Origin of the sequence: Amycolatopsis sp. NPDC051045, from assembly GCF_040682955.1 — a bacterium.
Taxonomy (GTDB): Bacteria; Actinomycetota; Actinomycetes; order Mycobacteriales; family Pseudonocardiaceae; genus Amycolatopsis.
The window spans coordinates 1-57671 of sequence record NZ_JBFBCC010000029.1 but is presented as its reverse complement, the minus strand read 5'-3'; the positions used below and the strand labels follow the sequence as shown (position 1 = coordinate 57671).

The following is a 57671-nucleotide window of genomic DNA, read 5'->3' as shown; positions in this document are numbered from 1 at the left end:
CGGGGTGGCGGGGGCCTATGCGGGCTTCGCCGAGACCAAACCCGCGCTCTACGACGCGATGTTCACGCTCGCCTCGGAGTTGCCGTTCGCCCAGGACGACACCCCGGAGGTGATGAAGGCGTGCTTCGCGGAGCTCTTCGCGGTCATCGAGCCGGTGGCGGGGAAGCAGGACGCGGGCGCGCTGACCGAGGTGTTCTGGAGCACGCTGCACGGTCTGGTGACCCTGGACCGCGGCCGCCGCCTGTCACCGGCGCACCGTGACGAGCGCCTCGCGCTGGTGGTCGCCCGCTTCGGCGCCCGGGCCGACTGATCTCCTCCGCGGCCCGACCGGCAGAATGGGGTCCGGCCAGAACGGGACGAGAACGCGAGGAGAACGCCGGTGACGGGAGCCCTACGAGGTGTGGTCGCGCTGGACGGCCCGTCGGGGACCGGGAAGACCACCGTCGCCCGCAAGCTCGCCCAGCGGCTCGGGGCCGGCTACCTCGACACCGGCGCCATGTACCGGATGGTCACTCTCGCCGTGTTGCGCGCCGGCGTCGACCCGGCCGACGCGACCGCTGTCGCCACCGTCGCCGACGGGGCCGAATTCGGCATCGGCACCAGCCCCGACCGGCCGGAGATCAGGCTCGCCGGGGCCGACGTCGCCGCCGACATCCGGGGACCCGAGGTCACCAAGGCCGTCTCGCCCGTCTCGGCCGTGCCGCACGTGCGTGAGCTGCTGGTCGCGCGGCAGCGGCAGATCATCGACGACGTCGTGGCGCACCGCGGCGGGATCGTCGTCGAGGGCCGGGACATCGGCACCGTCGTCGTGCCGGACTCGCCGCTCAAGGTCTTCCTGACCGCGTCCGCCGACGTCCGCGCGTCACGGCGCAGCACCCAGGACACCGCGGCCGGGCGGCAGTCGTCGGTCGCCGATGCTTTGGCGAGCGTCGAGCGCCGCGACCACCTCGACTCGACCCGCGCCGCCTCGCCCCTGCGCGCCGCCGACGACGCCGTCCACGTGGACACGTCGGAACTGTCCATCGACCAGGTGATCGTCGCGCTCAGCGAGCTCGCCAGCCACCGCGGCTTGCTGGCGGGGTGCAACGCCGAGGTAGCTCGATGAAAGCTGGGTCCCCTGGGCCCGACCCCCAGACCCCAGCCGGAGGGCAAGCCCCCCTGGACCCCCCGAAAGCGGCCAGTGGGCTGCCGGAAGGCTCCGTCGGCGCACTCCACGACGCCGGGCGGGTCTTCGCCCGGTACCATCTGCGTTCGGCCTTCCGCATCCGTGTGCACGGCCGCGAGCGCATGCCCGCCACCGGGCCGGTGCTGGTGATCGCCAACCACAGCTCCATGATCGAACCGCAACTGATCTTCGGAATGCTTCCGCGGCGTTCGGCGTTCCTGGTCAAGGCCGAGATGTTCACCGGGATCGTCGGGAAGTTCCTGGTGGCGATCGGGCAGATCCCGCTCAAGCGCGGCGAGATCGACCGCCGACCGCTGATGACCGCGGCCGGTGTCCTGAAGGACGGCGGTGTCGTCGGGATCTTTCCCGAGGGCACCCGCGGTGCCGGGGACGTCGGCGCGGCCGAACGCGGCGCGGCCTGGCTGGTCCGGGCCTCCGGCGCGACCGTGCTCCCGGTCGCGACGCGGGGCACGCGCAAACCCGCCGACGGCAAGCGGCGCTGGCGCCCGCGCGTGGACATCCTCGTGGGGGAGCCGTTCTCGCCGAAGGTCGGCCCCGGGAAGACCGGGCTCGACCAGGGCACCGAAGAGCTGCGCGGTGAGCTCGCGGCGCTCGTGAAGACTTTGGACGATTGGCGTTCCGAAAACGGTTTCGGCTCGCCATAAGGGAAATTGGGTAGTGATGGCTGAGTTTGATTCCACTTCCGCGGGAACGAGTACGTCGGCGGAGCTGGACAGCGCCGGCGAAGTCGACGGCACCTGGTCCGACGAGACCGAGTTCGCCGCGTTCGACGCGCAGATCGAGGCGGCGGAAGCGGCCGAGGAGGCTGCGCTCGCGCAGCCGGTGCTCGCCGTCGTCGGCCGGCCCAACGTGGGCAAGTCGACGCTGGTCAACCGCATCCTCGGCCGCCGCGAAGCCGTCGTGCAGGACGTGCCGGGCGTGACCCGCGACCGCGTCGCCTACGACGCCTACTGGGGCGGGCGCAAGTTCACCCTGGTCGACACGGGCGGCTGGGAGCCGGACGCGACCGGGCTGCAGGCCTCCGTCGCCGCCCAGGCCGAGCTGGCCATGCAGACCGCGGACGCGGTGCTGCTGGTGATCGACGCCTCGGTCGGCGCGACGGCGACCGACGAGGCCGTTTCGAAGGTGCTGCGCCGGTCGAAGAAACCGGTGCTGCTGGCCGCGAACAAGGTCGACGACGACCGGCTGCTCGCGGACACCGCGTCGCTGTGGTCGCTCGGCCTCGGTGAGCCGCACCCGGTCAGCGCGCTGCACGGCCGCAGCTCCGGCGACCTGCTCGACGCGATCCTCAAGGCCCTGCCCGAGTCGCCGCGCGAAGGCGGCGCCGTGACGTCGGGCCCGCGGCGCGTCGCGCTGGTCGGCAAGCCGAACGTCGGCAAGTCGAGCCTGCTCAACAAGCTGTCCGGCGAGGAGCGCTCGGTCGTCGACTCGGTGGCCGGCACCACGGTCGACCCGGTCGACTCGCTGGTCGAGCTGGACGGCGAGACCTGGCGGTTCGTCGACACGGCGGGCCTGCGCAAGCGCGTCAACTTCGCCGCCGGCGCCGAGTACTACGCCTCGCTGCGCACCAAGACCGCGATCGACGCGGCCGAGGTCGCGATCGTGCTGCTGGACGCGGGCGAGCCGATCTCGGAGCAGGACCTGCGGGTGCTGACCATGGTCGTCGAGGCCGGCCGCGCCTGCGTGCTGGCGTTCAACAAGTGGGACCTGGTCGACGAGGACCGCCGGCACGCGATGGTCCGCGAGCTGGAGCGCGGCCTGGTCCGCGTGCCGTGGGCGGAGAAGGTCAACGTCTCCGCGCTGACCGGGCGTTCGGTGCGCAAGATCGCCCCGGCGCTGCGGACGGCGCTGGCCTCGTGGGACAAGCGGGTGCCGACCGGCCAGCTCAACGCGTGGCTGTCCGACCTGATCGCCGCCACCCCGCCGCCGGTCCGCTCCGGCAAGCAGCCGAAGGTGCTGTTCGCGACGCAGGCCGGCATCCGCCCGCCGACGCTGGTGCTGTTCACCACCGGCTTCCTCGAGGCGGGCTACCGCCGGTTCATCGAGCGCAAGTTCCGTGAGCAGTTCGGCTTCACCGGCAGCCCCGTCCGGGTGAATGTCCGGGTCCGCGAAAAGAAGGCGAAGCCGAAGGTCGGCGGAAAAGCGGCCCGGCCCGCCAAATCCCGGTGACCCCTTTGCCGTAACTCGCGTGATCGGGGCCGTAACTCGTGTGATTGAAGCCGGAACTCGCGAGTTACGGCTTCAATCACACGAGATGCGACCTGGATCACGCTGGTCACGGCGATCTTCGTGAGGTCCGACACTCCCTCGTGACCCTGGAGATATCTTTCCTTCACCTGCAGGTATGGTGAAAGGTCGTTGCGGGCGCCTCAATCGGAGAGCAAGCCCGGTGGAGGCTCCCGAAAGGTGAGTGGTGGGCTTGCGCGCCCGTGGTTCGTCCCTGCACGTCCGCGTCACGGCCGAGGTGAGTGGCCGATGACCGTGACCGCAGAGCCTGCTGTACCCGCCGCGGCCGATGTCACCCTCGCCCCGGTCGCCGACCGGGCGCTGTTCTGGTCCGGTCTCGCCGCCGGCGAGCGCACCCTCCTCGACGTCCTGGCCGCCACCGCCGAGCGGCACCCGAACGCCGCCGCGATCGACGACGGCACCACCACCCTGACCTACCGCCGGCTCCTCGAGGAGATCGACGCCTACGGGCGCCGCCTCAAGAGCTACGGCGTCGGCCTCGGCGACCGCGTCGGCATCCGGATCTCCTCCGGCACCGCCGAGCTGTACATCGCGATCCTGGCCACCCTCTCCGTCGGCGCCGCGTACGTGCCGGTCGACGCCGACGACCCGGACGAGCGCGCCGAGCTGGTCTTCGAAGAAGCGCAGGTGGCGGCCGTGGCCACCGACGGTGCCATCAACGTCCACAGCACGCCCGGCGGCCGCGAGGGCGTGCCCGGCCCGGCCGACGACGCGTGGATCATCTTCACCTCCGGCTCCACCGGCAAACCCAAGGGCGTCGCGGTCACCCACGCGAGTGCCGCCGCGTTCGTCGACGCCGAGGCCGACCTCTTCCTCACCGACGAGCCGATCGGCCCCGGCGACCGCGTCCTGGCCGGGCTGAGCGTCGCCTTCGACGCCTCCTGCGAAGAGATGTGGCTGGCCTGGCGGCACGGCGCCTGCCTGGTCCCGGCGCCCCGCGCCCTGGTCCGCACCGGCGTCGACCTCGGTCCGTGGCTGGTCGCGCAGCGCATCACGGTGGTCTCGACCGTGCCGACGCTGGCCGCGCTGTGGCCCGCGGACGCGCTCGAAGACGTCCGCCTGCTCATCTTCGGCGGTGAGGCCTGCCCGCCGGAGCTGGCCGAGCGCGTCGCCGTCGAAGGCCGCGAAGTCTGGAACACCTACGGCCCGACCGAGGCCACCGTCGTCGCGTGCGCCGCGCAGCTCACCGGCGACGGCCCGGTGCGCATCGGCCTGCCCCTGGTCGGCTGGCAGCTCGCCGTGGTCAACGACGCGGGCGAGCCGGTCGCCATGGGGCAGACCGGCGAACTCGTCATCGGCGGGGTCGGCCTGGCCCGCTACCTCGACGCGGCGAAGGACGCCGAGAAGTTCGCGCCGCTGCCCTCGCTGGGCTGGCAGCGTGCCTACCGGTCGGGCGACATGGTCCGCGCCGAAGAAGCGGGCCTGCTGTTCCTCGGCCGCCTCGACGAGCAGGTCAAGCTCGGCGGCCGCCGCATCGAGCTGGGCGAGGTCGACGCCGCCCTGCAGGCCCTGCCGGGCGTGCAGGGCGCGGCCGCCGCGATCCGCCGCACCAAGGCCGGCAACCAGGTCCTCGTCGGGTACGTCGTACCCGCACCCGGGGAGCGCTTCGACCAGGACCGGGCCGCGGCTCGTCTGCGCGAGCACCTGCCCGCCGCGCTGGTGCCGCTGCTCGCCGTCGTCGACGACCTGCCGACGCGCACCTCCGGCAAGGTCGACCGCAACGCGCTCCCGTGGCCGCTGTCCACGGTGAAGGCGGCGGGGCTGTCCCCGACCGAGGCGTGGCTCGCCGAAGGCTGGGCCGAGATCCTCGGCGTGTCGGTCGACGCCCCGAAGGCCGACTTCTTCACCCACGGCGGCGGCAGCCTGACCGCGGCGCAGGTGGTGGCCCGCATCCGCACCAGGTACCCGCAGGTGTCGGTCGCCGACATCTACGCCTACCCCAGGCTGGGCGCGCTGGCCGCGATGCTGGACGCGCTGAGCGGGCAGGCCACCGAGCGCCGCGAGGTCGCGCCGACGCCGCGCCGGGCCGGGGTGATCCAGACCCTGCTGACGGTCCCGCTGATGGGGCTCGCCGGCCTGCGCTGGGCGACGCTCGCCGCGGCGCTGTCGAACATCCTGTCCCTGCTCGGGTTCGCCTGGGCGCCGACGCTGAGCTGGGCCTGGATCGGCCTGGCCTGGGTGGTGCTGTTCAGCCCGGCGGGCCGGATCGCCATCGCCGCGGGCGGCGCGCGGATGCTGCTCTCTGGCGTGCGCCCCGGGACCTACCCGCGCGGCGGGAGTGTCCACTTGCGACTCTGGACGGCCGAGAAGCTCGCTGAGTTCAGCGGGGCGGACAGCGTCGCCGGGGCATCCTGGATGACCACCTACGCCAAGGCCCTCGGCGCGCGGATCGGCAAGGACGTCGACCTGCACTCGCCGCCGCCGGTCACCGGCTTCCTCAAGCTGGGCCGCGGCGCCGCGATCGAGCCCGAGGTCGACCTGACCGGCCACTGGGTCGACGGCGACGTCGTGCACATCGGCAAGGTCCGCGTCGGCGCCGAGGCCCGCGTCGGCGCGCGCAGCACGCTCTTCCCGGGCGTCCGCGTCGGCAAGGGCGCGGAGATCGCGGCCGGATCGACCGTCCGCGGCGCCGTCCCGGCCGGGCAGCGCTGGGCCGGTTCGCCGGCCGCCCGCGTGGCCAAGGACGAGCGCGACGCGCTGAAGTGGCCGTCGAGCCGGCCGCCGCGGTCGCACTTCTGGGCGACCGTTTACGGCCTGACGTCGATCATCCTCGGCTTCCTCCCGGGCCTGGCGGCGCTCCCGGGCGTGGCGGTGCTGGGTTACGCGATCGCCGGCGCGCCGACGCTGCCGGTGGCGTTCACCCAGGCGCTGATCTTCGTCCCGGTCGCCACCATCGCCTACTTCGGCACGTACCTGCTGCTCGTGCTGATCGGCGTCCGGTCGCTGAGCATCGGCATGGTCGAGGGCTACCACCCGGTGCACGGTCGCGTCGCGTGGCAGGTCTGGGCGACCGAGCGCCTGATGAGCATGGCCCGCGAAGGCTTGTTCCCGTTGTACGCCAGCCTCTTCACGCCGGTGTGGCTCCGGCTGCTCGGCGCGAAGGTGGGCCGCAACGTCGAGGTGTCGACCGTGCTCGCGCTGCCGAAGATGACCAAGGTCGACAGCGGCGCGTTCCTGGCCGACGACACCATGGTCGCCACCTACGAGCTCGGGCACGGCTGGCTGCACGTCGCCCCGGCCCGGATCGGCAAGCAGGCGTTCCTCGGCAACTCGGGGATGACCGCGCCGGGCCGTTCGGTGCCGAAGCGCGGCCTCGTCGGCGTCCTGTCCTCGACGCCGTTGAAGGCCAAGAAGGGCTCGTCGTACCTCGGGATGCCGCCGCTGCCGGTCCGCCGCGCCGTCGGCGACGCCGACACGAGCCGCACCTACACCCCGGCGCTGCACCTCAAGGCGGCGCGGGCGCTGGTCGAGCTGTGCCGGATCATCCCGGTGATGTGCGGCGTCGCGCTGACCGTCGTGGTCGCGTTCGGGCTGCTGTGGACGGCGTCGGCGTTCGGCTTCGGTGCCGCCGCACTGCTCGCGGGGCCCGCGCTGCTGGCCGCCGGGATCGTCGCGGCGCTGACGGCGACGGTGCTGAAATGGCTGCTGGTCGGGAAGTTCCGCGAAGTCGACCACCCGCTGTGGAGCTCCTTCGTCTGGCGCAACGAGCTGGCCGACACCTTCGTCGAGACCCTGGCGGTCCCGTGGCTGATCGGCTCGATCGGCGGCACCCCGCTGCTGTCCGCCTGGTTGCGCACGATGGGCGTCAAGATCGGCCGCGGGGTCTGGCTGGAGACGTACTGGCTGCCCGAGGCCGACCTCGTCCGGCTCGGCGACGGCGCGACGATCAACCGCGGCTGCGTCGTGCAGACGCACCTGTTCCACGACCGGATCATGAGCATGTCGCGGGTGACCCTCGGCGAGGGCGCGACGCTCGGCCCGCACGGCATCGTGCTGCCCGGCGCCGGCATCGGCGCGCGCACCACGGTCGGCCCGGGGTCGCTGGTGACCCGCGGCGACGAGGTGCCGGCCGACACCCGCTGGCTGGGCAACCCGATCTCCGCGTGGCCGGGTAAGTAACGAAAGCAGGACCAGGCGCGCCGGACTCACCTGTGCGTGCGAGCCTGGTTCCAGCACGCACGACGAAAGGTTCGCACGGGTGATTTCGAAGGCTCCCGCTCCCGGCGCGGACACCTCCGGCGACCCCTACCTGCCCGCGCACGGCAACGGCGGGTACCGGACCCGGCATTACGACCTGAACCTCGACTACAAGGTCGCGCCCAACCGGCTCTCGGCGTCGGCGGTGATCACCGCGGAGGCGACGCAGGCCCTTTCCCGCGTCAGCCTCGACTTCGCCGAGTTCCGGATCAACCGCGTGCTGGTCGACGGGAAGCCCGCGAAGTACCTGAAGCGCGGCGCCAAACTGCACGTCAAGCCGGCGAAGCCGATCCCGGCGGGTGCCGAGTTCACCGTCGAGGTCCACTACGTCGGCAACCCGCGCCCGGTGGGGAGCCGCTGGGGTGACGTCGGCTGGGACGAGCTGACCGACGGCGCGCTGGTGGCGAGCCAGCCGGTCGGCGCGCCGTCGTGGTTCCCGTGCAACGACCACCCGTCGGACAAGGCCACCTACCGGGTGAGCGTGACGACGGCGTCGCCGTACCTGGTCGCGGTGACCGGCAACCTGGTCGACCGGTCCACTTTGGCCAGCACGACGAGGTGGGTCCACGAGCGGCCCGAGCCGACGGCGACGTACCTGATGAGCGTGCAGATCGGCCGCTACGACGAGGTCGAGCTGACCGGCCGCGGCTGGTTCCCGCACACGGGGATCGGGCTGCGCCGGCTGAGCCTCGGGATCGGGCGCGCGAGCGGGCAGGTGGAGTCGGTCTTCGAAACGGTGCCGCAGCGGGCCGTCGTGCCGCCGCGGCTGCGCCGGATGTTCGACCGCGACTTCGGGCGGCAGGGCCGGATGATGGAGTTCCTGCAGCGGCTGTTCGGCGCCTACCCGTTCGGGGAGTACGTCATCGTCGTCACCGACGACGACCTCGACGACCCGATCGAGGCGCAGGGCATGGCGATCTTCGGCGCCAACCACGTCGACGGCCGCCGCACCCACGAGCGGCTCGTGCTGCACGAGCTGGCCCACCAGTGGTTCGGCAACAGCCTGACGGTGGCCGACTGGCGGCACATCTGGATGAACGAGGGCTTCGCGACGTACGCCGAGTGGCTGTGGTCGGAGGAATCGGGCGGCCCGTCCGCCGCGGCGCTGGCCCGGAGCTGGTACACGCGCATCAAGGCCAAGCCGGCGGACGTCCGGATCGCCGACCCCGGGGTGGCGCGGATGTTCGACGAGCGGGTCTACAAGCGCGGCGGGCTGACGCTGCACGCCTTGCGGGTGGAGATCGGCGATCCGGCGTTCTTCGCGTTGCTGAAGTCGTGGGCCGAGGAGCACCGGCACGGACTGGTCACGACGGATCTGTTCGTGGCCGCGGCGGAGGCGCACGCGGGGCGGTCGCTCGCGCCGTTCTTCAGCCGGTGGCTGTACACGCCGGCGCTGCCGCCGTTGCCGGGCGCTTAGCACCCCGCCTCCGACCGTCCGGGGCGGACGGCGGCGACCACCCAGACCGAGCCGGAAATGCGGACGCCTTCGGGGGTCTCGAACGCTTCGAGGTCCGCCCGCAGCTGTTCCCTCGTCCGTTCGACGACGCTCGGGTCCAGCCCGGCCAGGTTGCTGCGAGCGGGTCCCTGGCCGAGGATGAAGTCGGCCGCGTCGGCGGCGTCACGCCCGTAGTCCATGGGGGCGGTGACCGGCTCGAGGGTGATGCCGGTGAACCCGGCCGCTTCGAGCACCGCACGGATCCGGGCCGGGTCGACCAGTGACCCCATCCCCCGCGACGCGGGCGACGGCTCGCGCATCAGGGGCCGCAGCGCCGTGGTGGCGCGGGCGTAGGCGCTGTCCGGAGTACCGCCCTGCGGGCCCATGAACACCAGCCGTCCGCCCGGGCGCAGTCCTCGCCGGACATTGGCGAAGGCGGCCACGGCGTCCTCGAAGAACATCACCCCGCCACGGCTGATCGCGAGGTCGAAGCCGGCGGCGGGAAAGGGATGGACCTGCGCGTCGCCCTGGTCGAACCGGACGTTGGCCAGGCACTGGGCCGCCGCGTCGGCGCGGGCGACGGCCAGCATCGGGGCCGACAGGTCGATCCCGACGACATGACCCTCCGCCGCCCGCCGTGCCGCCAGCAGCGTGACCTGACCCGTGCCGCAGCCGATGTCGAGGACGTGGTGGTCCGGGGCGATCGCGGCGCTTCGGAAGAGGTCGTCGGTGAAGGCGGTGACGGTGGCGTTGTAGCGGGCGCTGTTCTGCGCCCAGTGGACACCCTCCCAGCCGTTCCAGGCGTCGGCCTGCCGGGTGTTGGCGATGGTCTGCATGAAATCCTCCGGGTCGGGGTTAACTAGAGTGAAGCTCTAGAAGTACACTCTAGTCATGGAGCAGCGCAAGGCCGGGCAAAAGAAGGTCAGGGATGCCGCGCAGACGCGCAGGCGCATGCTGGAAGCGGCGCGCGAGCTGTTCGTGCGCAACGGATACGGCGCGACGACCCTCAAGGAGATCGCCGACCGGGCCGGTGTCGCGGTGCAGACGATCTACTTCACCTTCGGCAACAAGCGGGTACTGCTCAAGGAACTGGCCGACGTGTCGATCGCGGGCGACCTCGAGCCGGTCGCGACGATGGACCGGCCGTGGTTCCGCGAGGCCCTCGCGGCCACGACCGCCGACGCCCACCTGCGGCTGCACGTCCGCGGGACGCGCGAGATCCTCGAGCGCGTCGCGCCGATCGTCGAGATGCTGCGCGCCGCCGCCGCGGCCGATCCGGCGATCGCCGAGCAGTGGGACGACGACGCCGATCCGAGGTTCGCCGTCCACTTGGCCGCCGCCCGGTCCTTGGTGGCCAAGCCGGGGGCGCGCGCGGGGGTGACCGCCGAGGAGGCAGGCGACCTGCTGTTCGGGTTGCTCAGCCCGGAGCTCTACCAGTTGTTCGTCCGCGACCGTGGCTGGTCGCTCGACCGGTGGGAGCGGTGGGCGCGGGAAACCCTGATCGCCCAGCTGTGCCTCGAACGAGCCGGCTGAGCGGCCACGCCGCCTTGATTCATCGGATGTATCTTCCGCTTTCCGAGTGAACCTCTCTGGTCTTTTGGACCTGTCTCTGCAAGTATGGCCGGACGCCGCCTGATGCTCTCACCGAAACGTAGTATGAATTCGGAGGATGCTTCATGGACGCAGTGTCCCGGCGGACGGTGCTCCGCTCGGCCTCGGTCGTGGCCGGAGCCGCCGCCTTCGGTGGTCTGTGGGCCCGTGCGGCGCCGCCCGCGGTGGCCGCGGCGCGCCCGGCGAACCCGCACTCCGATGTCGCCGCCGACGCCCGGATGGTCTGGCGGCGGCTGCCGAAGAACTGGCAGGAAGGCCCGTTCCTGGCCAACGGTTACCTCGGCGCCCAGGTCTACGCCGGGCCGACGCCGCAGGTGCTCAAGGTGATGCTGAGCCACACCCAGGTCCAGGACCAGCGGATCCAGTGGGAAGCCGGCATCGGGCTGTCCCGCCTGCCGATCGGCTTCCTCACGCTGATCCTGGCCGGCGCGATCACCGGCGTCGACTGGACGCTCGACCTCTACAACGCCGAGCTCGGCGGCACCATCACCACGACGCGGGGCTCGGTCGCCTTCTCCGCCGTCGTGCACAACGACCTCGGCGTGCTGCTCGTTTCGCTGACGCCGAGCGCGGGCGAGGCCGGGGCCGCCTGGGCGTTCCAGCCACTGGAGTCGGCGACCACCCGGACCGTCCGCAAGCCGCCCGAGTACGTCGCCAACCCGGCGCCCGAAACCGCGGCCGGGTACTGCGCGCAGCCGATGCTCGCCGGCGGCGGGTACACCACGGCGTGGCAGGAGCGCGCGATCGGCACGCGCCGGCTGCTCGCCGCCGCCGTCGCGTACAGCTTCCCGGGCACGACGCACACCGCCGAGGCCCTCACCGCCGTCCGGAATGCGCTTGCCACCCGCCCCGACGCCCTGCTCGCCCGCCACCGCCGCTGGTGGAACGACTACCACCGGCGCAGCTTCGTTTCGGTGCCCGACAAGCAGGTGCAGCGGTTCTACTGGATCCAGCTGTACAAGATCGCGGCCGCCACCCGCGCGGGCGGACCGGTCGTGTCCGAATGGGGCCCGTGGTTCCCCGAGGTCGGCAACAGCTGGACCGCGGTCTGGTGGAACCTCAACGTCCAGGTCACCTACCCGATCGTCAACAGCACCAACCACCCCGAACTCGACGCCGTCACCGAAACCTTCCGGCGCGACCACGCGAACCTCGAGGTGTCCGTCCCGCCCGCGTACCGCGACGGTGACACCTACGCCCTCTCGCACCCCGGTGACTGGCGGCTGCGCCCCGGCGGCACGCGCTCGGTCGGCGTCCCCGGAACGACGTCCAAGACCGACCAGACCGGGAACCTGCTGTGGGGCCTGCACAACGTGTGGCTGGCCTACCGGCACCACCTGGACGAACGCGTCCTGCGCGACGTCCTGTACCCGACGCTCGCGAAAGCGCTGAACTTCTACCGCCACTTCCTGTTCACCGGCCCGGACGGGTCCCTGCACCTGCCGCTGACCCGGTCGCCGGAGTACGCCGACGCGCCGGACTGCACCTACGACCTGTCGCTGATCCGGTGGGCGGCCCGCACGCTCGTCGACGCCGCCCGGATCCTCTGCCTCGACGAGCCGCGCGTGCCGGTCTGGCGGGAAATCAGCGCGAAGCTCGTGCCGTACCACGAAGATCCCGCCGACGGCGTGCTGATCGGCGACGGCGTTCCGCTGGCCGCCTCGCACCGGCACTTCTCGCACCTGCTGTGGCTGTATCCGCTGCGCGAGAAGGTCTGGGACGCCCCGGGCGACCGGGACCTCATGACACGCACCTTCAAGCACTGGGTCGCCGACCAGTCGGCGTGGCACGGCTACAGCTACGCGGCCGCGTCGTCGATGAGCTCGGTGATGGACGCGCCCGAGGAAGCGTTGCGGTACTTGAAGTTCTTCCTCGACCGGAACGTCGTGGCCGACACCGAGCTGACCGCGAACACGATGTACCGCGAGGGCTCCAACTTCGCGATCGAAAGCCCGATCACCGCCGCGCAGTCCGTGGTGGACATGCTGATGCAGGGGTCCGGGGACGTGCTCAAGATCTTCCCGTCGGTGTCGGCGACCTGGCGGGACGCCTCGATCGCCGGGCTGCGCGCGGAAGGCGCGTTCCTCGTGGACGCCTCCCGCTGCGACGGCAGGACGGAATTCGTCCGCGTGCACAGCGAAGCCGGCGAGCCGCTGGTCCTCCAGCACGGCGTCGCCGGGGACGTCGACGTCCGTGACGAGCACGGCCGCCGCCTGCCGTGGCGCGCGGCCGGGCCCGGGCGGATCGCGATCGGACTGCGTCGCGGCGGCACCGCCGTCGTCACCCCGCGGGGTGGGCGACCGGACTTCGCGCCCCGGGACGTTCCCGCCCTCGGCCCGGCACCGGCGTGGGGCCTGCCGAGCTGACATCGCTTTCGACGAGGAGGTCGGATGGACATCACCCGCAGAACCGTGCTCGGCGGAGCGCTCGCCGGGATCGGCGCCGGTGCGGCGGGCATCACGCCCGCTTTCGCCGACGCGCCCGGCAGTGACGACTTCGGCTGGGCCGGGTTCCTGGGCACCGCGGACCTGTATTGGCGGCGGCTGCCCAAAACCTGGTACGAGGGCCCGTTCCTGGGCAACGGGTTCCTCGGCTCCGGCATCTACGCCGAGCCGGGGCAGAACGCGATCCGGTTCAACGTCCAGCACAGCCAGGTCCAGGACCACCGCCCGGAGTTCGGCTCGCTGTTCGGCCTGGCCCGGCTCCCGATCGGGTACTTCACGCTCGAACCCGTCGGCGCGATCACCGCGATCGACTGGCGGATGGACCTGTGGAACGCCGAGCTCACCGGCACGATCACGACCGCGGCGGGCAGCCTGAGCCTGCGTGCCGCCGTCCACACGGGACAGTCGCTGCTCGCCGTCGAAATCCGTCCGTCGGAAGGCGAACGCGCGTTCAACTGGGTGTTCCACCCGGCGGTGGCGGTCAGCCCGCGTGCCGATCCGGTGTGGAACAAGCCACCGCCGGCGGGGTACACCGCGAACCCGCCGGTCACGCTGACGAGCAGCGGGGACGCCCAGCTCGCCGTCCAGCCGCTGCTGGCCGGCGGCGAGCACGTGACGGCCTGGCGTGAAGTCGTGCGCGGCGGTGCGCGGACGTTGTACACGTCGGTGGCGTTGTCGCACCCCGAGAAGACGTCGGTGGCGCGGGCGCTGGGCACGGTCCGCCGGGCGCTGCCGTTCGCCGCGCTCACCCAGGACCACCGGCGCTGGTGGCACGACTACTACCGGCGGAGTTTCCTGTCCATTCCGGACACCCGGCTGCAGAGCTTCTACTGGATCCAGCTGTACAAGGTCGCCTCGGCGGCGCGGCGCGAGGCGCCGGTGATGGCGACCTCCGGGCCGTGGCTGGAGAACACGCCGTGGCCGGCGACGTGGTGGAACCTCAACGTCCAGCTCGAGTACTGGCTGATCCACGGCTCCAACCACCTGGAGCTGGACGCCGTCAGCTATGCACTCGACAAGTACCGGGCCCATCTCGTCAGCCAGGTCGCTTCGCCGTACCAAGCCGACTCCGCGGGCATCCCGCGGACGACCGACATGACGCTGCTCAACGGCGTCCCGAACCCCACCAGCGGGTACCCCGTCGGGATCCCGGGCCAGGACACGCCGACCCCGGAGGTCGGCAACCTGACCTGGGCGCTGCACAACGTGTGGCTGTCCTACCGGCACACGATGGACCGGAAGGTGCTGCACGGCACGCTGTTCCCGTTGCTGCGCAGGGCGATCGGCTACTACCTGCACTTCCTCGCGCCGGGACCGGACGGGAAGCTGCACCTGCCGCCGACGTTCTCGCCCGAATACGGCCTCAACGCCCCCGACTGCAACTACGACCTGTCGCTGATCCGCTGGGGCTGCAAGACACTGCTGCAGACCGCACCCGGCGATCCGCTCGCGCCGCGCTGGCGGGACGTCCTGGCGAACCTCGTCGGCTACCCGGCCGACGGCAACGGTTACATGATCGGTGCCGGGGTGCCGTTCGCGAAGTCGCACCGGCACTACTCGCACCTGCTGCAGATCTACCCCCTCTACGACGTCACCTGGGAGCAGCCGGAGCACCGGCAGATCATCGAGACGTCGCTGAACCACTGGGTCGGCTTCGAAGGCGCGCTGCAGGGCTACACGTTCACCGGGGCGGCGTCGATCTCGGCGCAGATGCTGCGCGGTGAGCAGGCGGCGTTCTACCTCGGCGAGCTGCAGCGGCGGTACATCCAGCCGAACACGATGTACAAGGAGTCCGGGCCGGTCATCGAGACGCCGTTGTCGGCGGCGAAGTCCCTGCAGGACATGCTGGTGCAGAGCTGGGGCGGCGTGCTGCGGCTGTTCCCGGCGGTGCCCGCGGCCTGGGGCGACGTCGCGCTGCGGGACTTCCGCACCGAAGGCGCGTTCCTGCTCAGCGCGTCCCGCGCCGGCGGGAAGACGCAGTGGCTGAAGGTGCACAGCGAGGCCGGGGCGCCGTGCGTGCTGCGGCCGGGCATCGACGGCGAACTCACGGTGACCGACGCGCGGGGACGGGCCCGGCGCTGGCGGCGGCTGGCCAACGGGGACGTCCAAGTCGAACTCGGGTGTGGCGAGGACGCGTTCGTCCACCGGAAGGGGGATCGGCCGGACTTCGGCGTCCGGCCGGTCGCGCCGGGCGGGCCGAGCGCGCCCTGGGGCCTGCCCTGATCCGGGCCGGCTTCCCGAGTTCGCGCCCGGGAAGCCGGCCCGCACGGCAGAATGGTGCTCTCCGACGACGGGAGCGTGGATGAGCGAGCCGGACGGCAGACCCGGGCAGCCGCCTTACCAGTACCCGCAGTACTCGCAGTGGCCGCCGCCCGTGCCGCCGAAGCGGTCGTCGACGACGGCGATCGTGCTGGTCATCGGGTCGGTCGTGGTCGTCGTCGTGATGGCGCTGGCGTTCCTGGCCTGGGGCTACCCCGGGTTCCTGCGCAAGCCGGACGCCCAAGCCGGCGGCGCGTTCTGGACCACGACGCCGTCTTCGGCCACCTCCGCTCCGGCGACCGCGCCGGGGACCCCGGCCTCGATCCCCGGCGGGCGGGCGTCGATGCCGAAGCGGCCGAAGCCGCTGGCCGATCCGGTGACGTGCGCGTTCACCCCCGACACCGGCTCACCGGCCCCGAAGAAGGTCGCACTGCCGCCCGACGGCCCGGCGCCGTCGACCGGGACGGCCGGGGTGCGGCTGGCGACGAGCGCGGGCGACATCGGGCTCACCCTGGACCGCGCGCTGGCGCCGTGCACCGTGGTGAACTTCCTGAGCCTGGCGGAGCAGGGCTTCTACGACGGCACGTCGTGCCACCGGCTGTCGGTGACGGCCGGGCTGCAGATGCTCCAGTGCGGCGACCCCGTCGGCGACGGCACCGGCGGCCCGGGCTACACGATCCGGGACGAGGTGTTCCCCGAGCTGACGTACGGCCGCGGCGTCCTCGCCATGGCGAAGACGCAGGCCCCGGATTCCGGCGGCTCGCAGTTCTTCCTGGTCTTCGGCGACACGGACATCCCGCCCGAGTACACGGTGTTCGGCAGCATCGACGGCCCCGGCCTCGACGTCCTGGACACCGTCGCCCGCGGCGGCATCGACCCGTCCCGCCCGGGCCCCGGCGACGGCACCGGCCCCCCGAAGATCCCGGTCACCCTCACCCACGTCACCACTTCTTGACCGTGCGGTAAAAGGCATCACGCGTGATGCCCGTTCAATCACGGTCGAGGAGGTGGCGGAGGGCGGTGAGGAGGGTGGTTGCCGCGGTGGGGGACGACGTGCGGTGGCGGAAGGCGACGTAGCCGTCGGGGCGGACCAGGAGGCAGCCGTCCTCGTCGATGCCGCTCAGGCAGGACCAGTCGCCGTAGGCGTCGCGGGCGCCGGGGTCGCCGACGCGGACCGCTCGCAGGTCGAGGCCCAGCTCGGCGCCGGCCTTGGCCGCGGCGTCGCGCCACGCGGTGCCGGTCAGCCCGGTCAGGACCGTCCAGCGGCCGCCGCCCACGAGGTCCAAAGTGGACACGCGACGGCCGTGCGGGCCGACCAGCCACGCGTGCGGCACCTTCGCCCCCGGTTCGGTGCTCGGCCGGTGGAACAGCTCGGGGTCACGGTCGGGAACGAGCGGGACGCCGTCGGGCGGCACCGCGCCGGAGACGTACCGCTGGTCCATCTCGACGCCGTGCGCGTTGAACTCGTAGTGCTTCAGCTCGATCGCCTGCTCCAGCTCACGCCGTTTCCGCGCGCCCTCGGCCGTGGGCGCGAGGCAGGTCTCGAGCCCGGCCGTGACGCCGTCGGCGTCGGTGTCGCCGGAGATGCCCAGCGCGGCGAAGATCGGCCCGAACTGGTCGCGGCTGAGGTTCGCCCGGTCGACGATCTGCCGGCCCACCGGCGCCCGTTCGGCGGTGTAGCTGTCCAGCAGTCCCTCGCCGGCCTCGCCGCGCAGCACCATCGCGAGCTTCCACGCCAGGTTGTAGGCGTCCTGGATGGAGGTGTTGGAGCCCAGCCCGTTGGACGGCGGGTGCCGGTGCACGGCGTCCCCGGCGCAGAACACCCGGCCGCTGCGGTACTCGGTCGCGTAGTTGTGGTTGACCGTCCACAGTGACGTCGACGTGATTTCGACGTCCAGCGAAGGGTCGCCGACGAGGTCGCGCACCAGCCGGGTCGCTTCCGCGGCGTCGACTTCGGGGGGTGCCTGCGAGATGTCGTAGCCCCAGGTCAGCAGCCACTCGTTCCACGGCCGCACCATCCGGACCAGGCCCATCCCGATCCCGCCGAGGTGCGCGCCCGGCCGCATCACCCAGTACAGGACGCTCGGCCGGTGCGCCACGTACCGCGCGAGGTCGGCGGTGAAGGTGATGTTCATGCTGCCCGCCTTGCCGGTCTGCCCGGCGATGGGCAGCCCGGCCTGCTCGGCGACGCGGCTGCGCGCGCCGTCCGCGCCGACGAGGTACCGGGCGCGCAGCGTGAACTCGTCGCCGCGCACCCGGTCGCGGAAGCGGGCGGTGACGCCGGTGGCGTCCTGGGTGAAGTCGAGGAACTCGGTGTCCAGCCGCAGTTTCGCGCCGCGCGCGGCGGCTTCGCTCACCAGGATCGGCTCCAGGTAGGTCTGCGGCAGGTCGATCAGGTGGCACGGGCTCGCCGCGGCGTATTCGGACGCCGAGCGGTCGCCGGTGCCCCAGCTGGCGATCCGGCCGATCTCCGGCCCGGTCAAGGACGTGCAGAGCACGGTGTCACCCATCAGCTCCGGCGGCGTCCCGACGGCCAGGGCCTTGTCCTCGACGCCGAGGTCGCGCAGCACCTCCATGGTCCGCTGGTTGGTGATGTGCGCGCGGGGCGTGTTGGCCGTCCAGCCGTACTTGGTGGCCAGCACCGTCGGCACGCCGTAGGTGGCGAGCAGCAGGGCCGCGGAGCCGCCGGCCGGGCCGCTGCCGACCACGATGACGTCGGTGTCGTAGCTCATGCGCTGCTCCCTGAGATGCGGAAGGTGAACTCGAGCCGGCGTCCGGTTCCGCCGGGCTCTTCGGTGAAGTCGACGATCAGGCCGTCCTTGACGCCGAACACGGTGTCGGAGTCGAGGTACTCGCCGCCGGCGACGAACAACTGGGTGATCAGCGTGCGGTAGCCGGGTTTGGCGATCATGAAGTGCACGTGCGGCGCCCGGTAGGGGTGCCTGCCGACGGCGTCGAGCAGCTGCCCCACCGGGCCGTCGGCGGGGATCGGGTACGCGCTCGGCACGATCGTCCGGAAGCGCAGCCGCCCCTCGGCGTCGGTGCGGAAGCGGGCGCGCAGCACCGGGCCGTCGACGTCGGGCAGCTGGACGTCGTAAAAACCGTCCTCATTGGACTGCCAGACGTCGACGACCGCGTCCGCGACGGGCACGTCCGACGTGTCGGTGATCCGGATGTCCGCCGACAGGGGAGTGCCGGGCAGTCCTACCGCGAGGTCGGCGCCCTGCGGGGTCTCCGGTGGCCCGTCGACGTAGAACGGGCCGAGGACGGCCGACGGCGTCGTGTCCGGCGTCCGCGAGTTGGTCAGGACGTCGACGACGCTCGACACGCCGAGGGTGTCCGACAGCAGGATGAACTCCTGACGCGTGTCGGTGGTGAGGTGCCCGGCGCGGGTCAGGAAGCCGATCGCGTACTCCCACTCGTCCTGGGTGAGGTCGGTGCGGATCGCGTAGCCGTGCAGCGTCTCGACCAGGTCGGTCAGCAGCAAACGGACGCGGTCGGGCGCCCTGGCGAAGCTGTCAACCACCTGCTTCGTGAGCGCTTTGAGGCTGGGCGGTACGGCGGGGCGGGTGCCGTGCAGAGCTTGGCGGAGCAGGGCCTCTTCGGGTTCGCCGTCGATGTCGGCTTCGGTGAGCCCGAGCTCGGCCAGCGAGTGCGGGATCGGGAGCGACGCGGCCAGCTCGAAGACGTCGCTCGCGTCCTCGAGACCCTGGTGCGCCATGACGTAGGGCAGGAGGACAGCGTGGGTCTCGGCGTGCGGCAGCCCGAACTTGCCGCCGAGGTGGTGGCAGAGCCGGTGGTGCAGGCCCATCTCGACGGCGTCGAGGCAGGTACCCGCCAGCCACGCGCCGCGCAGGCCGTCGGTGCGGGCGTCCACATCGGACGGATCGGCCACGATGCGCGGCAGGGCGCTCGTGAGCAGCCTCGTCGCCTCGGCGGCGAGCAGGTCGGTCATCGGGTTGGCGTCCGGGGCGTAGCGCGCTTCCACCGCGTGGGCCAGCGCGTTGAGCCCACTCGCCGCGGACACCGGCACGGGCAGCGAGAGCGTGAGGTCGACGTCGTAGAGGACGGTCTCGGGCCGGACTTCGGGCGTCCGTTGGGTGGTCTTGCGGCCGTCGGCCGTCTCGCCGAGGACCGACGTCAGCTCGGAACCCGCGTACGTCGTCGGGACGATCAGCTGCGGCAGACCGGTCCGCAGGGCGATCGCCTTGGCCAGCCCGGTCGCCGAGCCGCCGCCGATCGCGACGACGCCGTCGACGTCGTGCTCCGCGACGACCTTGAGCGCACGTTCGGTGACGTCGACCGGGGTGTGCATCGTGGTGTCTTCGAAGCGCGCGGCCAGCCGGGGGCCGAGCGCCCGCGCGGCCCGGTCGCCGTGGCGCGGGCGGCCGGCCAGCAGGACGCGGCGGAGCCCGAGGCGGTCGGCTTCCGCACCGAGGGTGGCGAGCGAGCCGAAGACCACCCGGACGGGGTTCGCGGCGTAGCTGAACGAGGTCATGCGAGGCAGTATCCGGTCGCGGCGCGGGCCGGTCCTGCACGTTCGTGCTGCGCGACGGCACGAAACGCGCGTCGTGACATTCGGGGCTCCGCCACCGGACCCCCGCAAGAGGTGTGTCAGCCCGAGCGGCGCAGCGCCGCCGGTGTGGTGCCGAGCTGGGCGCGCAGCACGCGGGTGAGGTGCTCCTGGTGGGAGAAGCCGCAGCGGACGGCGATCTCGGCGATCGGGTCGGTGCCGGTCCGCAGCAGCAGCCCGGCCTGCTCGACGCGCAGCCGCAGCAGGTACCGGTGCGGCGGCAGGCCGGTGCGGGCCTTGAACCGGCGGGAGAACTGGCTGACGCTGAGCCCGGCGAGCGCGGCCAGGTCGGCCAGCGGCACCGGCTCGGCCAGCCGTTCGGCCATCAGGTCGCGGACCTGCGCGAACTGGCGGTCGGAGAGACCGCGGGCCGGCTCGGGCCCGGTGGCCCGGCCGGCGCGGTGGTGGCGGACCAGCTGGGCGGCGACGAGCGCGCCGAGCTGGTCGGCGTAGGTGCGGGCGCCCGGCTCCCAGTCGCGGACGACGCCGTCGAGGCCGAGCACGAGCTGTTCGAGCAGGGGATCGCGGCTGCCGAGCTCCTCGGCGAGCCGCACGGGCGCGTGCTCCCCGGCGGCGTCCTGCACGGCGTCGTCGGCGAGGTAGACGTGCACGGTGTCGAGTTCCCCGCCCAGCTCGACGGACAGCTCGGCGTGCGACGGCTGCAGGAAGAGCCCGCCGACGGGCATCCGGCGGCTGTGTTCGGCCGGGGTCCCGACCCCGCGCCGGACGGTCACCGGGCCGTCCAGGTGCAGGATCAGCTGGTGGCTGCGGGCGGCCCCGAACTCGGCGCGGTAAGGACGTTCCCGCTGGCGGGAGACGTAGACCCGGTCCCAGCCGAGGCCGGCGCTGGTCCGGTCCGGGCGGACCCAGGGCAGCGCGAGGATGCCGTTGGTGTCGGTCAGCCCGAGTTCGCCCACGCTGCCTCCTCGACGTCGAGGCTGCTCGCGATGGTACCCGCCCTAAGCTGGGCGGCCGGACAGTCAGCCACCTGGGGGAGCCCGTTGCCGTTCACCTTCGCGCACCCGGTCGCCGTGGTGCCGCTGGCCCGGTGGCTGTGGCTGCCTGGCCTGGTCGCGGGTTCGCTCGCGCCCGACGTCGCCTACTACGTGCCCATCCCGGGCGGCGCCCTGACCCACGAGCCTGTCGGCCTGGTGAGCGTGGACCTGCTGCTCGGGCTGGCGCTGGTGGCGGTCGGGTACGCGGTCCTCGCGCCGGTCCTGGCGTTCGGGCCGGCCGGCTGGCGGGAGCGGGTGCCTCGCCCGGCCGGCCGCGTCCCGTGGCTCGGCTCGGTGGTCTCGGTCGTGGTGGGGGCGGTGACCCACCTGCTCTGGGACGCCTTCACCCACACCGACGGCTTCGCCGTGCGGCACTGGGCGTGGCTGCGGGTCTCCGTCGTCGGCCCGCACCGGCTGTACAACGTCATCGGATACGTGTCGTCGGCCGGTGGCCTGTTCCTGCTGGCGGTGCTGGTCGTGCGCTGGTACCGCCGGGCACCGCGGGCCACGGGGGCGTGGCCGGCGCTGCCCCGCACCGGCCGGACGGTGGTGGCGGCCGGGCTCGGCGCGGGGCTGGTGGTGGGAGCGCTGCTCGGGCTGACGGACCCGGTGAGCCGGATCAGTGAGTACGACTGGGTCCGGTGCTTGCTGATCGGAGCGGTCCGCGGCGGCTTCGTCGCGGCGGCCGGTTACGTCGCCGCGTGGCCGCTGATCAGCCCGCGGATCCGATCAGAGGTCCAGCACGAGCCGCGGTGACAACGCGCGCGAAACGCACGGGTACATGCGGCCCTCGGCCGCGCCGATGTCGTCCCGGTGCTCGGGCTCACCCTCGGCCACGCCGATCTCGCAACTGCCGCACACGCCTTCCCGGCACGCGGACGGCACCGGCCGCCCGGCGTGGTTCAGCGCGTCCAGCAGCGATTCGTCGGCCGGGACCCGGATGGTCTGCCCGGAGCGGGCGCACACCACCTCGAACGGCGTGTCGGGCCCGAACGTCCGACGTACGGGCTGGAAGCGTTCGGTGTGCACCCGCGGGAACACCGCCTCGGCCGCGGCGAGCATCGGCTCCGGCCCGCAGCAGTAGACCTCCGCCGCCGGGAACTCCGCCGCCAGTGCCGCGAGATCCGGTCGCCCGTGGTCGAACAGCCGCACGCGTTCTCCGTACGTGGCCGCCAGTTCCGCGGTGAACGGCATGGCCGCCGGAGCACGGCCGGCGTACACCAGCGTCGCCGCGGCGCCGGAAGCGACGGCCGCCCGCAACATCGGCACGAGCGGCGTGATGCCGATCCCGCCCGCCAGGAACAGGTACTCCGGTGCGGGCCGCAGCGGGAAGTGGTTGCGGGGCAACGAGACCGAGAGCGTCCGGCCCGGCCGCAGGACCAGGTGGACGTACTCGGAGCCACCCCGGCTCAGCGGGTCGTGGCGGACCGCGATCCGGTAGGCCGAGAGGTCGCCGGGATCGCCGCACAGCGAGTACTGCCGCGTCAGCCAGTTCGGCAGCTCCAGGTCGATGTGGGCGCCCGGATCCCACGGCGCCAGCGGGCCTTCGTCGCCGCGCAGGACCAGGGACACGACGTCGCCGGTGAGGCGCTCGACGCGGTCGAGGATCGTTTTCTGCATGTCAGTACAGCTTCCGGTAGCCGGCTTCGAGGAGCTGCTCGAACAGCACCGGGTCGGCGTTCATCTGCTCGGCGGCGATCTCGCCGACCGACGGCAGTTCCGCCGCCAGCGCCCGGCTCGCCGGGTCCCACAGGCGCGACCGGATCAGCGCGCGGCCGCAGTGGAAGTACACCTCGGCGACGTCGACGATGATCGCCAGCATCGGCGCCTTCGCCTCGGTGCGCATCCGGGCGAGCACGTCCGGGTCGTCGGTGATGTACGCGCTTCCGTTGACGCGCAACGTTTCCCGCGTCCCGGGGACGAAGAACAGCAGGCCGACGCCGTCGTTCTCGGCGATGTTGCGGAAGGAGTCGGCGATCTTGTTGCCGGGCCGGTCGGGCAGCGCGACCGTGCGCTCGTCGAGCACCTTGACGAAGCCGGGATAGTCGCCGCGGGGCGAGCAGTCGGCGCGGCCCGCCGCGTCCGCGGTGGCCAACGTCAAGAACGGCGAGTGGGCGATGAAGCGGCGGGCGTGCCGGTCGATGCGGTGGCCGATCTTGGCCTCGATCATCGCCTCCGGCTCGCCCAGCCGGGCCCGCACCTCGGCCATGGCCACGCGGCGCAGCGTATTTGTGCTGGTCATGGCACAATTATGAGCAAATATTCAGATCTTGACTACTCGCTTTCCCGGGGAGTGCCGTGACGCCGGACCAGCGCCGCATCCAGCCACGTAAACAGCCGCGGCAGGTCCGCGCCGAGCTGACCCGGCAGCGGATCCTGACCGCGGCTGCTCACGTTTTCGCCGACCACGGCTACGCCGCCGGCACCACCAACCGCATCGCCGAGCGGGCCGGGATCTCCATCGGCTCGCTCTACCAGTACTTCCCGAACAAGGACGCCGTTCTCGCCGAGCTGCTGACCCGGCACCTCGACGACGGCTCGGCGGCCGCGGCCGAGCTCCTGACCGGCCCGCTGCCCGGTCCGATCGAGGAGGTCTTCCGCGTCTTCGTCCGCCTCACGGTCGAAGCCCACCGCGACGACCCCCACCTGCTGCGCATGCTGATCGAGCAGGCCCCGCGGTCGAACGAGCTGCTCGAGCGGGTCGGCCGGCTGAAGCGGACCATGGTCGGCTACACCCGCGACCTCCTGGACGGCCACCCCGAGGTGCGCCTCTCCGACACCGCCACGGCGGCCCGCTTGGTCATCGCGACGATCGAGCTGGCCGTCCACGACCTGCTGGCCGAGCCCGACCCGATCGACGCCCGGCGGCTCGAGGACGAGATGGTCGCGATGCTGACCCGGTACGTCAGGGGGTGAACTGGTAGGCGCCGGCGTCGATCCGGGGGCCGACCGGATTGCCGTCGACGTCGACGTCCGCGTACTTCGCCGTGCCGAGGCCGATCGCCGGGCTGCCGGCGGTGAGGACCAGGTTCGTCGCCGAGGTGAACTTCGGATCGGCGGCCTTGTCCGTGGCGCCCGGGGTGAACTGGCGCTGGCCGCCGTAGAAGACGTTGTGGTCGGTCGCGGTCCAGCCGGTGTCGGCGTACCCGACCTTCATCGCGGACTGGATGACGTTCTGCGTGAGTTTCAGCGTCTGGTCGGTGCAACCGCCGTAGCAGACGAACCCTTCGGATTCGGCGTGGCTCAGCCGGAGGGAGTTGTTGCGGAAGACCGTGCCGGTCACCGGTCCGTTGCCGTCCTGCGCGCCGCGCGTCACGATGCCGCCGCGCGTCTTGGCGCCGAAGACCGCGTTGTACTCGTAGACGTTGTTGCGGGACACGCCGTCCGGGTCCTTCGCGTCGGTGCCGAGTTCGGTGAAGGACTCGTTGTCCTCGGAGATGTTGTGGTGGATGACGTTGTCCGAACCGTAGAAGATTTCGACGGCGGCGCCGTCGAGGCCGCCGAAGTCCTCGCTCACCGCGATCGACCCGCTGATCCGGTTCCAGCCGATGTCGGAGCCGTTGCCCTGCACCAGGATGGCGAACGCACCGGAGTCGTCGTTGCCGCCCGGCGTCACGACGGTCATGTGGTTGTTGTCGACGAGGTCGTTCTGGGTGACCTCGGTGCCGTCGGCGGACGGCGCGATGTAGACGCCCGCGCCGGCGCCGGTGATCAGGTTCGACAGCACCTTGTCGTGGTCGCCGCCGACCTCGACACCCGCCCAGGAGCAACGCCCGGCGTCGGCCGCGACGCCGACCTGCAGGTCCTGCACCCAGAGGTAGTTGCCGGGCAGGTTCACGCAGGCTTCGCCGTTGCCCTGCACGACCGGGCGGGCACCGTCGCCGTAGGCTCCGATCTTGACCGGGGCCGACGCCGACCCCGAGCCGCGGACGGTCAGCCCGCCGCTCCAGGTCCGCCCGCGGCGCAGCAGCACGGTGTCACCGGGGACCAGGGTCGTCGCGGCGACCTTGGCGAGGGACTTCCACGGTGCGGTCTGCGAAGTCCCGGCCGCGCTGTCGCTGCCGAGGGTCTGGTCGACGTAGTAGGTCTTCGGGGCCGCGTCGGCGTCGGTGGCGGTGACCGTGGTGGCCGCGAGGGCGGCGAACAGGCCTAGCGAGAGCAGTTTCCACTGGTTCGACATGGCGCGCGACGTTAACCCGGGCTGGTACACGAGCCGTACAAGTCAGCCGGTCGTGCGCCCGCCCGGCGGAGGCGTTCGGCCGCCTGGGCGCGAACCGCTGCACCGCACACCGGGCGGTCGCCGTGCAGTGCTTCCCAGCGGGCGTTGTGCAGTGCCGGCCACAGACCGGCCGCCCAGGCCACTTCCCGCTCCTCCTCGGTGAACCGCCGTCCCCGGAACTGTTGGTAAGCCGCCAGGAACGCGGCCGAACTCCCGATCGGGGCCAGGGTCGGCGGCGACGCGTTGGCGAACGCCCCGGACGCCGCGCCCACCAGGGCGGCCTCCGGCTGCCACGCCAGGCTGTCCCAGTCGTGCACGGCCTGGATGCCGCCGTCGTGCCAGCGGAGGTTCTGGGCTTCGAAGTCGGCGTGGCCGAGCACGCACGGCAGGTTCGCGGCCAGCAAACGCTTGCGCACCCGCGTCGCCGTCTCGACGACGTGCGCGGGCACCGCGCTCTGGTCCTGTTCGTCGAGGAAGCGGATCGACGGCCGCAGCCCGGGGCCGGCGTGGTCCCACCGCGCCCACCGCGGGTTCGGCAGCGGCGGCGGCACGCTGACCCCGGTCAGTTCCGTCATCAGCCGCGCGAACACCGCCGCGTAGCGCACGGCGATCTCCGGGGTGTCGCCGCGCAACACCCCGCCGCCGGGCCGGGATTCCTCGGCGTGGACGGCCAGCGCGCCGACGCCGGCCACCGGGGTGCGCGGCCGGGCGCACGGGAACCCGCGTTGCGCCAACCGGGCCTGGGCGGCGACACAAGCCGCGGCGCGACCCTCGTCCTGCCGCGCCTTGACCACGACCTCCCGTCCGTCGTTCAGCCGCACGCCGACCACCGCCGAGAGGGACCGTCGTTCGAACAGCACGTGGGCCGGCGCGGCGCCCAGGTGCTCCCGGCACCAGGACGGGAGCCAGTCCACTCAGCGGTCCCTGGCCACGAGCGCCGCCTGGGTGCGGCTGGTGACGCCCAGCTTGGCCAGCACGTTGCCGACGTGGACCTTCACCGTCCGCTCGGCCAGCCGGAGCCGGGCCGCGATGTCGCGATTGGACAGTCCCTCGCCGAGCAGTTCCAGCACGTCACGCTCGCGCGGCGTCAGCGCGCCGCCGCCGCTCAGCGCGGAAGCCACCGCCGGGCTCAGCGCCGTCACGCCCTCGTGGGCGGCGCGGACGGCGGCCGCGAGCTCGTCGCCCGAGGAATCCTTCAGCACGAAACCCGCCGCACCCGCGTTGAGGGCTTCGCGGATTTCGCGGGGCCGGCCGACGGTGGTCAGCATCAGCACCCGTGGCGCCGCGGGCCCGAGCCGGCGCAGCACTTCGAGGCCGTCCATCCCGGGCAGGTAGAGGTCGAGCAGCACGACGTCGGCCTCGACGGGGGAGCCGAGCAGCTCCGGCCCGCTCGCGTACTGCGCGACGACGTCGAGGTCCGGCTGCGCCCCCAGGATCAGCGCGATCCCCTCGCGCACCAGCGCGTGGTCGTCGACGACCTGAACCCGGATCATGCCCGCACTCTACTGTCGGCCCATGCGTCAGTCTCTCGTCACGACGGCGGCGGTGGCCGCGGTGTTCTTCGCCAGTGGGGCGTGGACGCCGCACCAGGGGTGGTTCGCGGCCGCGCTCAGCGCGGTGCAGCTCGTCCCGCTGCTGTGGTCCCGCCGCGCCCCGGCCCTCGTGCTGGCGGTGGTGACCCTCGCGACGGCCGGGCACCTGCTGCTCGACCAGCCGCGCAACACGATGTACGTGCCGGTCCTGCTCGCGCTGTACAGCACGCCTCAGCGGTGGCTCGCCGGCGCGGCGGCCCTCGCGGTGGGTGCGGCGGTGTACCCGGCGAAGGGGCCGGTCGACGGCACGGTCCTCGCCGTCACGATCTGCGCGGTCGCCTGGCTGCTGGGTGCCGAACGCCGTCGCGCGCTCGCCGACCGGGCCGAGCGCGCGGCCCGGCGGTTGCACGACACGCTCGCCCAGACCACGGCCGTGATGCTCGTGCAGGCCGAGACGCTGCGCGCGGTCGGCGACCTGACCGACGCCGACCGCGCGCGCCTGGACACCCTGCTGGCCGCCGGGCGCGGCGCGCTGATCCTTGTCCGCCGCACGCTGGACGACCTGCACTCCGGCACCGAACGCGCCCCGGACCTCGCCGAGGTGCTGGCCCGGCTCCGCACCGCGGGGCTGGTGCTCGACCGCGACCCGATCCTGCCCGCGCTGCCCCGCCCGGTGCGGGAGCTGGCCGAGCGGTTCGTCGCGGAAACCGCGGTGAACGCCTTGCGGCACAACGGTCCCGGCGTCCGGCTGGGCATCGACGTCGAAGCCGGCGACCGGCTGACGATCACGGCGCGCAACGCCGTGAAGGGGACCCCGCGCCTGGGTGCCGGCTACGGGCTGGCCGGGCTCGCGGAGCAGGCCGCGGCGGCCGGGGGCGCGCTGACCCACGGCCCGCGTGACGGCGAGTGGGTCGTCAGCGTCGCGCTGCCAGCAGCTGCGACACGGTCACGAACCGGTAGCCGCGCTGCTTGAGCCGGTCGACGAGCGGCCCGATCGCCCGCCGGGTCTGCTCGCGGGCGGCGTACATGGCGTGCAGGAGCACGATCGAGCCGGGCCGCACCTGGCCGACCGTGGTCTGCTCGACCGAGGCCGCGTCGGGAGTGCCGTCGGAATCGGGTTCGACGTCCCAGGTGATCGTCACGCGGTCGTGCGACGCGAGGTAGTGCGGGAGCGCGAAGAGCTTCTTGCCGTTCGGGGGCCGGAAGAGGATTTCGCCGGGGTAGCCGGATGCGCGGATGAGCGCGTCGGTGGCCTCCACCTCGTCGGCCACCCAGGACGGTGTCACGCCGACCATGCGGTCGTGGGAAAAGCTGTGGTTGCCGATTTCGTGCCCCGCCGCGGCGATGTCGTGCGCGAGGTCCGGGTGCGCCGCGATGTCCCGGCCGATGAGGAAGAAGGTCGCGGGCACCTGACGGCTCTTCAGCGTGTCCAGGATGGCGTGGGTGCCGGCCGGATCGGGCCCGTCGTCGAAGGTGAGGGCGACGACCTTCTCGGTGGTCTCGACGCGGTCGACGAGGGTGCCGAAGAACTGGAAGGTCCGCGAGTTCGCGACCTGCAGCAGCGTGAAGGCGCCGGCGAGCACGACGACCAGCACGCACGCCACGACGATCGCCCACTTCCGGGCCCGGCGGGTTTTCAAGATCATGGCGTCACCCTGGCGGCGGTCCGGACAGCGGGGAAGCCGCGAAGGTACTAGTACCAAGGTCCGGGCCGTCAGCATATGTTGACGATCCCCGGGTGTCAGCATATGCTGACGGCGTGAGCCTGATGACCGACTTCGAGCACACCGTGCGCAGTTCCGACCCGGACACCGCGTTGCGGGCCGTCGCGCGGTTGCGGCGCTTGGCCGAGCAACTGGAAACCGAGCAGGTGGCGGCGGCGCGGCGAGCCGGCTGGTCGTGGCAGGACATCGCCGACCGGCTCGGCGTCACCAAGCAGACCGTGCACCGCAAGCACCGTGGCCGGGAGGGCTGATGTTCCGAGGTGACCATCCGGCGGTCGGCCAGGTGTTCCGCCGCGCCGGCGAGCTGGCGCGCGAGTTCGGGCACGCCCGGGTCGGCAGCGAACACCTGCTGCTCGCGCTCACGGAGGGATCCCTGACCGGGCTCGCCGGGATCGAGCGGGCGGTTCGGCTGGCGGCCCCGGACGGCGCCGGCGTGGCCGCCGACCGCGAGGCGCTGACGGTGCTGGGCATCGACCTCGGCTCGCTGCCGGCGGAACTGGCGGACCGGCCACCGGTCAGGGAGCCCCTGCTGCCGTTCGGGGTCGCCCGGGTGCGGCAGCGGTGTGCCCGCGCAAAACCGCCGGTCGGCCTGGACGTCCAAGCGGCCTACGGAGCGTCGCTGCGCCTCGCCCTCGCCCGCCGGGAACGCGAGCACCGCGTCGAACACGTCGCCTTGGCGCTCGTCGCGCTCGATCCCGGCGCCGACTGGGTGATGCGCACGGCCGGCGCGGACCGTCGTGCACTGCTCGCTCGCCTGGCTTCGGCGTTCCCGCCACCGCGGCGCCACCCGCTGCTCCGGGCCGAGCGGAGGGTGGGGTGCCGGTCGCGGTGCCGCGACATCGTGCGCCGCTACCAGCACACGACGGGCCGGATGGCGGTCGCGCCGTCGGCGTTGGCCGCCCTGGTCAGAGCGGGTTGAACACGCCCAGGGGAGCGGTGCAGAACGGGCCGCCGACGTACTCGGCCGCCGGTCCCGTCGGCGCGGGCTTCGCGGCCAGCTGCTCGGCGTACACCTCCGCGTCGTCCAGGGACTTGTAGCCCAGCGCCTCCGCCTCGGCCAGCGAGTAGATCCGGCGCGTGTTGTCCGAGACGCCCCAGATCAGCCGATAGCCGGGCGACGGCGCGCTCAGGCACGCCTCGAACAGCCGCGCGCCGTCGTCGGGGGAGAGCCACGTCGTCAGGCCGCGCGGGCCCAGCGGCAGCGGCGTCTCGAAGCACGAGCCGATCCGGATCACGATGACGTCCATGCCGAAGCGGGAGTGGTACAGGCTGCCCAGCGCCTCGATCGCCGCCTTGCTGACGCCGTAGTACGTGTCCGGCCGCGGCGACGAGTCCGCGGGCAGGTCCTCGTCGACCCGGCGGAAGCCGACCGCGTGGTTGCTCGACGCCAGGATCACCCGGCCGATGCCCGCCTTGCGCGCCGCCTCCAGGACCGTCTGCGTCCCGTTGATGTTGACGTCGAGGGTCGCTTCCCACGAGTTCTCGCGGCTGTGCCCACCGAGGTGGATCAGCGCGTCGACGCCCTCGCACGCGGAAGCCATCGCCTCGGGATCGGTGACCGAAGCGGTCAGCACCTCCTCGCCGTCCGATGCCGTCTGCGGGGCCAGGTCGAGCAGGCGCAGCACCCGGCCGGGGCGCCGCAGGCGGGGACGCATCAGGGTGCCGACGACACCCGCCGACCCGGTGATGAGCACGCGCTGGTCCGTCATGAATTTCCTTCCGTAAGGGCGGCGATCAGCGGATACCGGCCCGGCGCAGCTGCTGCCCGAGCTCGGCGGTGGTTTCGGCGAGCAGCTCGCCGACGCGGCGGGCGTCGTCGTCGGTCACCTGGGCGATCGGCATCGAGCAGCTGATCGCGTCGGTGCCCGGGATGCGGTAGGGGATCACCGCGGCGACGCACCGGACGCCCAGCGTGCCTTCCTCGACCTCGGCGGCGTACCCGCGTTCGCGGGTCGCGGCGAACTCGGCGTGCAGGCCTGCGAGGGAGGTGATGGTGTTCGGGGTCAGCGCGGTCAGCGTCGCCGGCATCAGCGCCTCGATCTCGTCGTGCGTCAGCTCGGCCAGCAGCGCTTTGCCCAGCGCGGTCGCGTGCGCGGGCAGCGTGCGCCCGACGCGGGAGACGAGGTGCGTGGAGCGCTGTGACTCGCGGGTCTCCAGGTAGACGACTTCGGTGCCGTTGCGACGCGCGAAGTGCGCGGTGAAGCCGGTCTTCTCCCGGATCCGCTCGAGCGCCTCGGTGGCGAACGGGACCACGGCGTCGCGGTCCAGGTAGGCCGTGCCGCAGATCAGCGCGCGGACGCCGAGGCGGTACCGGGCGGTGTTGGCGTCCGCCTCCAGCCAGCCGGCCTCCAGTAGCGTCCGCAGCAAGCCGTGCAGCGACGAGCGCGGGAAGCCGGTGCGCGCGTGCAGGTCCGACAGGGACAGCCAGACGTCGTTCGCCGCGAAGGTCTCGATGAGGTCGACGGCCCGGCGCGCGGACTTGACGCCCGAGGACTCCGCGGGCGCACCGTCGGCTGCCGCCGAGTTGTCCACCTTCTGCGGCATTTGTGTGCCTCCGTCCGGCCGTTGACTTGTGACTCCGGCCATATTAGCGTCCCGAACAACGTTCTTATGGATGAACATAATCACTATAACAGACTCCGTTCATGGATGTGAACATCTCCTTCGAGACCGCATCATCGTGGACGCGGAAAGGAGCCTGCGGTGCACGCACTCGACTGGACGATGATCTGCGCGTACTTCGCGCTGATGATCGTGATCGGCTGGTGGTCGCACAAGAGGGTCAGCGACGTCAAGGACTTCTTCACGGCCGGCGGCAAGATGCCGTGGTGGCTGGCCGGCATCTCGCACCACATGTCCGGCTACAGCGCCGTGCTCTTCGTCGCGTACGCGGGCGTCGCGTACACCACCGGCGTCACCGTGTACTTCTGGGGCTTCGCCAGCATCGGCATCGGTGTGGGCATCGGCAGCTGGCTGTTCGCCGCCCGCTGGAACAAGCTGCGCTCGAAGCTCGGCGTCGCCTCGCCGCTGGAGTACCTGGCCAGGCGGTACAACGTGCCGACGCAGCAGGCGCTCGCCTGGAGCGGCAGCCTGCTGAAGGTCTTCGACATCGCGGCCAAGTGGTTCGCCGTCGCGACCCTGCTGCACGTGTTCGCCGGCCTGGACTACAACCTCGGCATCCTCATCACCGGTGCGGTCACCCTGGTCTACTGCACCATCGGCGGGCTCTGGGCCGACGCGCTCACCGACTTCGGCCAGTTCGTCATCCAGGCCATCGCCGCGATCGTGATGATCGTCGTGGTGCTGGGCAAGCTGGGCGGCATCTCCGCCCTCTGGACGATGTGGGACAAGCTGCCCCAAGGCCACGTCGACCCGGTGACGTCCAAGTACACCACCATCTTCCTGCTCGTCTACGTGCTGGTGAAGACGCTGGAGTACAACGGAGGCATGTGGAACCTGGCGCAGCGGTACATGGCCGCGCCGACCACCCAGGAGGCCAAGCGCGGTGCCCGGCTTTCGTCCGCGCTGTACCTGTTGTGGCCACTGGTGCTGATGTTCCCGATGTTCGCGGCGCCGCTGCTCATCCCCGGCGTCAAGGACCCGACGCAGTCGTACGCGATCATGACCACGACGTTCCTGCCGCCGGGCCTGGTCGGGCTGGTGCTGGCCGGGATCTTCTCGCACACGATGGCGATGGTCTCCTCCGACGCCAACGCGATCTCCGCAGTGATCACCCGCGACATGATCCCGGCGATGTTCCGCCGCACCCGGCAGTGGACCGACGTCCAAGGCCTCAAGGCGGCCCGCGTCACCACGGTGATCTTCGTCGCGCTGACCATGCTCGTGGCCACCCAGGCGCAGCACCTCGGCGGCGTGCTGCAGATCGTCGTCAACTGGGTCGCCGCGCTGATGGGCCCGATCTCGATCCCGCTGCTGCTGGGCATGCTGCCGTGGTTCCGCAAGTGCGGCCCCCGCGCGGCGTTGATCTCCTGGGCGGGCGGCCTGATCGACTACGCGCTGGTGTACTACGTGTTCAAGGCGAACCAGACCGTGCTCGTCGCGACGCCGATCCTGGTTTCGCTCGCGCTCTACGTCGGCCTCGGGCTGCTCGCGCCCGAGCGCAGCGCGGTCGCCGATGAGATCGTCGACACCGTGAACGGCGACGACGAAGTCGACCTCAAGAAGGAAGGCACGACCGTGCCCGCCTGACGCCGGCCACACCCGGCCGAAACCGAATAAAGGACGAGAGAGCAGAAACTGATGGCACAGAACGAGATCGAGCTGGACGGCCTGCTGGCGTTCCCCCTCACCCCGTTCACCGAGGACCTCGAGGTCAACCTCGACGCGCTCGCGGAGAACGTGGAGAGCCACATCGCGGCGGGCGCCGGTGCGCTGTTCGTCGCGTGCGGCACCGGCGAGTTCAGCTCGCTCTCGCCCGCCGAGCACGCCTCGGTGCTCACCCGGACCCGGGAGGTGGCCGCCGGCCGCGTGCCGGTCTGGGTGGGCGCCGGGGGCGGCGCGGCGTCGGCACGGGCCGGCGTCGCGGCGGCCCAGGCCGGGGGCGCGGACGGGGTGCTGCTGCTGCCGCCGTACCTCGTTTCCGGGCCGCAGGCGGGACTGGTCGACTTCGTCCGGTACGTCGTCGGCGACTCGTCCGTGCCGGTGATCGTCTACCACCGCGGCACCGGCGTGTTCGGCGCGCCGGCGGCGGCGTCGCTGCTCGACATCCCCTCGGTCGTGGGCCTCAAGGACGGCTACGGCGACGTCGAGGTGATGACCCGGATCGTCACCACCATCCGCGCGCTGGACACCGACCGGGCGCGGAACTTCCTGTTCTTCAACGGGCTGCCGACCGCGGAGGTCTCGGCCAAGGCGTACGCCGCGATCGGCGTCGCCCGGTACTCCTCGGCCGTGCACTGTTTCGCTCCCGAGATCGCCCACCGCTTCCACCGGGCGCTCGGCGAAGGTGACACGCGCGTGATGGACGCCCTGCTGACCGGGTTCTACCTGCCGCTGGTGGCGTTGCGGGACGAGACGCCCGGCTTCGCCGTGTCCCTGGTGAAGGCCGCCGCCCGGTTGCGTGGTGACAAGGTCGGCCCGGTCCGGCCGCCGCTGGTCGAGCCGACGCCGGAGCAGATCCACCGGCTCGAGAAGGTCGTGGAGGACGGCTTCGTCACGCTGAAGGGGCTCGGCTGATGAAGATCCTCGACGTGGTGCTGACCCCGGTCGCGTTCGCGGACCCGCCGCTGCTCAACGTCATGGGCGTGCACGAACCGTTCGCGCTGCGCAGCGTCGTCCAGGTCAGGTGCGAGGACGGTGTCGTCGGGCTCGGCGAGTCCTACGGCGACGAAGCCTTCCTCGGCGAGGTGCGCAAGGTGCTGCCGCGGCTGCGCGGCCACGACGTGTTCGACCTCCCCGGCCTGCAGCGGCTGGTCGCACAGGCGCTGTCGGACACCGTGCTGACCGACGCGCACGGCCTGATCGGCGGCTTCTCCATCCGCAAGACCGTGGCCAGCGTGTACTCGCTGTTCGAGGTCGCGTGCCTGGACGCGCAGGGCCACTACCTGGGCCGTCCGGTGACCGACCTGCTCGGCGGCAAGGCGCGTGACGCCGTCGAGTTCTCCGCCTACCTGTTCTACAAGTACGGCCAGCACGTCGACGGCCGCGAAGACTCCTGGGGCGAGATCACCACGCCGGAGACGCTGGTCGGGTCGGCGAAGCGGATGATCGACGAGTACGGCTTCCGCTCGATCAAGCTCAAGGGCGGGGTCTACGAACCGGACCGGGAGGTCGACGGGATCCGCGCGCTGGCCGAGGCGTTTCCCGGGCACCCGCTGCGGATCGACCCGAACGGCGCCTGGACGGTCGAAACGGGCATCCGCGTCGCTTCGGAGCTCGACGGCGTCCTCGAGTACCTCGAAGACCCGACGCCGGGCATCGACGGCATGGCGCAGGTGGCCGAACGGGCGTCGATGCCCTTGGCCACCAACATGTGCGTGGTGAACTTCGGCGACGTCGAGCCGGGCTTCCGGGCACGGGCGATCGGCGTGCTGCTGTCGGACCACCACTTCTGGGGCGGTCTGCGCGCCACGCAGTCGTTGTCGGTGACGTGCGAGAGCTTCGGCGTCGGCCTGTCGATGCACTCCAACAGCCACCTCGGGATCAGCCTGGCCGCCATGGTGCAGGTCGCCGCGGCGACGCCGCACCTGACCTACGCCTGCGACACGCACTGGCCGTGGAAGGTCGAGGACGTCATCGAGCCGGGCGTGCTGGAGTTCCGCGAGGGTGCCGTCTCGGTGCCCACGACCCCGGGGCTCGGGGTCACCCTCGACGAGGACGCGCTGGCGAAGCTGCACGAGAACTATGTCCGATGTGGACTGAAGAAGCGGGACGACGTGACGTACATGCGCAACTTCGTCGAAGGTTTCGAACCGAACACTGCGAGGTGGTGAGCCGGTGAAGGTGACGGGATACGCCTACCCCTGGGACGTCCTGGAGGACGGGTTCGCCGCGCGCGCCCGGGCGCTCGGCGTCGACGAGGTGGCCGTGGCGCTGTCGTACCACAGCGCCCGTGCGGCGACGCCGTGGTCGCCGTCCCGGACGGCCGTCGTGGCGCGGCACGCGGCCTTCTACCGGCCCGTGCGGCCCGGTGGGTGGGGCTCACTGCGACCGTCCACTCCGGACTGGGTTTCGCCGGAAGACTCCGGGGGTGACGCCGTCCGGCTGCTCAACGAAGCCGGGATCCCGGCCGCCGCGTGGATCGTGCTGACCCACAACTCCCGGCTCGGCTACGAGCACCCGGACGTCGTGGTGCGCAACTGCTTCGGCGAGGCCTACCCGTGGGCGCTGTGCCCTTCGCGCCCCGAGGTGCGCGAGTACGCCGCGAAGGTGACCGCCGAGGCCGTCGACGGTCTGGACCTGGCGACGGTGATCCTCGAAGCGTGCGGTCCGCTCGGCGCGGTGCACCAGCACCAGCACGAGAAGACCGACGGCGTCTGGGCGCCCGCGGTGGCCCGGCTGTCGTCGATCTGCTGCTGCGACGCCTGCGCGGCGGGCTGGGACCTCGACGCGGACGCCGTGCGGGCCCAGCTGGCCAACGAGGTGCGGCGGCTCATCGCCACCGGCGACCTGGGCGCGACGGCCGACAACCTGCCGCCCGAGCTGACCCAGATGCTGCTGCGGGTCCGGCAGCAGGCCACCGACGAGCTGCGGGCCGCCGTTTTGGCCACGCTGCCGCCGGGCATCCGGATCGTGCTGCACGGCGCGCTCGACCCCTGGGTCACCGGGGCGTTGCCCGGGCTGACGCCGTCCGCGCCCGACGACGTCGACGCGGTCGTATTGTTCGGGTGGGCACTCGCCACCGGCGCGGAGGCCGTCGCGGCGGCCCGGGAAGCACTGCCCGAGCGGGTCGCGATCGGCAGCTACATCACCGCGGTCGCCGCCGCACCGGTGCCGGACATCGCCGCGTACGTCGGCGAGCTGGCCAAGGCGGGAGCCGCCGAACTGCACCTGTACCACCTCGGACTGGCCGGTCCGGGTCGCTGGCCCGACCTGGAAACGGCCACCGCCGCCGCCCACGAGACACACTGAGCTGTCCGGGGTCGGACCCCGGACCCCGCCGGGGGCCCGCCCCCGGACCCGGAAATTCGCGATGAGGAGCTGTACCCCCCATGAGCCAGGCCACTGACGCCGCCACGCTCGAGAAGATCCTGGCGGGAGCCGCCGAAGCCGCCCGTCCCGCCGCTGAGGCGACCCCGGCCGAACGCGCCCGCTGGCTGGCCGCGGCCGCGGACGCGCTCGACGCCGCCGCGGACGAGCTCGTCCCGCTGGCCCACGCCGAAACCCACCTGGCCGCCACGCCGCGGCTGGCCGGCGAGCTGAAGCGCACGACGTTCCAGCTGCGGCTGTTCGGCGAGGTGCTCACCGACGGCGAGTACCTCGGCGCGACCGTCGACCACGCCGACCCGGACTGGCCGATGGGCCCGCGGCCGGACATCCGCCGGGTCAAGACCGCGATCGGCCCGGTGCTGGTGTTCGCCGCGAGCAACTTCCCGTTCGCGTTCAGCGTCGCGGGCGGCGACACCGCGTCCGCGCTGGCCGCGGGTTGCCCGGTGATCCTCAAGGCGCACCCCGGGCACCCGGAGCTGTCCGCGCTGACCGGCCGGATCGTGCGCGAAGCCCTGATCGGCGCGGGGGCACCCGACGGCATCTTCGACGTGATCTTCGGCCAGGAGGAAGGCGTCACGGCGCTGAAGGACCCGCGGATCGCCGCGGCGTCGTTCACCGGCTCGATCCCCGGCGGGCGGGCGCTGTTCGACATCGCGAACGCGCGGCCGCGGCCGATCCCGTTCTACGGCGAGCTGGGCAGCGTCAACCCGGTCGTGGTCACCGAGGCCGCGATCGCCGCGCGCGGGGAAGCCGTCGCCCAGGGCTACGCCGGTTCGTTCACCCTCGGCGCCGGCCAGTTCTGCACCAAGCCGGGCCTGCTGTTCCTGCCGGAAGACCACGGCCTGACCGACGCGCTGCGCGAAGCGCTGTCGGGCGCGGCGGCCCAGCCGATGCTCAACGACCGCATCGCCGGCGGGTACTCGTCGCAGCTCGGGAAGCTGCGTGACGTGCCCGGCGTCGACGTCGTCGCCGAGTCGCCGCCGGAATCACCCGCGTTCACGCCGACGCTGCTGGCCACGAGCGGCAAGCAGTTCCTCGAGGGCGGCGCCACCGTGCACGAGGAATGCTTCGGCCCGGCGTCGCTGATCGTCACCTACGCCGACCAGGCCCAGTTGCTGCGCCTGCTCGACGTCATCGAACCGGGGCTCACCGCCACGATCCACGGCGAGGAGTCCGACGCGGACTGGATCCGGCCGGTGCTGCCGGCCCTGGCCCGCGTCGCCGGCCGGCTGCTGTGGAACGACTGGCCCACCGGCGTCACGGTGAGCTGGGCCCAGCAGCACGGCGGCCCGTACCCGGCCACCACGGCCCCGACCACGACGTCCGTCGGTACCGCCGCGATCGAGCGGTTCCTGCGCCCGATCGCCTGGCAGGGCTTCCCGGACGCCCTCCTGCCCGAACCCCTCCAGGAGGCCAACCCCTGGCAGCTGCCCCGCCGCACCGACGGCACCCGCTGACCCCGAGAGCCGTGAATGCCACCTTCAGGGCCACTAGGGCCTGAAGGTGGCATTCACGGAACGAAATCCGCCGCCGCACAACTGAATCCCCGTTCCCCCGCAAGCCAAGGATGTCTTGATCCTGGGAGGCATTGTCATGCCCGTGAACCGGAGAAATGCCCTGCGCGGCGGTGCCCTGGCGGCCGCTTCCACCGTGCTCCTGACCCGCCCGGCCTTCGCCGCGAGCGCCGCGGCCGCGGCTCCGGCCCCCGCCGCGAGCCCGGTGCCCGCCGCGACCGCGCCGATCGTCGCCGCCTACCGGCAGCTGCAGACCGGCCTCAACCGGCCGTCGCCGGAACGCACCGAGGCGCTGGCCAACCTGAGCCGCGTTGCCAAGGCCTACTACGCGAACCTGTCCGTGGCCGGCGGTGGTGCTCCACTGTGGACGGACCTGCCGCTCGGCCCGGGCAGCGACTACACGACGTCGATGTACGCCCGGTTGCGCGCGATCGCCGTCGACTGGGGCACGCCCGGCGGGGCGTTGTCCGGCGACCCGGTGGTGCTCGACCGCATCAAGGCGGCGCTCGAGCTGATCTACGCCAGCCAGTACAACGAGACCGTCGGCGAGATCGGCAACTGGTACACCTACGAGATCGGCATCCCGTACTACCTGCTGCACACGCTGTCGGTGGTCGCCGACCAGCTCACCGCGGACCAGCTGGCCCGCTACCTGGCGCCGGTCAAGCGGTTCGCCGGCAACCCGAACCTGCGCACGAACAACGCGTCGGTGGTCGAAACCGGTGCCAACCGCGCGGACAAGGCGCTCATCTCGATCGTGTCGGGCGCGCTGCTCGGCGACACGGCGTGGATCAAGACCGGCATCGACGCGCTCACCGACGTCGCGGGCGGCGGCGCGGCGAGCGTCGTCGCGAAGCTGGACCGCGCGGCCGGTGACGGCTTCCACGTCGACGGCTCGTTCATCCAGCACGACACCATCCCGTACCCCGGGCACTACGGCATCGTGCTGCTGACCGCGCTCGCCGGCGCCATCCACGTCACGCAGGGCACCGGCTACGCGCTCCCGCAGGCGTTGAAGGACAAGATCTACGCGCTGGTCGCGGACAGCTTCGCGCCCTTCGTCTACGCAGGCGCACTGATGGAGCCGGTGCGCGGGCGGATGCTGTCGCGCCAAGGGGAGACCGGCCACGACATCGGCCACCAGCTCACCGTCGCGACGCTGGTGCTGGCCCGGACGGCGGCCGGCAAGACGAAGACCGACCTGAACGCCTTGGCGGCGAAGTGGATCAAGGAAGGCACGTTCGCGCCTTTCCTGAAGATCCCGGACCCCGAGCGGTTCGCGCCCGGCCCGGACCTGGTGGCGACGCCGGGCATCGAGTTCGCGCAGGACATGCTGGCGTCGGGGGCGCGCCCGGCGCGGGTGGTGGCCACGCACCGGATCTTCGGCCAGCAGGACCGGATGGTCCACGTCACCGGCGACTGGTCGGCTTCGCTGGGCGTCAGCTCGACGCGGATCTCCCGCTACGAAGCCATCAACGGGCAGAACCTCAAGGGCTACCACGTCGGCGACGGCGTGCTCTACACGTTCCTGCCGAACGCCAAGGGCCACTACACCGACGCCTACTGGCCGACGGTGGACCCGCTGCTGCTGCCGGGCACGACCGAGAACGACGGCCCGGTCGACCCCAAGTTCGGCGGGGTGCCGGTGGGGCCGAACCCCCACACCGGCGGCGTCCGCTGGGACGCGCGGCACGGCGCCTACGCGTTCGACTTCAAGTCCTGGGACGGGTCCCTGGTCGCGAAGAAGTCGTGGTTCTTCACCCCGGCCGGGATCGTCTGCCTCGGCGCCGGGATCACCGGCACCTCCGGGGCCGCGGTGCGCACGACGATCGAGAACCGCAACCTCGGCGAAGGCGGCCGCGGTGCTCTGCTGGCGGACGGCCGGCGGGTGCCGGCCGAGCTCGGGAAAGCCTCGGCGCTGCGTCGTCCGCGTCGGCTGCACTTGGAGAACGTCGGCGGGTACGTGCTCCTCGACGACGCCTCGGTGACGGCGTTGCGCGAAGACCGGACGGGCGCGTGGCGTGACATCGACACCGGCGCCAACACCAAGGGCACCACGACGCCGAACACGCGCCGCTACCAGAAGCTGATCCTGGAACACGGGGTCAAGCCGACGGACGCGAAGTACGCGTACGCGGTGTTGCCCGGTGCTTCGGTGATCGACACGCTGACGGCGTCGTGGGCGTGGCGGGTGCTGGCGAACACCCCGGTGGCGCAGGCGGTCCGGGTCGAGGACGGCACGCTGCTGGCGAACTTCTTCGCCGCGGGCTCGGTCGGCGACGTCAGCGTGTCGGGGCCGGCGTCGGTGGCGCTCGGACGGTGCGGGGCCCGGGCGCAGCTGGCGGTGTCGGACCCGACGCAGCTGCAGGACAGCGTCACGGTGACGGTCCGCGGCCGGTCCGTGGTGGTGCCGCTGAAGGGCACGTTCGGCGCGACGAAGGTCGTCCCGCTGTGACGTGCGGAGCCCCGGCCGGCGGCTCCGCCACCGGACCCGGGAAGCTGTAGGCGGACCGCCCCGCCGGACCGGTGCCCCGACCCGGTCCGGCGGGGTTCTCACTTCGGTCGAACTGCCGTTCACGACCGGTGCGGCCGGTCCCGGCGGCTCGTCAGCCCTGGCGGGCCTTCGAGCGCGGGTCGTCCTTGTTGATCACGAAGACGCGGTTGCCGCGCCGGATCACCTGGGCGCCGGGCCGGCGGGCGAGCGAACGGATCGAGCTGCGGACCTTCATGGTGAACCGTCCTTCCTGCGGGAGCTGTCCCACGCCCTCCTCAACCCCTTCGCCGGTCGGTTTAATCCCGCAACTCAGCTGCTCTCGCGGGCGACCCAGCCCTGCAGATCGTCGCCGCGAATGGCGGCGGCCATCAGGTCCGGGAACTGGTCCGGGGTGCACGCGAACGCCGGGACGCCCAGCTCGGCCAGCGCCGCCGCGTTCTCGTGGTCGTACGACGGTGCGCCCGAGTCCGACAGGGCGAGCAGCGTGACCACCTGGACGCCCGCGCCGGCCAGCTCGGCGATCCGGTGCAGCAGTTCCTCTTCGTCGCCACCCTCGTAGAGGTCGCTGATCAGCACCAGCAGCGTCTTCTCGGGGCGTTCGACCAAGCCCTGGCAGTACGCGATCGCCCGGTTGATGTCGGTGCCGCCGCCCAGCTGGGTGCCGAACAGGACGTCGACCGGGTCGGCGAGGTGCTCGGTGAGGTCCGCGACCTCGGTGTCGAACGCGACGAACGACGTCTTCAACGCCCGCATCGAGGCCAGCACCGCGCCGAACAACCCGGAGTACACCACCGACTCCGCCATCGAGCCCGACTGGTCGACGGCCAGGATCACGTCCCGCTGCACCGCGTGCTGCCGGCGGCCGAAGCCGATCAGCTTCTCCGGCACGATCGTGCGCAGCTCGGGGGAGTAGTGCTTGAGGTTCGCGTGGATCGTGCGCGCCCAGTCGACGTCGCCGGGGCGCGGCCGGTGCGTGCGCGACGCCTTGTCCAGCGCGCCCCGGATGGCCGCGCGGGTGCGTTCGGCGAGCCGCTCCTCCAGCTCCGTGACGACCTTGCGGACCACTTCCCGCGCGGTCTCCTTGGTTTCCTCGGGCAGCACGCCGTTCAGCGAGAGCAGGGTGCCGACCAGGTGCACGTCCGGCTCGACCGCCGAGAGCAGCTCCTTCTCCAGCAGCATCCGGGTGAGCCCCAGCCGGTCGACCGCGTCGCGCTGCATCACCTGCACGACGGTGCTGGGGAAGTACCGCCGGATGTCGCCCAGCCAGCGCGCGACCCGCGGCGCCGACGCACCCAGGTTCGCACTGCGCGGCCCGCTCGCGGCCTCCTCGTCGGGCTTGTCGTAGAGCGCGGCCAGCACCGCGTCCACCCCGCTGTCCTCATCGGACAGCTGGGCGTCCTCCAGCCCGGACCCCGGCCCGGCGCCGTCCCCGCCCAGCACCAGCCGCCAGCGCCGGACCCGGTCGGTGGGGGTGTTCATGGCCGCCTCCGCGGGAGGGAGTGCGTCGGCGGTGTTGATTGCCGCCTCCGCGGGAGGGAGTGCGTCGGCGGTGTTCATACCCCTACCCCCAGCAGTGTCGCCAGGACGGGCAGCACGCGCCCGGCTCGGTCCTCGTCCAGTTCGTCGGCCATGGGCACGGCGCGAGCGGCACCGGTGAGCCCGGCCGCGCGCTGCCCGATCGCCCGCTTCTCGGGCCCGCTGAAGGCACCGAAAGTGCGGCGCAGCAACGGAAGCACTTCGGTGAAGACGTCGGCGGGGATCGCCGTCAGCCACGCGTCGATCACCCGCAGCAGGCCTTCGTCGTGCACCAGCAGCAGCGCCCCGCCGTCGAAGAAGCCCTCGACGTACGCCGCGCCCACCGCCGGCGCGACGCCCGGGGTGAGCGCCCGGCCCAGCCGCAGTTCGATGTCGAGCGCGTCGAACAACCCGGCGTCGTGCAGGATCCGGCTGAGCCGGCCGGCCAGCAGCGGCGGCAGCGACGGCCGTTCCGCCAGCCGGGCCAGCGCCGCCAGCCAGCGTTCCTTCGCGTCGTCGCCCAGCAGGGAGGTCGCGTCGTGCACCCCGTCGACCAGCTGGGCCAGCCGGGCCGCGGCGTCGTCGTCGATGCCGTGGGCGGCCGGCGGCAGCCCGGCGCAGATCCGGTCCAGCATCCGGTCGGCGACGGTCTGCAGTGCGGCGGTGTCGGTGCCGCGGACGTTCCCGTACCGGGTCGCCCTGGCCAGCGCGGGCAGCGCCGACATCAGCCGGGCGACATCCGCGTCCGCCGCCGCCCGCGCGTCGAGCGCCGCGAGCGCTTCGGGCAGCGCCTCCGGCAGGTCGGCGAGCAGGCAGTTCTCGACGGCCGTGGTCACCTCGTCCAGCGGTGGCGTGCCCTCGACGGCCCCGCGGACCGCGGCCGTGGCCGCCGACGGCACGGTGGTGCCGTACCCGGCGGCCGCGACCAGGTCGACCTCGAACGACGGTTCCCAGCACAGCGCCCACGTTTCGCGGAACGTGCCCTTGTTCCGCCGCGCCGACGCCTCCCGGCTGCCCCACTCGATGCCGAGGATCCGCAGCCGGTGCAGCAGCTTCGAGCGCTCGAGCCCACCCGGCGTCCGCAGGTCGAGGTCGAGTTCCTTGACGACCGGGTCCTTCTTCAGCCGCAGGCGCTTCGCGGTCGCGGTCAGGTCCGCGGCCAGCGGCGGCTGCGGGACGCGGTCGGGGACCTCGCCCAGCCGTTCGCCGACCACCAGCCGCCGCGTGACGAGCTCGACCTGCACCTCGTCCCCGCCGCACAGCACGGACCGGGTGGCTTCGGTGACCTCCGCGAGCCCGGCCGACGACCGGCCCCGCAGCGTCGCGAGGGTTTCGGCCAGCCGGACCGCCTCGATGACGTGCGCGGTCGAGACGGGCAGGTCCTCCTTCCGCAGCACCGCCGCGACACCGGCCAGCCAGCGCGTGGTGACGTCTTCGGCCGTGGTGAAGAGGTGGTGGTACCAGCCCGGCGACCGCACGCCCGCGCCGTAGCCGCTGGCCGTGGCGAGGCGTCCGTGCGTCCACGGCACCCAGGTGCACGCGACCTTCCGCTTCGGCAGTCCTTTGAGGACGGCCTGGTCGTGCGACGCCGGCGGCAGCGGATCGGCCAGCGCGGGCACGTGCCAGGCGCCGCAGACGACGGCGATGTTCTCGAAGCCGTCCTTGCGGGTGCGGCGCAGGACCGAGCGCATGTGGGCTTCGCGCCGCGCTTCGTGGCCCCGCGGTGGTTCTTCGTCCTCCCGCAACGCGGTCATCGCCTCGGCGATCACCTCGAACGGGCTCTCGTCGTCCCGCCGTGACTCGACGACGTCGTCCCACCAGCGTTCCGGGTCGTCGTAGCCGCCGGCCGACGCGAGGGCAGCGAGGGGGTCACCGGGCGGCCCGGCGTGCTCGTCCGGCGCGGCCGCGAAGGTGTGCGCGGCCGGGAGGTCGCAGAACCGCACCGGGACACCGGCCTCGCGGGCGTAGGCGAGCGCCTGCCATTCCGGGCTGAAGACGGCGAACGGCCAGAACGCGGCGCGCGAGACGTCGTCGGTCGCGTACGCCAGCAGCGCGACCGGCGGCGCCATGGCCGGGTCTTCGGTGAATTCCACCAGGGCGTCGGCTTCGGGTGGCCCCTCGATCAGCACGACGTCGGGGGCCAGTTCGGCGAGCCGGGCCGCCACGGCCCGGGCCGACCCGGGTCCGTGGTGGCGGATGCCGAGCAGGTGGGTGGTCACGGGCGGGCCCCCTCTCCCACCGGACCCCGGTCCCCGTTTCCGGTGCGACGGCTCACGAAAACTCCTGACCGGCCCGGTAGAAGTCGGCCCAGCCGTCGCGTTCGCGGACCACGGTTTCCAGGTATTCGATCCAGATCGCGCGGTCGGCCACCGGGTCCTTGACCACCGCGCCGTGGATGCCCGCCGCGATGTCGTGCGGGCGCAGCACGCCGTCGCCGAAGTGGGTCGCCAGGGCGAGACCGCCGGTGAGCACGCTGATCGCCTCCGCGGTCGACAGCGTGCCGGACGGCGACTTCACCGCCGTGCGGCCGTCCTCGGTGCGGCCCGAGCGCAGCTCGCGGAACACCGTGACCACGCGGCGGATCTCGGCCAGCTCGGCGGCCTCGGTGGGCAGCTGCAGCGACGTACCCAGCTCGGCGACCCGCCTGCGGACGATCTCGACCTCGGCTTCGGCGCTGTCCGGCAGCGGCAGCACCACCGTGTTGAACCGCCGCCGCAGGGCGCTGGACAGCTCGTTGACGCCCTTGTCGCGGTTGTTCGCCGTCGCGATCAGGTTGAAGCCCGGCCGCGCCTGCACCTCGGTGCCCAGCTCCGGGATCGGCAGCGTTTTCTCGGACAGGATCGTGATGAGCGAGTCCTGGACGTCCGCGGGGATGCGCGTCAGCTCCTCGAGCCGGGCCAGTTTGCCGTCCCGCATCGCACGCAGCAGCGGGCTTTCGACGAGCGCGGCGGCGCTCGGGCCTTCGGCGATCAGCCGGGCGTAGTTCCAGCCGTAGCGGATGGACTCCTCGGACGTGCCCGCGGTGCCCTGCACCAGCAGCGTCGAATCGCCGCTGATGGCGGCGGACAGGTGTTCCGACACCCACGTCTTCGCCGTGCCGGGCACCCCGAGCAGCAGCAGCGCGCGGTCGGTGGCCAGCGTCGCGACGGCGACCTCGATCAGCCGCCGCGGGCCGACGTACTTCGGGGTGAGCACGGTGCCGTCCGGCAGGGTGCCGCCGAGCAGGTACTCGACGACGGCCCACGGCGAAAGGTGCCAGTTCGGCGGCTTGGCCCGGTCGTCGGCGGCGGCCAGCGCGGCCAGCTCGGCGGCGTGGTCCTGTTCGGCGTGCGGCCGGAGGACGGTGGCGGGGGCGGTCATGCGAGCTCCTCGTACATTTCGCGGCGGAAGTTCAACGTCTCGGTGAGCGCCCGGCGCCACGGCCCGGCGTCCATGGTCAGGCGGGTGGTGGCCAGCGGGTGGCCCAGGCAGCCGCGGGGGACCGCGCGGGCGATCACGACGGCGGCGTGCGAGACCAGGCGGTGGTCCTCCTGGCGGGCGACCCAGTCGAGCAGCGCGGTGCCGAGCTCCTTCGTCCACGGCCGGGGCAGTTCGTGCACCAGCCGCGCGAACGACTCGGTGGGCAGCCTGCTCACCAGGTGCCCGACGGTGGCGGCCTGGCTCGCCGGGCTGAGCACGCCGAGCAGCGGCGGGGTGGTGCGCCCGCCCGGATCGGCTCCGATCAGGGCTTTCGCCCAGGTTTCGTCGCGCTGGCGCAGGGCAGCGGCGGCCCAGGAGTCGCGCAGCACGCCGGCCGGGCAGCCCTCGACGGTCATCCGCACGACCTCGGCCGGCGGGCCGAACTCGGCCCAGAAGGACAGCGGTGCGGCCGCGACGAGCGTGCGCAGCCGGACGGTGCCGTCGCCGCGTTCGCCCCGGGGCAGGGCCACCTCCAGCACGCGGCCACGGCGGCGGAGCAGGGGTCGCAGCCGTTCGGCCATGCCTTGGCCGTAGCGCGTGCCCGGCAGCCGGCCGAGCAGGTCGGCGGCCTGTTCGCGGACGGCGGCCGCACGGTCGCTCAGCGCGGCTTCGAGGAAGGCTTCGTCCCCGGCCCGGACGTGCCCGGCGAGCACGCCGAGGAAGTCCGCCCGGACGTCGGCGGGCTCGCTCTTCCACGACGTGGTGAGGGCCTCCCGGGCGGCGTCCGGGTCTTCGGCGAGCTTCGCCGCGAGCCAGCGGCGGCGCTGGGCGAGGCTGCCGTACTGCCAGACGTCACCGGACTCTTCGGCGGGGGCGGAGAGGAAGGCCCAGTCCGGGTTGCGCTGCCCGAGCCACGCCCCGACCGGACCGGCGACCGCGACCAGCGGACCCCGCAGGGCGGCTTTGGTGCGGGCGGCCTCGGCCAGCAGCGGCAGCGTTTCCGGCGGGACCCGGTAGGCCGTGCCCGCGACGATGCCGAGCCACTCCAGCAGCAGGTCGGGATGACTGGCGGCGAGCAGCCGGCCCAGCCGTTCCCGTGCGAGCGGCGGCACGAACGGCCGCTCGTCGGGCGCGGCCACCGGCAGCGGCCGGACGTCGTGCAGTGGCCGCCGCCCGGCCCGGCGGTAGGTGGTGAGCACGGCCGCGGCGGAGAGCAGCTGTTCGGCGGGATCGGCGCGGTCGCCGATCAGCTCCTGCACGGCCGGCGGCTGGGCCGACGGGTCGAGGGTGCGCCGCCGGGTGCCGAGGAGGGCGGTGCCGACGAGGTCTTCCCAGGCTTTCACGGCTTCACCGCCTTTCGGAATGGCTGGATTCGGGGATGACGTGGGCTGCATTGCGAGTTTTCCGGGGGTTTCGGGCCGCCCGGCTCACGATCGCCCGGCACAGGTCGGCGGGTGAGCCTGCGCAGGCCCGCATCGGCCGGTTCCGCTGTCGCTCGGTGGGTCACACCCGCACCGCCCGGTTCTCGTGCCAGCAGGTCAGGGGCCGCAAACCCGCCGGGCTCCACTCACCGGCCACGGTCAAGGGGCGGCCGGCCGACATCGCCAGCAACGACCACGGGAACGCCGACGGCACCAGCGGTAGCGCCGTACCGTCCTTTTCGGACAGACACCAGCCGCCGGCGTGTTCGGCCGGGGTGACGTCGGAAAGCAGCACCGGCCACCGTTCGAGCCACGGGTCCGCCGCCATCGCCCGCGCGTACGCCGCCAATGCGTCTTCGATCGAACCGCCGTCGGCCGCCGGGGCCGGGGAGGGGATGCCACGCTCCGCCACGAGGGCTCGCAGTGGCGCCGCGCCGGGGTAGAACGCCAGTTCCGCCGCGAGCAGGTGGCCGGGTGGCAAGGACGCGTCGAGGGGACGCCCCGGCGGCGCGAACGACAGCACCAGCGCGTCCCGGCCCGTACGGCGGCCGCGCAGCCACGTGCGCCGCGTGAGCAGCCGGTCGTTCTCCTCGTCCGCGGCGCCGGTGATCAGCCACTCGTCGGCGACGCGCTCGCCGCTGTCGAGGACGCGCGCCGTCTCCACCGAAAACCCGAGCCGGGTGCGGACGGTCTCCGCCAGCGCGGGCGGCAGTTCGTCCAGGCGGGTGGCCGCGTCGGCCAGGAGGTACAGCTGCGACAGTTCGGCGAGCAGCGCCTCCGGCCAGTCGCGGCGGCCGACGATCCCGGCCGCCCGCCGCAGGCCGCCCGCGAGGCCGGACGCCTGCGCGTCGACCATCCGCGCGGCGACCGTGCGCAGTTCTTCGCCGCCGTTGCGCTCGAAGCCCGCGAAGCCGGCGCCGATCCGGTCGTTGAGCCAGCCCTTCAGCTCCGCGACACCCCCTTCGACGCGGGCGGCGCGTTCGCCGGCCCGGCGGGCGGCCGCCTCCTCGTCCTTCGGCCCCGCCGCCTCGGCGCGTTTTTCCGCCCGCTGGGCGCGGTCGGCGCGTTCGGCCAGCCACGTGTGCACCCACTCGGGTGGCTCCGCCGTGTCGACCCGACGAGCCGCCCAGAGCAGCAGCAGGCCCAACGCGTGCTTGCACGGGAACTTCCGGCTGGGACAGGAACACCGGAACGCGGGCTCGGCGAGCTCCACGCACGTCTGGTACGGCTTCTTGCCGCTGCCCTGGCAGAAGCCCCACACGGCGTCTTCGGACGCACCCGCGCCCGACCACTTCGCCGGCGTGGCCAGCGCCCGGCCCGCCTTCTCCGAAGCGGGATCCGGCGCGAGCCCGGCCACGCGTTCCGCGGTCCACGGCACCGCCGTCACCACCTGTCCCCCCACTGTGCTCCCTCGCTTTCCGGTACTCGCTGAAGCATGCCAGCACCCACCGACAATTTCCGGAAGCCGACTATTCTAGTGCTAGGATACGGACGTGCTGACCGATGCGGAACTGACGGTGCTCGGCCTCCTGGTCGAGCGGCCGAGGCACGGCTACGAGCTGGACGAGGTGGTCTCGGAACGCGGCATGCGTGGCTGGACGGCGCTCGGCTTCAGTTCGATCTATTACGTGCTGGGCAAACTCCGAGACCGCGGCCTGGTCGCCGAGGTCTCGGGGGAACGCGCGCACCCCAAGGCCAAGAAGACGTTCACGGCCACCGAAGCGGGCCGGAAGGCGTGCGCGGCCGCCGCCGAAGCCGCCATCGCGGAGCTGCGCCCGGTGCACCAGCCGGTGCTCGTCGGCCTGGCGAACAGCCCGGTCGTCCCGCCCGAGCGGCTGGCGGCCGCGCTGGCCCGGCGCGCGGAAGCGGTCGGGCAACGGCTGGCCGAGGTCCGACGGGCGGCGGCGGTCCAGTCCGGAGCGCCGCCGTTCGTCCGGGCCATCTTCGACTACTCCATCGCACAGCTCGAGGCGGAAGCCGAGTGGCTGAAAGGAATGCTCTGATGCCGTACGACGTCAAGAAGGACCTCAAGCAGCTTTACGCCCCCAAGAACACCGGCTGGGCCTTGGTGGACGTCCCCGGACAGCAGTTCCTCGCGATCGACGGCCGGGGCAACCCGAACACGGCGGAGAGCTACCGGAAGGCCGTCGAAGCGCTCTACGCCTTCGCGTACACGATCAAGATGACGGCGAAGCAGCGCGGCGAGGACTTCGTCGTGGGTCCGCTGGAAGGTCTGTGGTGGGCGGACGACTACGCGGCCTTCACCGTGCGCGCCAAGGATTCCTGGCAGTGGACGATGCTCATCGCGCAGCCTTCGCGGATCGGCGAAGACGCCGTCGAGGAAGCACGGGAAGCGGTGCGGCGCAAGAAGAAGATCGACGCGCCGGTCCGGCTCGAGAAGCTGCACGAGGGCCGGTGCGCGCAAGTGCTCCACGTCGGCTCGTACGACGACGAAGGCCCGTTGCTGGCCCGGCTGCACGACGAATTCCTCGCGGAGCAAGGGTTGAAGCCGACGGGACTGCACCACGAGGTGTACCTCGGCGACCCGAGACGCGTCGAGCCCGCGAAGCTCCGGACGGTGCTGCGTCAGCCGGTCGGCTGAGCTCGCCTGACGTCTTCTCGCGCTCGGTCGGCGCCCGCCTTCAGTATTCGCTGGTCGCCGGCCAGGTGTCGTCGTGCAGGAGGCGCTTGAGGATCTTGCCCGTCGCGTTGCGGGGCAGGTCCGGCACGAAGTACACGTCCCGCGGCACCGCGAACCGGGCCAGGCGGTGGTGGATGTACTGGCGGATGTCCTCCGCGTGCAGCGACGCGCCCCGCCGCGGGACGACGTACGCCGCCAGGCGCTGGCCCCACTCCGGGTCCGCCACCCCGACCACGGCCGCGTCGTGCACGCCGGGGAGCGCCACCAGCGCCTCCTCGACCGGGCGGGGGAACACGTTCTCGCCGCCGGAGACGATCATTTCGTCGGCCCGGCCGGTGACGAACAGCCGGCCCGCCGCGTCGAGGTAGCCGACGTCGCCGCTCGCCATCATGCCGGCCGACCGGGCCGGGTCGGTGCCGCTCGTGTAGCCCTCGAACAGCATGTCGTTGCCGACGAAGATCTGGCCCTCGCCACCCGGCGGCACCGGCCGGCGGTCCTCGTCGAGGATCGCCAGGCGCGTGCCGAGCGGGCAGCGGCCGGCCGTGGTCGGCGCGGCGCGCAGGTCGGCCGGGTCGGCGATGCTCGCCCAGGACACCTCGGTCGAGCCGTAGAAGTTGTAGAGGACGTCGCCGAAGGTGTCCATGAACGACGTCACGAACGACCCGGACATCGCCGAGCCGCTGCTCGCCACGATCCGCAGCGAAGAAAGGTCGTAGCGCGCGCGGACCCGCTCGGGCAGGTCCATGATCCGCTGCAGCATGATCGGCACGGCGAACAGCGCGTCGCACTTCTGCTCGGCGATCGTCCGCAGCGTCTCTTCGGCGTCGAACTTGCGGATCAGCGCGAGCGACGCCCGCAGCGCCATGCCGATCTGCATCGCGGCGAGGCCCCAGGTGTGGAACAGCGGCGCGGCCACGAGCAGCCGGTCGCCGGCGCGCAGCGGGATCCGGTCGAGGATCGCCGCGGCGGTGCCCAGCCCCTTCGGCGTGGGACGGCGCGCGCCCTTCGGCGTCCCGGTGGTGCCGGAGGTGAGCACGATCAGCCGTCCCGGCCGGTCGACCGGCTTCGGGCGGTCGGCGGGTGCGGCCTGGATCAGCTCGTCGACGGTCGGGTAGCCGGTGTCGGCGTCCGGCCAGGTGCTGATCCGGGCGAAGTCACCCGGGACGTTCGCGATGGTCTGCGCGAATTCGTCGTCGGCCAGCACGGCGGAGGGCTCGTGCTCGGCGAGCACGTCCTTGACCGAGGCGGCGGACAGGCCGGTGTTCAGCAGGATGACGTCGGCGCCGAGCTTGCTGGCGGCGACGAACGACTCGATCATCGCGGAGTGGTTGCGGCACATCAGCGCGATCCGGTCGCGTTCGACGACGCCGAGTTCGCTCAGCGCGTTGGCGAGCCGGTCGCTGCGCTCCTGGACCTGGCGGAAGGTGCGCAGGCTCCGCTCGTCGTGCAGGGCGGTCTCGTCCGGGACGCGGGCCGCCGCGGCCTGGTAGCCGCCCGCGACCGTGGCGCCCCACTGCGCGAGGGAGTTCAGCTGGCGCGCCAGCTTGTCCGGCCGCCCGGCGCCGAGCACGCCGGCGCGCAGCAGGATGCTCGTGGTGCGCAGCTTGGTGGCCTTGTTGCCGTCGCGGTCGGCGTCGGGGTCGTGTTCCCCGGCCAGGTGCAGGTCGAGGCGCCGGGCGACCGAGCGGACGTCCTTCTTGATCGACGACACCAGTTCCAGGTGCGACGGCGGCAGCATCATCCGCACGAACAGTTCGGTCTGGCCGCCGGCCAGCGGTCTCAGTTCCAGCGAGACCCACGTGCCTTCGTCGGGGACCCCGCACCACACGACGTGCTCACCCGGCCGGTAGACGACGGCCTGCATCTGCGTCTCCAGCATCGGTCCCCGAGTGGGGACGATCCGGATCACGCCCTTCGGACCGCGTCCGCGCCCGGCCGGCTCCTGGATCTCGCACCAGCTGATCTCCGGCACGAACCGCGAGTACCACTCCGGCGATCCGACGATCTGCCACACCACGTCCGGCGGGTGCCCGACCACGGCACTCGCTTCGACCACATCGTCACGCATTGTCTGCCCTCACCGAAGTGTCACCGAACGCACGTTCAGGTCACGGAGGTGTCACGTTAGCAGCAAATGGGTGATCAGGGGTACTCCGAACGGCCAGATACCGGCGGGTAACGGACACTCCCAGTGGCTCCTCCGGATGTCCATTGTAGACCGATTAACGGCGTTCACCGAGTACAGCGGTGAGGGACGTCATCCGGACGGGGGCGGAACGATCTTCCGAGGGTGTGCGAGCGGTATTCGGGAGACGCCGGGAAGGAAACGGTCATATGCGACATCAGGCGCTATAGCGGGCCACGAGCTCGGCGCCGAGGCGAGCCAGTTCGGCCCGGACGGGCTCCGGGCCTTCCACCTCGACGAGCGCGCCCCAGCCCGCCAGCTCCTGCGCGATCATGATCGGCGACGGCGCCGCGACCCGCGCGCGGACGCGGTCGCCGGGCAGTTCGGCGACGAGCTCGCAGTGCCGGCCGAACCGGTCCCGGAGCACGCCGAGGTACCGGCGGTCGAGCACCACCTCCGCGCTGAGCAACGAGCGGCGCGTCTCCACCTCCTCGACCACTTCCCGCCACACCTCGGCCAGCTCCAGGTCCGACGGGCGGTTCGCGGCGTCGCCGGTCGGGGTGGCCGAGACGATCCGGTCGACGCGGAAGGTGCGGCGGCCCTTCGCGGTGCCGGCGACCAGGTACCAGACGTCGTCCTTGTCGACCAGGCCCCACGGATCCACGAGCCGTTCCGACTTCTCGCGCCCGGCGTAGGTCAGGAGTACCTGCCGGCGGGCGATGACCGCGTCGCGCAGCAGTTCGACCATCGGCGGCCGTTCCTTCGGGTGCTCGCCCCAGCCGGCCTGGTCGACGACGATCGCGTCGGCCGCGGCCTCGGCGTCCGCCCGGAACGTGCCGGGCAGCGCGCCCATCAGCTTCCGCAGCGCCGACTTGACCTCCGGTGCGCCGGCCGCGGCCGGGCCGGCCAGCAGGAACAGCGCCTGCGCCTCGCGCGCGCTCAGGCCGGAGAGGTCGGTGCGCGCGCCGCCGACGAGCTGCCAGCCGCCGCCGCGGCCCGGCTGCGGGTAGACGGGCACGCCCGCGGTGGAGAGGGCTTCGAGGTCACGGCGGGCGGTCGCGACGGAGATCTCCAGCTCCGCCGCCAGCTCGGCCGCCGTGACGCGGCCGCGCGTCTGCATCAGCAGGAGGGTGGCCACGAGGCGGTCGGCGCGCATGGGGGAAGTGTCGCATCCGATGCCGGTGGCCGGGCTGCGTCTCCAAGACCTGACAATTTGTTGTCAATACCCGGTCAATAGTCCGGGTTCGTGGAACTCGCCGGAGGCGGCGCCTAGGCTTGGCGGCCACTGTGATCGGAATCACGGTGCATTCGCAAACCAAAGGAACCTCGGTGACGAACGACCCACATTCCCGGCAAAGCGTCCACAACAAAGACGGTGGCTCGGTTTTCGCCAACCAGGGCGGCAACCAGACCATATACATGGAGTCCGTCAAAGACCACCTCCAGAACGGTCTGATGGCCCTCAAAGGTCGCTTGTACGCCAAGGCGGTCAACGAGTTCGAAGAATTCCTCAGTGACGCCAGAAAAGTGGGCGCCCAGAAGATGCCCGAGGCGCAGCGGGATCTGGCCACCGGGCACTTCTGCGCCGCACTGGCCATGCTGGACGGCCGTCCGCCCAGTGACCGGTCACCCGAACAGATCGACCGCATCGAAAGCCACATCGAGCAGGCCATCGGCTACGGCGACGTGGTGGTGACGCACCAGGCCAACGTGTTGTGGGCGCTGGTGAAGGACGACTACTACGCGGCGATCGGCATGCCGGCCAAGCCGCCGCCGGCGGACGTCCTGGCCGGCAGCATCGGGGAACTGCAGCCGACGCAGCTGGAGCCGCTGGCCACGCACGTGAAACGGGCTCAGGGCCGGACCTGGAAGCTGCTGCAGGCGCGAGCCGGTGAGCTCGGCATGGTGGCGGCCGCGGAACCCGAGCACGTGCCCGTGGCCCGTGACTTCGATCCGGCACGCGGAGAAGCGGTCAGACGGTACTTCGTGCGCACGCCGCGTCAGCGCAGCGCGGCGCCCGGGGCGATCGCGCTCGGGGCCGCGGCGCTCAGCGTGATCCTGGCCGCGGTGGCGCACAACGCCGCCAGCCTCGTGCTGCTGGTCATCGCCTACTTCGCCGCGAAGTGGGGCTGGCAGAAGGTGAAGCAGTACCGCGCTTACCTGCTGCGGTACGCGGCGGCGGAACCCAAGCCGAGCGACACGCAGATGGACACCTGGCTGCAGCAGGACATCGCCGCGCTGGAAGCCAAGGCGAGCCGTCAGGTCCGGCTGGTGGCGACGACGAAGCACGAAGGCGGCGATCTGGTCTACCCGATCCAGGCCGTGGTCGGCGTGCCGTCGCCGTCGGGGACCATCGTGGACTCGCTGCGCGTCCGGCGCGGCGGCGACCACCGGTGGCGGGCGAACCACTACGACGTGCTGATCCTGTTCTTGACGAACGACCTGATCAGCCTCTACCGCTGTGCCCTCGACTTCCACACCGGCGAGCCCGTCTACGAGCAGATCACCGAGTGGCACTACCGGGACATCGTGGGCGTCTCCACCGACCGGGTCGCCATGCCCGCGTCGATCACCGCCCTGTTCCGGAAGGTCGACGAGCTGTTCGAGCACGACGTCGACGGCGGCGAGTACGAGAAGTACGCCGACATCCCCTACGCCCAGAAGTTCACGATCTCGATCGTGAACGGCGAGCGGGTCGAACTGAACACCGGCTTCGGCGAGACGCTCGGCGCCGACAACGAGATCGCCTGGCGCGACAACGAACGGGCGCTCGCCATCATCAAGAAGATGGTCCGGGCGAGGCACACCTCCGCCTAGCCGAAGGGCCCGGTCCGCCGGTGGCGAGCCGCCACCGGCGGACCGTCACAGGGAAACGTTCTGATCGCCGCCCTGGTTGACGATCGTGATGCCGCCGCCTCGCGAATCCACCTTCTGCGTGAGGCCGGGCGTGGGTGAGGGTTGCGACCGGGCCGGCCTCGCGGAACGCGGGGGAAGGTCGGGCCTCTGTCCCCGGATCGGCTCGACGTGCGGCGGCTGGCCGGTCAGCACCCGGAGCAGGGACTCGCAGCCCGCGACCGTGAACCCGGCGACGGAGTAGTGGTCGGCCGTTTGCGGCTGCAGGAATTCCGGGATTTCCGCCGGGGTGTGTCCCGGGAATACGACCGGAAGGATCTTCCTCGTCCACGTCGGCCGGTCACTGTGCAGTTTTTCCCGCAGCAACGCGGCTTCGGACTGCAGGCCGCGGTTTCCTCCGGCCGGGGTGTACCCGTCGGCGACCCGGCGGTACGTTTCCGAAGCCACGACGATGACGAAATCGGCGGCTTCGATGCTCTTGATCGCCCAGACGTACCAGTCCTGGCGGTGGGCCAATTTCCACTGGTCCAGGGTCACTTCCATGCCGTTCCGCGTCAGGAATTCACTGAACGCGAGCACTTGATCCTTGTGCGCGGGTGAATCATGCGTGTACGACACGAAGACCCGCTTCGGGTCACTTTCGGGCATGTCCGAACAATAGCATTCATCGGTGCAACGGAATCCTGGAAGGAGGATCGCCAAAGTGCTCACTTGGTGCGCACTTTGGTCCGGCATGATGGGCTCCACACCGCTTGAGAGGAGCAGGACATGCTGCGAGGAATGGCCACCGTCTCGTACTACGCCGCCGACCACGAAGCCGCGAAGGCCTGGTACACGGAGTTCCTGGGCCTCGAGCCCTACTTCCAGCGACCCGGGTACGCGGAGTTCCGGATCGGCGACTACCAGCACGAATTCGGCCTCATCGACCGCAAGTACGCGCCCGCGACCCAGGACGCGCCGGGCGGCGAGATCGTCTACTGGCACGTCGACGACCTCGAGGCGACGGTCGCCCGCCTGCTCGAACTGGGCGCGAAGGAGTTCGAGCCGATCACCGAGCGCGGGCCCGGCTTCGTGACGGCGTCGGTCGCCGACCCGTTCGGCAACGTCCTCGGGGTCATGACGAACGTGCACTATCTCGCGGTGCTGGCGGAACGCTCATGAGGCGGTAGGCCTCCATGAGGGGGCAGCGGTTCGGCGAGGTCGCGAAGACGGGTCGGCAGAGCGTGGTTCGGGTCCGTCTTGGGACGCCTTCCTCGCCGCGCTATGTCGGCCGAAACCACTGGATCTTCCCCAGCTGTAGTCCTCACGCACATAGCTAGCGATCGGCGTCACGCTTACCGTTCCCGTCCATGACCAGCGATCTGGACGGGCGCACCGCCCTCGTCACCGGCGGGGCGAGCGGCATCGGCCTCGCCTGCGTCCGCGCTCTCGCCGCGGCCGGGGCCAAGGTGCACGTCGTCGACTTGGACGAAGACCGGGCCGAGGCGGCCGCCACCGAGGTGGGGGGCTGGGCGCACGCCGCCGACCTCAGCGACCCCGCTTCGATCGGCGCCCTGCCCGCCGAGGTCGACATCCTGGTCAACAACGCCGGCGTCCAGCACGTCGCGCCGATCCAGGACTTCCCGCCCGAGGCGTTCACCCACCTCCAGGCGCTGATGGTCACCGCGCCCTTCCTGCTCATCCGCCGCACCCTGCCGGCGATGTACGCCCGGGGCTGGGGACGGATCGTCAACATGTCGAGCGTCCACGGGCTGCGCGCCTCCGCCTACAAGGCCGCCTACGTCGCCGCGAAGCACGGCCTCGAAGGCCTCTCGAAGGTCGCCGCGCTCGAAGGTGCCGAATTCGGGGTCACCAGCAACTGCGTGAACCCCGGTTACGTCCGCACCCCGCTCGTCGACGGCCAGATCGACGCCCAGGCCGCCGAGCACGACATCCCGCGCGAGGACGTCGTCGCCGAAGTCCTGCTCAAGCGGGCCGCGATCAAGAAGCTCATCGAACCCGAGGACGTCGCTTCCCTGGTGGTGTGGCTGTGCTCGCCGCACGCCGGCCACATCACCGGGGCCTCCATCCCGCTCGACGGCGGCTGGACCGCCGCCTGAATCCCGTCACCACAAGGAAGTGGAGTCCGCAGTGAGCCAACCCCAGCGGCCGGCGATCGCCAAGATCGTCGGCGCGAGCCTGATCGGTACCACCATCGAGTGGTACGACTTCTTCCTCTACACCTCGGCCGCCGCGCTGGTGTTCAACAAGCTGTTCTTCCCGACGGCGAACCCGCTCACCGGCACGCTGCTGGCCTTCCTCACCTACGCCGTCGGGTTCCTCGCCCGGCCGGTCGGCGGGCTCGTCTTCGGTCACTTCGGCGACCGGCTCGGCCGCAAGAAACTGCTGGTCGTCAGCCTGGTGCTGATGGGCGGCTCGACCTGCCTGATGGGCGTGCTGCCGACGTACGCCACCGCGGGCGTGCTGGCTCCGCTGCTGCTCACGCTGCTTCGCCTGGTCCAGGGCTTCGCGCTCGGGGGCGAGTGGGGTGGCGCCGTCCTGATCGTCTCCGAACACGGTGACGACCGCCGCCGCGGCTTCTGGGCGAGCTGGCCGCAGTGCGGCGCGCCCGGCGGCAACCTCCTGGCCACCGCGGTGCTGGCGACCTTGTCCGCGACGCAGTCCGATGCGACGTTCATGTCGTGGGGCTGGCGCGTGCCGTTCCTGCTCTCCGGGGTGCTGCTGCTGATCGGGCTGTGGATCCGGCTGGCCGTCGCCGAGTCGCCGGTGTTCCTCGCCGCCCAGCGCCGGGCCGAGGCGCGCACCGAAAAGCACGTGCCGGTCGTCGACGTCTTCCGCAACAGCCGGCGCCAGGTGCTGATCACCATCGGCGCCCGGATGGGCGAGAACGTGTCGTACTACGTGGTCACCGCGTTCATCCTGGTGTACGTCACGACCGGGCTGCACCTGCCGAAGGGCGTGGGCCTGACCGCGGTGCTCATCGGCTCGGCCGTGCACTTCGTGACGATCCCGGTGTGGGGCGCGCTGTCCGACCGCGTCGGCCGCCGTCCGGTCTACCTGTTCGGCGCGATCGGGATGGCGTTGTGGGGCTTCGCGTTCTTCGCGCTGCTGGACACGAAGTCGTCGGCGGTGATCGTGCTGGCCACCACCGTCGGGCTGGTGCTGCACGGCGCGATGTACGGCCCGCAGGCCGCGTTCTTCGCCGAGCAGTTCCCGACCCGGGTGCGCTACACCGGCCTTTCGATCGGCGGCCAGCTGTCGTCGATCGCCGCCGGGGCCGTCGCGCCGCTGATCGCCGTGGCGCTGTTCTCCAGCTGGGGCAGCACCGTGCCGGTGTCGCTGTACGTCGCGTCGATGTGCCTGATCACGGCGATCGCGCTGCTCGCCGCCCGCGAAACCCGCGGCGAATCGCTGCAGGACGACGTCGAGGCGGAGACGGCGGCCGTCTCGTCCTAGCATGACCGCCGTGACCGCACCCTCGGACGCGTTGCGCCGGCTGCTCGACCTGCTCGCCTCCGGGGCGAGGCAGCGGATGCCGAAGCCCAAGCCGCTGGCCGGGCGCATCGCGCTGGTCACCGGGGCCGGCTCGGGGATCGGCAAGGCGATCGCCCAGCGGCTC

48 protein-coding genes (1 of these 48 running past the window's edge) are annotated in these 57671 nt (G+C 72.1%); 27 read left to right on the top strand and 21 right to left on the bottom strand.

Features of this window, described 5'->3' with window-relative positions; genetic code table 11:
• The 6 genes from AB0M80_RS39115 to AB0M80_RS39090 all read left to right on the top strand — a co-directional run.
• A protein-coding gene (locus AB0M80_RS39115; RefSeq protein ID WP_364575084.1) for a TetR-like C-terminal domain-containing protein crosses the window boundary here: on the top strand, positions 1-310 show its 3' portion. It extends 236 nt beyond the left edge of the window; the window shows 310 of its 546 coding nt (coding positions 237-546); its start codon lies beyond the left edge, outside the window; it ends in the stop codon at positions 308-310.
• Between the two features lie 90 nt (positions 311-400).
• A complete protein-coding gene (gene cmk / locus AB0M80_RS39110; protein ID WP_364575083.1) occupies positions 401-1105 on the top strand; it encodes a (d)CMP kinase in 705 nt (234 codons plus the stop codon).
• Between the two features lie 53 nt (positions 1106-1158).
• A complete protein-coding gene (locus AB0M80_RS39105) occupies positions 1159-1830 on the top strand; it encodes a lysophospholipid acyltransferase family protein (protein ID WP_364575081.1) in 672 nt (223 codons plus the stop codon).
• A gap of 16 nt (positions 1831-1846) precedes the next feature.
• Entirely contained in the window at positions 1847-3355 is a 1509-nt protein-coding gene (gene der / locus AB0M80_RS39100) for a ribosome biogenesis GTPase Der (protein WP_364575035.1), read from the top strand.
• Between the two features lie 306 nt (positions 3356-3661).
• Positions 3662-7552 (top strand): Pls/PosA family non-ribosomal peptide synthetase, encoded by a 3891-nt coding sequence (locus tag AB0M80_RS39095; protein WP_364575033.1) that lies wholly within the window; start codon positions 3662-3664, stop codon positions 7550-7552.
• Between the two features lie 79 nt (positions 7553-7631).
• Positions 7632-9047 carry a M1 family metallopeptidase gene (locus AB0M80_RS39090; protein ID WP_364575031.1) on the top strand — a complete coding sequence of 472 codons (1416 nt, stop codon included), beginning with the start codon at positions 7632-7634 and terminating at the stop codon, positions 9045-9047.
• Here the strand turns inward: AB0M80_RS39090 and AB0M80_RS39085 are convergent.
• Positions 9044-9901, bottom strand: a complete 858-nt coding sequence (locus tag AB0M80_RS39085) for a methyltransferase domain-containing protein (RefSeq protein WP_364575029.1) — start codon at positions 9899-9901, stop codon at positions 9044-9046. The genes AB0M80_RS39090 and AB0M80_RS39085 overlap by 4 nt on opposite strands.
• A 55-nt stretch (positions 9902-9956) precedes the next feature.
• Between AB0M80_RS39085 and AB0M80_RS39080 the strand changes: the two genes are divergently transcribed.
• From AB0M80_RS39080 to AB0M80_RS39065, 4 genes are all read left to right on the top strand, one after another.
• Complete coding sequence (locus AB0M80_RS39080) at positions 9957-10598, top strand: helix-turn-helix domain-containing protein (RefSeq protein ID WP_364575027.1); 642 nt, start codon at positions 9957-9959, stop codon at positions 10596-10598.
• A gap of 143 nt (positions 10599-10741) precedes the next feature.
• On the top strand, positions 10742-13042 hold the full coding sequence (locus AB0M80_RS39075) for a glycoside hydrolase family 95-like protein (RefSeq protein ID WP_364575026.1): 2301 nt from the start codon (positions 10742-10744) through the stop codon (positions 13040-13042).
• Between the two features lie 24 nt (positions 13043-13066).
• On the top strand, positions 13067-15343 hold the full coding sequence (locus AB0M80_RS39070; RefSeq protein WP_364575025.1) for a Tat pathway signal sequence domain protein: 2277 nt from the start codon (positions 13067-13069) through the stop codon (positions 15341-15343).
• A gap of 79 nt (positions 15344-15422) precedes the next feature.
• Positions 15423-16334, top strand: coding sequence for a peptidylprolyl isomerase (locus AB0M80_RS39065; protein WP_364575023.1), 912 nt, complete (start codon positions 15423-15425; stop codon positions 16332-16334).
• 34 nt (positions 16335-16368) lie between these two features.
• On the opposite strand, the gene AB0M80_RS39060 is transcribed toward AB0M80_RS39065, so the two are convergent.
• The 3 genes from AB0M80_RS39060 to AB0M80_RS39050 all read right to left on the bottom strand — a co-directional run bounded on the left by AB0M80_RS39060 (position 16369) and on the right by AB0M80_RS39050 (position 20869).
• Complete coding sequence (locus tag AB0M80_RS39060; protein ID WP_364575021.1) at positions 16369-18111, bottom strand: FAD-dependent monooxygenase; 1743 nt, start codon at positions 18109-18111, stop codon at positions 16369-16371.
• Complete coding sequence (locus AB0M80_RS39055; RefSeq protein WP_364575019.1) at positions 18108-19877, bottom strand: maleylacetate reductase and hydroxyquinol 1,2-dioxygenase domain-containing protein; 1770 nt, start codon at positions 19875-19877, stop codon at positions 18108-18110. Before AB0M80_RS39055 ends, AB0M80_RS39060 begins: the two co-directional genes overlap by 4 nt.
• 116 nt (positions 19878-19993) lie before the next feature.
• Positions 19994-20869 carry an AraC family transcriptional regulator gene (locus AB0M80_RS39050; RefSeq protein ID WP_364575017.1) on the bottom strand — a complete coding sequence of 292 codons (876 nt, stop codon included), beginning with the start codon at positions 20867-20869 and terminating at the stop codon, positions 19994-19996.
• A gap of 84 nt (positions 20870-20953) precedes the next feature.
• Between AB0M80_RS39050 and AB0M80_RS39045 the strand changes: the two genes are divergently transcribed.
• Positions 20954-21703, top strand: coding sequence for a DUF4184 family protein (locus AB0M80_RS39045; protein WP_364575015.1), 750 nt, complete (start codon positions 20954-20956; stop codon positions 21701-21703).
• Here AB0M80_RS39045 and AB0M80_RS39040 read toward each other — a convergent pair.
• Positions 21677-22567: a PDR/VanB family oxidoreductase gene (locus AB0M80_RS39040; RefSeq protein ID WP_364575013.1), complete on the bottom strand. Its 891-nt coding sequence runs from the start codon at positions 22565-22567 to the stop codon at positions 21677-21679. The two genes, AB0M80_RS39045 and AB0M80_RS39040, sit on opposite strands and share 27 nt — an antisense overlap.
• Position 22568: 1 nt before the next feature.
• Complete coding sequence (locus AB0M80_RS39035; RefSeq protein ID WP_364575011.1) at positions 22569-23189, bottom strand: MSMEG_1061 family FMN-dependent PPOX-type flavoprotein; 621 nt, start codon at positions 23187-23189, stop codon at positions 22569-22571.
• 56 nt (positions 23190-23245) lie between these two features.
• On the opposite strand from AB0M80_RS39035, the gene AB0M80_RS39030 reads away from it, so the two are divergent.
• Positions 23246-23863, top strand: a complete 618-nt coding sequence (locus AB0M80_RS39030) for a TetR/AcrR family transcriptional regulator (RefSeq protein ID WP_364575009.1) — start codon at positions 23246-23248, stop codon at positions 23861-23863.
• Here the strand turns inward: AB0M80_RS39030 and AB0M80_RS39025 are convergent.
• The 3 genes from AB0M80_RS39025 to AB0M80_RS39015 are packed head-to-tail and all read right to left on the bottom strand — an operon-like array spanning position 23853 to position 26659.
• A complete protein-coding gene (locus AB0M80_RS39025) occupies positions 23853-25127 on the bottom strand; it encodes a right-handed parallel beta-helix repeat-containing protein (RefSeq protein WP_364575007.1) in 1275 nt (424 codons plus the stop codon). The genes AB0M80_RS39030 and AB0M80_RS39025 overlap by 11 nt on opposite strands.
• An 11-nt stretch (positions 25128-25138) precedes the next feature.
• Positions 25139-26080: a phosphotransferase gene (locus tag AB0M80_RS39020; RefSeq protein ID WP_364575005.1), complete on the bottom strand. Its 942-nt coding sequence runs from the start codon at positions 26078-26080 to the stop codon at positions 25139-25141.
• On the bottom strand, positions 26081-26659 hold the full coding sequence (locus tag AB0M80_RS39015; RefSeq protein WP_364575003.1) for a response regulator transcription factor: 579 nt from the start codon (positions 26657-26659) through the stop codon (positions 26081-26083).
• Positions 26660-26681: 22 nt separating this feature from the next.
• Between AB0M80_RS39015 and AB0M80_RS39010 the strand changes: the two genes are divergently transcribed.
• Positions 26682-27671 (top strand): histidine kinase, encoded by a 990-nt coding sequence (locus tag AB0M80_RS39010; RefSeq protein ID WP_364575001.1) that lies wholly within the window; start codon positions 26682-26684, stop codon positions 27669-27671.
• On the opposite strand, the gene AB0M80_RS39005 is transcribed toward AB0M80_RS39010, so the two are convergent.
• On the bottom strand, positions 27613-28344 hold the full coding sequence (locus AB0M80_RS39005; protein ID WP_364574999.1) for a polysaccharide deacetylase family protein: 732 nt from the start codon (positions 28342-28344) through the stop codon (positions 27613-27615). The genes AB0M80_RS39010 and AB0M80_RS39005 overlap by 59 nt on opposite strands.
• 122 nt (positions 28345-28466) lie before the next feature.
• On the opposite strand from AB0M80_RS39005, the gene AB0M80_RS39000 reads away from it, so the two are divergent.
• Both AB0M80_RS39000 and AB0M80_RS38995 read left to right on the top strand, forming a co-directional pair.
• Positions 28467-28673: a helix-turn-helix domain-containing protein gene (locus AB0M80_RS39000; protein WP_364575079.1), complete on the top strand. Its 207-nt coding sequence runs from the start codon at positions 28467-28469 to the stop codon at positions 28671-28673.
• On the top strand, positions 28673-29341 hold the full coding sequence (locus tag AB0M80_RS38995; RefSeq protein ID WP_364574997.1) for a Clp protease N-terminal domain-containing protein: 669 nt from the start codon (positions 28673-28675) through the stop codon (positions 29339-29341). The genes AB0M80_RS39000 and AB0M80_RS38995 overlap by 1 nt, the downstream gene beginning before the upstream one ends.
• Here AB0M80_RS38995 and AB0M80_RS38990 read toward each other — a convergent pair.
• The gene (locus AB0M80_RS38990; RefSeq protein WP_364574995.1) at positions 29328-30131 is read right to left on the bottom strand and encodes an NAD(P)-dependent oxidoreductase; all 804 of its coding nucleotides are present in this window, start codon (positions 30129-30131) and stop codon (positions 29328-29330) included. The two genes, AB0M80_RS38995 and AB0M80_RS38990, sit on opposite strands and share 14 nt — an antisense overlap.
• Positions 30132-30156: 25 nt before the next feature.
• On the bottom strand, positions 30157-30966 hold the full coding sequence (locus tag AB0M80_RS38985; protein ID WP_364574993.1) for an IclR family transcriptional regulator: 810 nt from the start codon (positions 30964-30966) through the stop codon (positions 30157-30159).
• A gap of 159 nt (positions 30967-31125) precedes the next feature.
• Here AB0M80_RS38985 and AB0M80_RS38980 point away from each other — a divergent pair, with 159 nt between their 5' ends.
• From AB0M80_RS38980 to AB0M80_RS38955, 6 genes are all read left to right on the top strand, one after another.
• The gene (locus AB0M80_RS38980) at positions 31126-32631 is read left to right on the top strand and encodes a sodium:solute symporter family protein (RefSeq protein ID WP_364574991.1); all 1506 of its coding nucleotides are present in this window, start codon (positions 31126-31128) and stop codon (positions 32629-32631) included.
• A gap of 51 nt (positions 32632-32682) precedes the next feature.
• Positions 32683-33618 (top strand): 5-dehydro-4-deoxyglucarate dehydratase, encoded by a 936-nt coding sequence (locus AB0M80_RS38975; RefSeq protein WP_364574989.1) that lies wholly within the window; start codon positions 32683-32685, stop codon positions 33616-33618.
• Entirely contained in the window at positions 33618-34874 is a 1257-nt protein-coding gene (locus AB0M80_RS38970) for a glucarate dehydratase family protein (RefSeq protein ID WP_364574987.1), read from the top strand. The genes AB0M80_RS38975 and AB0M80_RS38970 overlap by 1 nt, the downstream gene beginning before the upstream one ends.
• Before the next feature lie 4 nt (positions 34875-34878).
• A complete protein-coding gene (locus tag AB0M80_RS38965; protein ID WP_364574985.1) occupies positions 34879-36012 on the top strand; it encodes a hypothetical protein in 1134 nt (377 codons plus the stop codon).
• Positions 36013-36092: 80 nt separating this feature from the next.
• Positions 36093-37547 (top strand): aldehyde dehydrogenase (NADP(+)), encoded by a 1455-nt coding sequence (locus tag AB0M80_RS38960; RefSeq protein WP_364574983.1) that lies wholly within the window; start codon positions 36093-36095, stop codon positions 37545-37547.
• Between the two features lie 136 nt (positions 37548-37683).
• The gene (locus AB0M80_RS38955) at positions 37684-40059 is read left to right on the top strand and encodes a polysaccharide lyase 8 family protein (protein WP_364574981.1); all 2376 of its coding nucleotides are present in this window, start codon (positions 37684-37686) and stop codon (positions 40057-40059) included.
• 151 nt (positions 40060-40210) lie between these two features.
• Here AB0M80_RS38955 and AB0M80_RS38950 read toward each other — a convergent pair whose 3' ends face one another.
• From AB0M80_RS38950 to AB0M80_RS38925, 6 genes are all read right to left on the bottom strand, one after another.
• The gene (locus AB0M80_RS38950) at positions 40211-40333 is read right to left on the bottom strand and encodes a 50S ribosomal protein L36 (RefSeq protein WP_364574979.1); all 123 of its coding nucleotides are present in this window, start codon (positions 40331-40333) and stop codon (positions 40211-40213) included.
• 74 nt (positions 40334-40407) lie between these two features.
• Positions 40408-41577: a VWA domain-containing protein gene (locus AB0M80_RS38945; protein ID WP_364574977.1), complete on the bottom strand. Its 1170-nt coding sequence runs from the start codon at positions 41575-41577 to the stop codon at positions 40408-40410.
• 74 nt (positions 41578-41651) lie between these two features.
• Positions 41652-43832 carry a DUF5682 family protein gene (locus tag AB0M80_RS38940; protein ID WP_364574975.1) on the bottom strand — a complete coding sequence of 727 codons (2181 nt, stop codon included), beginning with the start codon at positions 43830-43832 and terminating at the stop codon, positions 41652-41654.
• A gap of 52 nt (positions 43833-43884) precedes the next feature.
• Positions 43885-44973 carry an AAA family ATPase gene (locus tag AB0M80_RS38935; RefSeq protein WP_364574973.1) on the bottom strand — a complete coding sequence of 363 codons (1089 nt, stop codon included), beginning with the start codon at positions 44971-44973 and terminating at the stop codon, positions 43885-43887.
• Positions 44970-46355 (bottom strand): DUF5691 domain-containing protein, encoded by a 1386-nt coding sequence (locus tag AB0M80_RS38930; RefSeq protein ID WP_364574971.1) that lies wholly within the window; start codon positions 46353-46355, stop codon positions 44970-44972. The genes AB0M80_RS38935 and AB0M80_RS38930 overlap by 4 nt, the downstream gene beginning before the upstream one ends.
• Positions 46356-46515: 160 nt before the next feature.
• A complete protein-coding gene (locus AB0M80_RS38925; protein WP_364575078.1) occupies positions 46516-47823 on the bottom strand; it encodes an SWIM zinc finger family protein in 1308 nt (435 codons plus the stop codon).
• A 103-nt stretch (positions 47824-47926) separates the two neighbouring features.
• Between AB0M80_RS38925 and AB0M80_RS38920 the strand changes: the two genes are divergently transcribed.
• Both AB0M80_RS38920 and AB0M80_RS38915 read left to right on the top strand, forming a co-directional pair.
• Complete coding sequence (locus AB0M80_RS38920; protein ID WP_364574969.1) at positions 47927-48436, top strand: PadR family transcriptional regulator; 510 nt, start codon at positions 47927-47929, stop codon at positions 48434-48436.
• Positions 48436-49035 (top strand): GyrI-like domain-containing protein, encoded by a 600-nt coding sequence (locus AB0M80_RS38915; RefSeq protein ID WP_364574967.1) that lies wholly within the window; start codon positions 48436-48438, stop codon positions 49033-49035. Before AB0M80_RS38920 ends, AB0M80_RS38915 begins: the two co-directional genes overlap by 1 nt.
• Before the next feature lie 40 nt (positions 49036-49075).
• Here the strand turns inward: AB0M80_RS38915 and AB0M80_RS38910 are convergent, their stop codons facing one another.
• Positions 49076-51142, bottom strand: coding sequence for an AMP-binding protein (locus AB0M80_RS38910; protein ID WP_364574965.1), 2067 nt, complete (start codon positions 51140-51142; stop codon positions 49076-49078).
• Between the two features lie 274 nt (positions 51143-51416).
• Entirely contained in the window at positions 51417-52355 is a 939-nt protein-coding gene (locus tag AB0M80_RS38905; RefSeq protein WP_364574963.1) for a WYL domain-containing protein, read from the bottom strand.
• A gap of 173 nt (positions 52356-52528) precedes the next feature.
• On the opposite strand from AB0M80_RS38905, the gene AB0M80_RS38900 reads away from it, so the two are divergent.
• The gene (locus AB0M80_RS38900) at positions 52529-54016 is read left to right on the top strand and encodes a hypothetical protein (protein ID WP_364574961.1); all 1488 of its coding nucleotides are present in this window, start codon (positions 52529-52531) and stop codon (positions 54014-54016) included.
• 45 nt (positions 54017-54061) lie between these two features.
• Here the strand turns inward: AB0M80_RS38900 and AB0M80_RS38895 are convergent, their stop codons facing one another.
• Complete coding sequence (locus AB0M80_RS38895) at positions 54062-54799, bottom strand: SEFIR domain-containing protein (RefSeq protein WP_364574959.1); 738 nt, start codon at positions 54797-54799, stop codon at positions 54062-54064.
• Between the two features lie 21 nt (positions 54800-54820).
• On the opposite strand from AB0M80_RS38895, the gene AB0M80_RS38890 reads away from it, so the two are divergent.
• From AB0M80_RS38890 to AB0M80_RS38880, 3 genes are all read left to right on the top strand, one after another.
• Complete coding sequence (locus AB0M80_RS38890) at positions 54821-55213, top strand: VOC family protein (protein ID WP_364574957.1); 393 nt, start codon at positions 54821-54823, stop codon at positions 55211-55213.
• Positions 55214-55401: 188 nt separating this feature from the next.
• Complete coding sequence (locus AB0M80_RS38885; protein ID WP_364574955.1) at positions 55402-56151, top strand: 3-hydroxybutyrate dehydrogenase; 750 nt, start codon at positions 55402-55404, stop codon at positions 56149-56151.
• Positions 56152-56182: 31 nt separating this feature from the next.
• Positions 56183-57508, top strand: coding sequence for an MFS transporter (locus AB0M80_RS38880; RefSeq protein ID WP_364574953.1), 1326 nt, complete (start codon positions 56183-56185; stop codon positions 57506-57508).
• Positions 57509-57671: the final 163 nt, after the last annotated feature.

Coding starts and splice junctions, on each gene's coding strand:
- AB0M80_RS38970 (WP_364574987.1), top strand. CDS start 33,618: ATGAAGATCCTCGACGTGGTGCTGACCCCGGTCGCGTTCGCGGACCCG.
- AB0M80_RS39085 (WP_364575029.1), bottom strand. CDS start 9,901: ATGCAGACCATCGCCAACACCCGGCAGGCCGACGCCTGGAACGGCTGG.
- AB0M80_RS39025 (WP_364575007.1), bottom strand. CDS start 25,127: ATGTCGAACCAGTGGAAACTGCTCTCGCTAGGCCTGTTCGCCGCCCTC.
- AB0M80_RS38905 (WP_364574963.1), bottom strand. CDS start 52,355: ATGCGCGCCGACCGCCTCGTGGCCACCCTCCTGCTGATGCAGACGCGC.
- AB0M80_RS39040 (WP_364575013.1), bottom strand. CDS start 22,567: ATGCAGAAAACGATCCTCGACCGCGTCGAGCGCCTCACCGGCGACGTC.
- AB0M80_RS39010 (WP_364575001.1), top strand. CDS start 26,682: ATGCGTCAGTCTCTCGTCACGACGGCGGCGGTGGCCGCGGTGTTCTTC.
- AB0M80_RS38890 (WP_364574957.1), top strand. CDS start 54,821: ATGCTGCGAGGAATGGCCACCGTCTCGTACTACGCCGCCGACCACGAA.
- AB0M80_RS39060 (WP_364575021.1), bottom strand. CDS start 18,111: ATGAGCTACGACACCGACGTCATCGTGGTCGGCAGCGGCCCGGCCGGC.
- AB0M80_RS38995 (WP_364574997.1), top strand. CDS start 28,673: ATGTTCCGAGGTGACCATCCGGCGGTCGGCCAGGTGTTCCGCCGCGCC.
- AB0M80_RS38910 (WP_364574965.1), bottom strand. CDS start 51,142: ATGCGTGACGATGTGGTCGAAGCGAGTGCCGTGGTCGGGCACCCGCCG.
- AB0M80_RS39080 (WP_364575027.1), top strand. CDS start 9,957: ATGGAGCAGCGCAAGGCCGGGCAAAAGAAGGTCAGGGATGCCGCGCAG.
- AB0M80_RS38955 (WP_364574981.1), top strand. CDS start 37,684: ATGCCCGTGAACCGGAGAAATGCCCTGCGCGGCGGTGCCCTGGCGGCC.
- AB0M80_RS38985 (WP_364574993.1), bottom strand. CDS start 30,966: ATGCCGCAGAAGGTGGACAACTCGGCGGCAGCCGACGGTGCGCCCGCG.
- AB0M80_RS39055 (WP_364575019.1), bottom strand. CDS start 19,877: ATGACCTCGTTCAGCTACGCCGCGAACCCCGTCCGGGTGGTCTTCGGC.
- AB0M80_RS39065 (WP_364575023.1), top strand. CDS start 15,423: ATGAGCGAGCCGGACGGCAGACCCGGGCAGCCGCCTTACCAGTACCCG.
- AB0M80_RS38945 (WP_364574977.1), bottom strand. CDS start 41,577: ATGAACACCCCCACCGACCGGGTCCGGCGCTGGCGGCTGGTGCTGGGC.
- AB0M80_RS38950 (WP_364574979.1), bottom strand. CDS start 40,333: ATGAAGGTCCGCAGCTCGATCCGTTCGCTCGCCCGCCGGCCCGGCGCC.
- AB0M80_RS39075 (WP_364575026.1), top strand. CDS start 10,742: ATGGACGCAGTGTCCCGGCGGACGGTGCTCCGCTCGGCCTCGGTCGTG.
- AB0M80_RS38975 (WP_364574989.1), top strand. CDS start 32,683: ATGGCACAGAACGAGATCGAGCTGGACGGCCTGCTGGCGTTCCCCCTC.
- AB0M80_RS38990 (WP_364574995.1), bottom strand. CDS start 30,131: ATGACGGACCAGCGCGTGCTCATCACCGGGTCGGCGGGTGTCGTCGGC.
- AB0M80_RS39005 (WP_364574999.1), bottom strand. CDS start 28,344: ATGATCTTGAAAACCCGCCGGGCCCGGAAGTGGGCGATCGTCGTGGCG.
- AB0M80_RS39000 (WP_364575079.1), top strand. CDS start 28,467: ATGACCGACTTCGAGCACACCGTGCGCAGTTCCGACCCGGACACCGCG.
- AB0M80_RS38960 (WP_364574983.1), top strand. CDS start 36,093: ATGAGCCAGGCCACTGACGCCGCCACGCTCGAGAAGATCCTGGCGGGA.
- AB0M80_RS39035 (WP_364575011.1), bottom strand. CDS start 23,189: ATGACCAGCACAAATACGCTGCGCCGCGTGGCCATGGCCGAGGTGCGG.
- AB0M80_RS39070 (WP_364575025.1), top strand. CDS start 13,067: ATGGACATCACCCGCAGAACCGTGCTCGGCGGAGCGCTCGCCGGGATC.
- AB0M80_RS39015 (WP_364575003.1), bottom strand. CDS start 26,659: ATGATCCGGGTTCAGGTCGTCGACGACCACGCGCTGGTGCGCGAGGGG.
- der (WP_364575035.1), top strand. CDS start 1,847: ATGGCTGAGTTTGATTCCACTTCCGCGGGAACGAGTACGTCGGCGGAG.
- AB0M80_RS38885 (WP_364574955.1), top strand. CDS start 55,402: ATGACCAGCGATCTGGACGGGCGCACCGCCCTCGTCACCGGCGGGGCG.
- AB0M80_RS39095 (WP_364575033.1), top strand. CDS start 3,662: ATGACCGTGACCGCAGAGCCTGCTGTACCCGCCGCGGCCGATGTCACC.
- AB0M80_RS38915 (WP_364574967.1), top strand. CDS start 48,436: ATGCCGTACGACGTCAAGAAGGACCTCAAGCAGCTTTACGCCCCCAAG.
- AB0M80_RS38935 (WP_364574973.1), bottom strand. CDS start 44,973: ATGACCGCCCCCGCCACCGTCCTCCGGCCGCACGCCGAACAGGACCAC.